Consider the following 54,867-nt stretch of genomic DNA (forward strand, 5'->3'; position numbering starts at 1 on the left):
GTCGTCAGACCGAGCACCGGTCCGGCGAACCGCGGTCGGGCCCGGACGAGCAGCGCCAGCGGAAAGGCGACGGCGATACCGATGAGGACCGACACGGCCGTGATGCCCACGTGCTGGAGCAGCGCGTCGGTCAATTCCTGGCTGCGCGTGCGCAGATACTCCCCGCAGATCCAGTCGTTCGTCACCAAGCAATTCGCCGCGCTCATGTACCCTCCCCCCGGTCGCTCGCCGTTGCCGAACGTATGTCTGACCGACCCTATCCCCCGGCACCGACAATCGCCGAGGACCGCCACATTCCGGCAACACGCCCTTCACACGCACCCGTCACTCAGGCGTCAGAATGGGGAACATGATCCGGTTCGAGCATGTGACCAAGCGGTACGCGGACGGCACGACCGCCGTCGACGACCTCTCCTTCGAGGTCGCCGAGGGTGAACTGGTGACGCTCGTCGGCCCGTCCGGCTGCGGCAAGACCACCACCATGAAGATGGTGAACCGGCTCATCGAGCCGACCGAGGGCCGTGTCCTCCTCGCCGGCGAGGACATATCCGCGATCGACCCCGTCCAACTGCGCCGCCGCATCGGATACGTCATCCAGCAGGTCGGCCTCTTCCCGCACCGCACGGTCCTCGACAACACCGCGACCGTCCCGCACCTGCTCGGCGCCCCGCGCGCCAGGGCCCGCGCCCGCGCCGCCGAACTCCTCGACCTGGTCGGCCTCGACCCGAAGACGTACGGCAACCGCTACCCCGAGCAGCTCTCCGGCGGACAGCGCCAGCGCGTCGGCGTGGCCCGCGCGCTCGCCGCCGACCCGCCCGTGCTCCTGATGGACGAGCCCTTCGGCGCGGTCGACCCGGTGGTCCGCGAGCACCTCCAGAACGAGTTCCTCCGCCTCCAGTCGCAGGTCCGCAAGACCGTGCTGCTGGTCACCCACGACCTGGAGGAGGCCGTCCGTCTCGGCGACCGGATCGCCGTATACGGCCAGGGCACCATCGAGCAGTTCGACACCCCGGCCCGGGTCCTCGGCGCCCCCGCCACCCCCTACGTCGCCGACTTCGTCGGCGCGGACCGCGGCCTCAAGCGGCTCTCGGTCACCGCCGTGGACGCCGGCGCCCTGGAGGACGTCCCCGTCCTGCGGGCGGGCGAGCCGACACCGAGCGCGGACGCCGCCGCCTCCGACGCCCCCTGGTCCGTCGTCCTCGACGCGGACGGCCGCGTCGAGGGCTGGGTCGCCGCGGACGAGCCCGGCCGCACCCGCCCCGCCCCGGAGCCGGTGCCGCTCGGCGCCTCCCTCCGGGAGGCACTGGCCGCGCTGCTGCAGAACGACACCGGCTGGCTGCCCGTCACCGACCCCGCCGAAGGCGGCCGGTACGCGGGCGTGCTCACCCCGGCCGCCGTCCACCGCGCCCTGCGCGCGGCCTCCCCGGAGCCGGCGTCGGACCCCGCGCAGGCACCGGCCAAGACGCTCAGTTCGCGCTGAGCCGCCCGCTCATCCACACCAGGCCCGGCGGGATCTCCCGGTTCCAGGTGTTGAAGTTGTGGCCGCCGCTGTCCAGCGTGATCGAGGAGACCCGCGCCGGGGCCTTGACCTTCTTGATGAAGTCCCGGGTTCCGCGCAGGTTCCCCTCGCCCTGCTTCGACGTCGTCACCAGGAACGACGAGTTGCCCTGCGGCAGGTGGTCCAGGCTCCACAGCAGGTTCGCCCGCTTGCGCGCCTTGTCGTCGCGGTGGAAGAGATCGCCCGTCGTCACGTCCTCGGCCGCCTGGTAGTACGCCGAGAACCCGGCGCCCGCCGCGAACCTGTCCGGGTGGTGGAGCGCGATCTTCAGCGCGCAGTAGCCGCCCGTGGAGTTCCCCATGAACCCCCAGTTCCGCGCCTTCGTACCCACCCGGTACGTCTCCGAGACGGCCTTCGGCAGGTCCCGCGCGAAGAAGGTCTCGGTCTGCGGACCGCCCGGGATGTCCACGCACTCGGTGTCCCTCGGGGGCGCCACCGTCGGCCGCAGCATCACCAGGATCATCGGCCGCATCTTCTTCTCCTTGGCCTGGAGGAAGGCGGTCTTCGGGTACTTCAGCCCCTTGAGCAGGTTCTCCGCCGTGCCCGGGTAGCCCGTGAGCACCACGGAGGCCGGGAACGTGGCCTTCTCGTACCCCTTCTGGAAGTACTCCGGCGGCAGGTACACGTACGCCGGCGAGCTGATGCCCGACTTCTCGCCCGCGACCACGACCTTCTGTATCTGCCCGCCGACCGAGGGCTTGGAGCCGCCCGGCACGTCCAGCGCCTGCGTACCGACGACCTTGAGGTCCTTGGAGGCCGCCGAGTGGTCGACGACCACCCCCATGTCCTGCTCCTGGCCGAAGAGATCGGCCCACGACCCGTAGAAGAGGAACGAGTTGTTCGCCGCGAGACCCACCGAGGCGAACAGCGCGAGCTGGGTCACGAGCAGCAGCCCGATCCGGCCGAGGACGGCCCGGACGCCACCCCGGGCGAGGCGCGGCCACAGCCAGACCGTGGCCACGAAGAACACCACCGCCAGCGCGACCGCAAGCACCAGGACCTTGTTGCTGGTGAGACCCATGAGACGCCCGAGCCTTCTTCCTGAGAATTTCCTGTACGTGTGAATGAACCCGCTCCCCCGCGAAGCCGTCCTAGAAGGCGCAAAACCTCCGGACCCGGCCCGCCCCTGACCACCGCGTGGCCGCCGGAGAACGAATCTTTCGCGGAGCTACGGGAAGCCTGGGAAGCGATGTCTGTCACGGTAGATGGGGACAAGTCAGGATTGGTTCCGGTTCGGGTGCGCCGGATTCTGCGCGGACCACGCCCCGAGAAGGTGCCCTCCCTCGTCGGAACGGCCTGCACCCTCGTCGGCCTGATCGACATCGCGGCGGGCGTCTTCCCCCGCTTCCGGGCCAGCCGGATGCACGCCCTCGCCGAGGTCCTGCCCGGCACGCTCGGACCGCTCTCCGCGGCCCTCTCCCTCAGCGTCGGCGTCCTCCTCCTGCTCCTCGCCCACGGCCTCAAGCGCCACAAGCGCCGCGCCTGGCGGGCCGCCGTCGTCCTGCTGCCACTCGGCGCCGTCGCCCAGTTCGTCTGGCGCCACTCCGTCCTCGGCGCCCTGCTCTCCCTCGCGCTCCTTGCCCTGCTCGTACGCCACCGGGACCAGTTCGCCGCCCTGCCCGACCCGCGCAGCCGCTGGAAGGCGCTCGCCAACTTCGTCCTCATGGGCGCCGGCTCGATCCTCCTCGGCCTGGTCATCGTCAGCGCCCACCCGCGCGTCGTCGTCGGCAACCCCAGCCTCACCGACCGCCTCGAACACGTCCTGTACGGACTCTTCGGCTTCGAAGGCCCCGTCGGCTACGGCCGCGGCGTCGACTGGACCGTCGGCTACTCCCTCGGCGCCCTCGGCATGCTCACCGCCCTCACCACCATCTACCTCGCCTTCCGCCCCGAGCACCCCGCCGCCCGGCTCACCGAGGACGACGAGACCCGGCTGCGCGCCCTGCTCGCCAAGCACGGCGGCCGCGACTCCCTCGGCCACTTCGCCCTCCGCCGCGACAAGGGCGTCGTCTTCTCCCCCAGCGGCAAGGCCGCCGTCTGCTACCGCGTCGTCTCCGGCGTGATGCTCGCCAGCGGCGACCCCATCGGCGACGTCGAGGCCTGGCCCGGCGCCATCGAACGCTTCATGGACGAGGCCAAGGCCCACTCCTGGACCCCCGCCGTCATGGGCTGCTCCGAGACCGGAGGCGAGGTATGGACCCGCGAGACCGGCCTCGACGCCCTCGAACTCGGCGACGAGGCGGTGGTGGACGTCGCGGATTTCTCCCTCTCCGGGCGCGCCATGCGTAACGTGCGCCAGATGGTGAAGCGGATCGAACGCAACGGCTACACCACCAAGGTGCGGCGCGTCCGCGACCTCAGCGACGGCGAACTCGCCCGCGTCCGCCGCGCCGCCGCCGACTGGCGCGGCACCGACACCGAGCGCGGCTTCTCCATGGCCCTCGGCCGCATCGGCGACCCCGGCGACGGCGACGCCGTCATAGCGACCGCGCACAAGACCGACGAGGACGGCACCGCCTCCCCCTACGGCGACCTGAAGGCGATCATCCACTTCGTCCCGTGGGGCCCCGACGGCATGTCCCTGGAACTCATGCGGCGCGACCGCTCCGCCGACCCCGGCATGAACGAGCTCCTCATCGTCGCCGCCCTCCAGGACTCCCCCCGCCTCGGCATTGAACGCGTCTCCCTCAACTTCGCCATGTTCCGCGCCGCCCTCGCCCGCGGCGAGAAGATCGGCGCCGGACCGGTCCTCCGGCTCTGGCGCGGACTGCTCGTCTTCCTCTCCCGCTGGTTCCAGATCGAGTCCCTGTACAAGTTCAACGCCAAGTTCCGGCCCCGCTGGGAACCCCGCTTCGTCGTCTACCGCAAGAGCCGCGACCTGCCCCGCATCGGCTTCGCCGCCATGCAGGCCGAGGGCTTCGTCAACCTCCAGCTGCCCCGCCCGTTCGCCCGCCGCAGGGCCGCCGCCGAACCCCGCCCCTGCGCCCACATCGTCGCCCCGCAGGCCGACCGCGAGTGCCGCGCGGCATGACGACCCCGTGAGCCGCACGGGCCGCGCGCACGGGCCCGTAGGGTCCGCGCGGCCGAGCGGGCCCTACGCTGGGCATATGAGTACGTCGATCGGCCGGGGCACGGCCTTGGGCCTGCCGGAGTGGGACCGCTGCGCGGTCATGGGCGTCGTCAACGTCACCCCCGACTCCTTCTCCGACGGCGGCCGCTGGTTCGACACCACCGCCGCCGTCAAGCACGGACTCGACCTGGCCGCCGAAGGCGCGGACCTCGTCGACGTCGGCGGCGAGTCCACCCGCCCCGGCGCCAGCCGCGTCGACGAGGACGAGGAACTGCGCCGCGTCGTCCCCGTCGTCCGCGGCCTCGCCGCCGAAGGCGTCACCGTCTCCGTCGACACCATGCGCGCCTCCGTCGCCCACGCCGCCGTCCAGGCCGGCGCCACCCTCGTCAACGACGTCAGCGGCGGCCTCGCCGACCCCGCCATGGTCCCCGCCGTCGCCGCCGCCGAGGTCCCCTTCGTCGTCATGCACTGGCGCGGCTTCAGCCAGGACATGAACAGCCTCGCCGTCTACGACGACGTCGTCACCGACGTCGTCACCGAACTGCGCCGGCGCATGGACGCCGTCGTCGACGGCGGCATCGCCCCCGAACGGATCGTCATCGACCCCGGCCTCGGCTTCGCCAAGCTCGCCCCGCACGACCTGGCCCTCGTCGCCCACCTCCCCGAACTGCGCGCCCTCGGCAGGCCCCTGCTCGTCGCCGCCTCCCGCAAACGGTTCCTCGGCCACGTCCTGACCGCCCACGAGGGCGCCGCCCCACCACCCGCCCGCGAACGGGACGCCGCCACCGCCGCCGTCTCCGCCATCGCCGCCCACGAGGGCGCCTGGGCCGTCCGCGTCCACGAAGTCAGGGCCACCGCCGACGCCGTACGCGTCGCCAGGGCCGTCGAAGGAGCCAGGTGACCCACCAGACCGACACCTCGGCGGTCGAGGCCGCGAACACCGCCTTCTACGAGGCGATGGAGATCGGCGACTTCGAAGCGGTCTCCGCGCTCTGGCTCGACGACGGCGCCACCCCCATCAGCTGCGTCCACCCCGGCTGGCCCGTGCTCTCCGGACGCGGCGAGGTCCTCCGCTCGTACGCCCTGATCATGGCGAACACCGAGTACATCCAGTTCTTCCTCACCGACGTCAAGATCTCCCTCGGCGGCGACGTGGCCGTCGTCACCTGCACCGAGAACATCCTCAGCGGCGGACCCGCCGAGGACGGCGCCGAGCTCGGCCCCCTCGTCGGGCAGCTCGTGGTCGCCACCAATGTGTTCCGCCGCACATTCGAGGGCTGGAAGATCTGGTCCCACCACGGCTCCCCCGTCCTCACCGAATCGGACGACGAAGAGGACGAGGAGCCGGGCGCCTGACGGGATCCGGGGGCCGATCGGGTGAGCCCGGGGATTGGATTCCGGCCCTCTGGGTAGGGGCCGCATCCAGTCCCCTGTGGCCGCCGCCCGAACCCCCATGGGCAAGCGCTGTCGGTGCCCGCAGGTAGATTCGATGCTGGACACCCGGCCGTCCGCACCCGGCTGCGTGGCCACAAGAACTACGACAGCAGGAGTGATTCGCGTGGATCGTGTCGCGCTGCGCGGCCTCAAGGCCCGAGGACACCACGGCGTCTTCCCCAAGGAACGCGAGGAAGGCCAGACCTTCATCGTCGACCTCGTCCTCGGCCTGGACACCCGCCCCGCGGCCGCCGACGACGACCTGACGAAGACCGTCCACTACGGCGTCGTGGCCGAGGAAGTCGTCGACGTCGTCCAGGGCGAGCCCGTGGACCTGATCGAGACCCTCGCCGAGCGGATCGCCCAGCAGTGCCTCAAGCACGCCGGCGTCCAGGAGGTCGAGGTCGTCGTCCACAAGCCCGACGCGCCGATCACGGTCCCCTTCGACGACGTGACCATCACCATCACCCGGAGCCGAGTATGAAAGCCACGCACAGCGACCCGACCGTGCAGCCCGTACCGGCCTCCGTCGTCGAGGCCGTCGACGCCGCCGACGTGACCCTGTCCAACCCCAAGTGGGCCGTCATCGCCCTCGGCGCCAACCTCGGCAACCGCCTGGAGACCCTCCAGGGCGCCGTCGACGCCCTGGAGGACACCCCGGGCCTCCGGGTCAAGGCCGTCTCCCCCGTGTACGAGACGGAGCCCTGGGGCGTCGAGCCCGGCTCCCAGCCCTCGTACCTCAACGCCGTCGCCCTCGTGAAGACGACCCTGCCGCCCAGCTCCCTCCTGGAGCGCGCGCACGCCGTCGAGGAGGCCTTCCACCGGGTCCGCGAGGAGCGCTGGGGCGCCCGCACCATCGACGTCGACATCGTGGCCTACGCCGACGTGGTCTCCGACGACCCCGTCCTCACCCTGCCCCACCCCCGCGCCCACCAGCGCGCCTTCGTCCTGGCCCCCTGGAACGACGTGGACCCCGAGGCCCGGCTGCCCGGACTCGGCCCGGTCGCGGACCTCCTCACGGCACTCGGCCACGACGGAATCGTGCCGCGCGCCGACCTGGAACTCCGTCTGCCCGAGTAGTCGTTAGGCTCGTGGAAGACCGCCCGCGAGACGACACGAAGGACACCCGGTGAAACAACTGCGGCTCAAGGTTCTGGCCGGACTGTTCATCGCGGCCGGAATCCTGTCCTGGGGCGCCGCGCGCCTCTGGGACGCGGTCGGCACCCTGCCGAGCGTGCCGCTCGCGGCCCCGATCGTCCTCGCGTCGATCGCGGCCGTCCTGACGGCTACGGCCCTCTCCATCCGCGCCCGCCTGAAGGCCCAGCGCGAGCGCCGCCCCGGCGCGAAGGGCGTCGAGCCGCTGATGGCGGCCCGCGCCGTGGTCTTCGGCCAGGCGAGCGCCCTCGTCGCCGCCCTGGTCGCCGGCATGTACGGCGGCACGGGCGTCTTCCTCCTGGGCTCCCTGGACATCCCGTCCCGCCGCGACCAGGCCATCTACGCCGGCTTCTCGGTCCTCGCCGGCTTCGCCGTCATCGCCGCCGCCCTCTTCCTGGAACGCGTCTGCAAGCTCCCGGAAGACGAGAACGACACGAACGGCAAGGGCGCGTCACCGGTGTCCTGACACCGGTGACGGACGGCGCTATCGCGCCATGATCAGGCTCATGGCCTCGTTGCGGGTCGCGGGGTCGCGGAGCTGGCCGCGGACGGCCGAGGTGATGGTCTTCGCGCCCGGCTTGCGGATGCCGCGCATCGACATGCACATGTGCTCGCACTCGAAGACGACGATGACGCCGCGCGGCTCCAGGATCTCCATGAGCGAGTCGGCGACCTGCGTGGTCAGCCGCTCCTGGACCTGCGGGCGGCGGGCGTAGACGTCGACAAGCCGGGCCAGCTTGGACAGGCCGGTGATCTTGCCGGACGTCGAGGGGATGTAGCCGACGTGCGCCACGCCCCTGAACGGGACGAGGTGGTGCTCACAGGTCGAATACACCTCGATGTCCTTCACGAGCACCATCTCGTCGTGCCCGAGGTCGAACGTGGTGGTCAGCACGTCCTCCGGCTGCTGCCGCAGGCCCGCGAATATCTCCTGGTACGCCCGCGCCACCCGCGCAGGCGTCTCTCGCAGGCCCTCGCGGTCCGGGTCCTCGCCGACCGCGATGAGGAGCTCTCGTACGGCGTTCTCGGCGCGCTTCTCGTCGAACTCGCCGATCGTGCCCTCGCCGTCCAGTGTCACCGGGTCGGTCATCTGTGCCTCGTTCCGTCTGGCTCATGGCGCGAAATGTGCCGCGCCCCCACAGGCTAAAACCTGTGGGGGCGCGGCTTCCATTCCGGGTGGGCGGAGGTCAGGCCTCCGGGGCCTCCTCGGGGGCGACCTCGATCGCCTTGGTGGTGTCCACCGGTGCGCTGCCGTTGGCGCCGTTCGTCAGGGCCAGCTCTTTGGGGGAGAGGACCGGCGGACGGGTCGACGGCGTGCGGCGGGACGAGCCCGTCCAGGCCGGGCGGGCCGGGCGCTTGACGATCGGCGCGAAGATCTCGGCGATCTCCTCCTTGCCCAGCGTCTCCCTCTCCAGGAGCTGCAGGACCAGGTTGTCGAGGACGTCACGGTTCTCGACGAGGATCTCCCACGCCTCGTTGTGCGCGGTCTCGATGAGCTTCTTGACCTCTTCGTCGACCAGCGCGGCGACCTCTTCCGAGTAGTCGCGCTGGTGCGCCATCTCACGGCCGAGGAACGGCTCGGTGTTGTCGCCACCGAACTTGATCGCGCCGAGCCGCTCGGTCATGCCGTACTGGGTGACCATCGCGCGAGCGGTGGCCGTGGCCTTCTCGATGTCGTTCGCCGCGCCCGTGGTGGGGTCGTGGAAGACGAGCTCCTCCGCCGCGCGCCCGCCCAGCATGTACGCCAGCTGGTCGAGCATCTCGTTGCGGGTGGTCGAGTACTTGTCCTCGTCCGGGAGCACCATCGTGTAGCCCAGGGCACGGCCGCGGGACAGGATCGTGATCTTGTGGACCGGGTCGGAGTTCGGCGAGGCCGCCGCGACCAGGGCGTGACCGCCCTCGTGGTACGCGGTGATCTTCTTCTCCTTGTCCGACATGATCCGGGTCCGCTTCTGCGGGCCCGCGACCACGCGGTCGATCGCCTCGTCCAGCGAGTGGTTGTCGATCAGCTTCTTGTCCGAGCGGGCGGTCAGGAGCGCCGCCTCGTTCAGGACGTTGGAGAGATCGGCACCCGTGAAGCCGGGCGTACGGCGGGCGACGGCGCCCAGGTCGACGTCCGGGGCGACCGGCTTGCCCTTCTGGTGGACCTTGAGGATCTCCAGACGGCCCTGCATGTCCGGACGGTCGACCGCGATCTGGCGGTCGAAGCGGCCGGGGCGCAGGAGGGCCGGGTCGAGGATGTCGGGCCGGTTCGTGGCGGCGATCAGGATGACGCCGCCCTTCACGTCGAAGCCGTCCATCTCGACGAGCAGCTGGTTGAGGGTCTGCTCGCGCTCGTCGTGACCGCCGCCGAGGCCGGCGCCGCGGTGGCGGCCGACCGCGTCGATCTCGTCGACGAAGACGATCGCCGGGGCGTTCGCCTTGGCCTGCTCGAAGAGGTCACGGACACGGGAGGCACCGACACCGACGAACATCTCGACGAAGTCGGAACCGGAGATCGAGTAGAACGGGACGCCCGCTTCGCCTGCCACGGCGCGCGCGAGCAGCGTCTTGCCCGTTCCGGGCGGGCCGTAGAGCAGCACACCCTTGGGAATCTTGGCGCCGACGGCCTGGAACTTCGCCGGCTCCTGGAGGAACTCCTTGATCTCGTGGAGCTCCTCGACGGCCTCGTCCGAACCGGCCACGTCGGCGAAGGTGGTCTTCGGGGTGTCCTTGGTGATCAGCTTGGCCTTGGACTTCCCGAAGTTCATGACTCGGGAGCCGCCGCCCTGCATCTGATTCATCAGGAACAGGAAGACGACCACGATGAGAACGAAGGGCAGCAGCGAGAGCAGCACCGACAGGAAGGGGCTCTGCCGCTCCGGGGAGACGGTGTAGCCCTTGTCGAGGTCGCCGGCGGCGGACTGCTCCTGGAGCGTGGTGGTCAGGTTGGCGCCCTGGTCACCGATGTAGCTGGCCTGGATCTTGGTGCTGCCGCCGTACTTGTCCTTGTCGGCGTCCTTCTTGAGTTCGACCTTGATGACCTGCTCGTCACCGGTCGTCAACTTGACCTGATCGGCCTGCTTGTCACTGATCGCCTGGACGACCTTGCTGGTGTCCACCGTCTTGTAGCCCTCGGACGAGCCGACGACCTGCATCAGCACGACCACGGCGAGGACGGCCAGCACGATCCACATGACCGGCCCACGGAAGTATCGCTTCACGTCCATCCATACGGAGCGAGAACGCCCCGTCCCTCCTGCCCGTAGGTAAATGCTGCTGTGAGAGCTGCTATGAGAAAAAGCTGTTCTTCGGACGGTACCTCAGCCAGGTGACCCGTGACCGCCTTCCCTTGCTCCAACGGCGGGAGAGCGGTACGGGTTCCCCGTGCGTCAGCCCCCGTAGACGTGCGGCGCGAGCGTGCCGACAAACGGGAGGTTGCGGTACTTCTCGGCGTAGTCGAGGCCGTATCCGACGACGAACTCGTTGGGGATGTCGAAGCCGATCCACTTCACGTCGATCGCGACCTTCGCGGCGTCGGGCTTGCGCAGCAGGGTGCAGACCTCCAGGGAGGCCGGCTCGCGCGAGCCGAGGTTCGACAGCAGCCAGGACAGCGTCAGACCGGAGTCGATGATGTCCTCGACGATCAGGACGTGCTTGCCCTTGATGTCGGTGTCGAGGTCCTTGAGGATGCGGACGACGCCGGAGGACTGGGTGCCGGCGCCGTAGGAGGAGACGGCCATCCAGTCCATGGTGACGGGGGTGGACAGCGCGCGCGCCAGGTCCGCCATCACCATCACGGCGCCCTTGAGGACGCCGACGAGGAGCAGGTCCTTGCCCGCGTACTCCGCGTCGATCTTCGCGGCCAGCTCGGCCAGCTTCGCGTCGATCTCTTCCTTGGTGATGAGCACCGACTGGAGGTCGGTGCCCATGTCCTTCTCGTTCACCCGGGTCACTTTCGTTGCAGCTTGCGTCAGCCTTGCCGAATGACCAGTCTGCCACCCTGCCGCCGTGCCTCGACGCGGCCGGGCAGATTGATGGCGCCTTGTCCACGCCATCCGGTGATGAGCCGGTCGACCTCTTCGATGTGGCGGGCGAAGAGGGAACCGGCGGGCGCGCCCTCGGCGATCATGGCGCGGCGCAGGATGCGGCGGCGGACGGCGGGCGGGAGTCCGAAGAGTTTGGCGCATTCGAGTCGGCCGGACTCGTCGCGTACGGCGGCTTCGGCGTCGGCGGCCCAGGAGTCGAGGGCGTCGGCGTCGTCGCGGGAGAGCTGGGCCGTACGGGCGAGGGCTTCGACGACGCCCTTGCCGAGGGCCTTCTCGAGGGCGGGGAGGCCTTCGTGGCGGAGCCGGGAGCGGGTGTAGGCGGGGTCCGCGTTGTGGGGGTCGTCCCAGACGGCGAGTTCCTGAGCGACGCAGGCCTTGCGGACGGTCTGCCGGTCGAGCTCCAGGAAGGGGCGGCGGTAGCGTCCCGCGGCGCCGGAGACGGCGGCCATGCCGGACAGGGAGCGAATGCCGGAGCCGCGGGCGAGTCCGAGGAGGACGGTCTCGGCCTGGTCGTCGCGGGTGTGGCCGAGCAGGACGGCGGTGGCGCCGTGGCGTTCGGCGGCCTCGTCGAGGGCGGCGTAGCGGGCGTCGCGGGCCGCGGCCTCCGGGCCGCCTTCTCTGCCGACGGTGACGGCGACCGTCTCGACGGGGTCGAGACCGAGCGCGGCCATGCGTCCGGCGACCTCGGCGGCGCGCTGGGCGGAGCCGGCCTGGAGGCCGTGGTCGACGGTGATGCCGCCGGCGCGGACGGCGAGTTTGCGGGATTCGAAGGCGAGTGCGGAGGCGAGCGCCATGGAGTCGGCGCCTCCGGAGCAGGCGACGAGCACGAGGGGGTCTCGCCCTGCTGTCGCGACGGGGGCGGTCTGGTGCTCGGTGAGGACGTCGTGGAGTACGCGGCGGACCGCCAGGCGTATCGCCGCGACCGCAGGATGGGGACCCATGTCCGGTGCCCTTCGTGAAGGAGTGGGGTGCCTCGGTCGGAGTCTTAACGGTCGGAAGAGGGGGTTCGGTCACTCAGAGTGCGTCGATGGTGACAGAACATGGCCGTTACCCGAGCATTGCACGCCTCACCCTCCGTCTACGGTCCCTCGGATGGGTGATTGGGGGTGTGTTCTTCCGTCGTACGTCGCACCCGTCTCAGGAGTCTGCCTTACGGTGCACCCTCGCCACCCAGTCGGCCGGTTTGGCGATCTCGGCCTTGGTGGGGAGCGTGTTGGGGGAGGTCCAGACGCGGTTGAACCCGTCCATGCCGACCTCGTCGACGACGGCGCGGACGAAGCGCTCGCCGTCGCGGTACTGGCGGAGTTTGGCGTCGAGGCCGAGGAGCTTGCGCAGGGCGAGGTCGAGGCGGGAGGCGCCGCGGGCGCGGCGCTGCTGGAACTTCTCGCGGATCTCGGCGACGGAGGGGACGACCTGGGGGCCGACGCCGTCCATGACGTAGTCGGCGTGGCCTTCGAGGAGGGACATCACGGCGGTGAGGCGGCCGAGGATCTCGCGCTGCTCGGGGGTCTGGACGATCTCGACGAGGGAGGGGGAGGGTTCGCCCTCCTCGCCCTCGGGGCGGCCGCCGGCGAGGGCCTGGGCGGCTTCGCGGAGGCGTTCGACGACGGTGGAGGGGTCGACCTCGGTGGCGCCGAGGAAGGACTGGATCTCGCCCTGGAGGTGGTCGCGCAGCCAGGGCACGGCGGTGAACTGGGTGCGGTGGGTCTCTTCGTGGAGGCAGACCCAGAGCCGGAAGTCGTGCGGGTCGACGGCGAGTTCGCGTTCGACGTGGACGATGTTGGGGGCGACGAGCAGGAGGCGGCCGCCGCCGTTCTCGCCGGTCGGGAGTTCGCGGGTGGCGGGGGCGAAGGTCTCGTACTGGCCGAGGATCCGGGAGGCGAGGAACGACAGGAGCATGCCGAGTTCGACGCCGGTGACCTTGCCGCCGACCGCGCCGAGCATGGTGCCGCCGGGGGTGTTCGAGCGGCGTTCCTGCATCTTGTCGAGGAGCGGGGAGAGCAGTTCGCGGAAGCCGGCGACGTTGGCCTTGATCCAGCCGGCGCGGTCCACGACGAGGACGGGGGTGTCCCGTGGTTCGTGGCCCTCGGGGATCATCCGGGTGAAGGCCCGTACGTGTTCCTCGGACGCCTTGGCGTGCCTGCGGAGTTCCGCGACGACCTCGCGGGCCTCTTCGCGGCTCACCTCGGGGCCCGGCTTCACCAGTCGGGTCGCGGTCGCGACCGCGAGATTCCAGTCGACCATCTCGGCTCCACCGATGCTCGTCATGCGTCAACCGTACGTTCTCCGGACCCGATCAGGGCAGGTTCGGTACGGGTCCGGCTTGGGGCGCGAGCGCGGCCGAGAGCCGGTCGAGGGCGGGTTGTGCCTGGTACGGGGAAGGGGTGCGGCCGGCGAGGAAGGCGAAGGCGAGGAGGCGGCCGTCGGCGGTGACGACGGTTCCGGCGAGCGTGTTGACGCCCGTGAGGGTGCCGGTCTTGGCGCGGACGAGGCCGGCGCCGCCGAGGGCGGTGCCGGTGTCGAAGCGGCCCTTGAGGGTGCCGCTGAAGCCACCGACGGGCAGGCCGGTGAGGACGGGGCGCAGGGCGGGGCGGGCGGGGTCGGCCGCTCGGGTGAGCAGGCCGGTGAGCAGGGCCGCGGAGAGCCGGTCGTCGCGGGAGAGGCCGCTGCCGTCGGCGAAGCGGGCGCCGGCGGTGGGCAGGCCGAGAGCGGCGAGCTCGGCCTGGACGGCCTTGCCGGCGCCGGTGAAGCTCGCGGGCTGCTTGCGGGCGAGGGCGGTCTGGCGGGCGAGGGCCTCGGCGAGGTCGTTGTCGCTGTTCGTGAGGGTGCGCTCGACGAGGGCGGAGAGCGGGGCGGATTCGGTACGGGCCAGGGGGCCGCTCGCGGTGCCTTCGGCGGGCTTGGGGGCGCGGCCGGGGGCGGGGGCGCCCTGGACCTTCGTACCGGCCTCGGTGAGGAGCTCGGCGAAGGCGGAGGCCGCGTCTCCTGCGGGGTCGGCGCTGCGCGGGGCGGGGCCGCTGTCGGAGCCGTCCAGGCGGCCTTCGTCGAGCATGAGGGCGCTGACGGGGGCGATGTTCTCGTTGGGGCCGATGGGGTGCCGGGCGGGGCCCTGGTAGCGGCTCGTGTCGTAGGTGAGGCGTACGGCGGTGATGCCGCGGGCCTTCAGGGCGCGGGCGGTGTCGCGGGCGAGGGCCTTCAGGCGGGCGCGGTCGAGGGTGGGGTCGCCGCCGCCGACGAGGGTGAGCGTGCGGCCGTCGGGGGCGGCGACGACGGTCGTCGGGATGCGGTGGTCGGGGCCGAGGGCGGAGAGCGCGGCGACCGAGGTGGCGATCTTGATGGTGGAGGCCGGGGTCATGGCCGTGGTGGCGCCCTCGCCGTACAGCTGCTTGCCGGTGGTGACGTCGACGACCGAGGCGGTGCGCAGCGGCCCGAGGCCGGGGTCGGCGAGGAGCGGGACCAGGACGGCGGCGAGGTCACCCTGGTGGGCGGTCCCGGCGGTGCCGAGCGCGCGCAGCACTCCGGGGGCGCTCGGGGCGGGGGCGGGGCGGCGCGGGGCGGCGGGCGGCGCGTGATGTGCGCCACCTGTCGGGGTCGCGGCGGCCGCCCGGGCGCGCTCGGCCTTACGCTGACCGTTGTCCCACGGTCCGGCGGCGGTCACCGCTCCGGCGGCCAGGGCCAGACCGAGTACGGCAGAGCACGCCGTGAGCTGCCAGGTCCTCGGCTCCGGCATTGCTGACCAGCCCCTTTCGCGATCACACACAGGCGTGAGGGACACTTAATCACTGCGCGTTGCCGCAGGCATTCACATGTGTTGATTCAGGAGGAGCCACCCGTGGAGTTCGACGTCACCATCGAGATCCCGAAGGGGTCGCGGAACAAGTACGAGGTCGACCACGAGACGGGTCGCATCCGCCTGGACCGTCGCCTCTTCACCTCGACCAGCTACCCGGCCGACTACGGCTTCGTCGAGAACACCCTCGGCGAGGACGGCGACCCGCTGGACGCGCTCGTCATCCTGGACGAGCCGACGTTCCCCGGCTGCCTGATCAAGTGCCGCGCCATCGGCATGTTCCGCATGACGGACGAGGCCGGCGGCGACGACAAGCTGCTGTGCGTCCCCGCCTCGGACCCGCGCGTCGAGCACCTGCGCGACATCCACCACGTGTCGGAGTTCGACCGCCTGGAGATCCAGCACTTCTTCGAGGTCTACAAGGACCTGGAGCCGGGCAAGTCGGTCGAGGGCGCCGACTGGGTCGGCCGCGCCGAGGCCGAGGCCGAGATCGAGGCCTCCTACAAGCGCCTCGAGGCGCAGGGCGGCGCCCACTGAGTGGGTTCCTGATTCATCCGTGACGGGCGGTGCACCTGCTGGTGCACCGCCCGTCGCACATTCGTCCCGTCGCACACCCATACTGGGCCAGGGGGTGTCTCGTCGATCAGGCCGGATCAGGGAGCGGTGTCTGGTGCCGTGCATCGCAAGGCGGAGGAGGACGTCAACGCGGAGCGTTGGCAACCGACGACAACGCGGCGAGGCACGGCACCAGACACCGCGAGCCCGGCCTGATCGACGAGACACCCCCTAGGATCGTGCGTCGCGGAGTGAGGGCGATAACAGTGGCGGAGCCGGACGGCCCGGAGGACCGGAAACCGCAGTCGGACGAGGCGCACAGCGCCTTCACCCCGCCCGCCGGGGTGGAACAGCTGATGGTGGCGGAGGAGGAGCATCCGACCTCCGAGTTCGCCATTCCCAAGGGGCTGGCTCCGGAGCCGCCCGCCGAGCCGGAGGGCTCGGCGTTCGCGCCCCCGTCGACGTACTCCGCGAAGCAGGCGCCGCAGGCCTTCACGCCCGCCCATGGGATGCCGCTCGTACGGCTGCCGGCGGACGCGCCGTGGCAGGACCGGATGCGGACGATGCTGCGGCTGCCGGTGGGTGACCGGCCGGTGCCGGAGACCGCACCCAAGGAGGACGAGCCGGGGCCCGCGGTGGGCCGTGTGCTCGACCTGACCCTGCGTATCGGCGAGCTGCTGCTCGCGGGCGGCGAGGGCGCGGAGGACGTCGAGGCGGCGATGTTCGCGATCTGCCGCAGCTACGGCCTGGACCGGTGCGAGCCGACGGTGACGTTCACGCTGCTCTCGATCACGTACCAGCCGTCGCTGGTGGACGACCCGATCACGGCGAACCGGACGGTCCGGCGGCGCGGCACGGACTACACCCGGCTGGCCGCCGTCTATCAGCTGCTCGCCGACATCAACGCCAAGGAGCACGACGTCACGCCGGAGGAGGCGTACCGGCGGCTCGCGGAGATCCGGCGCAACCGGCACCCGTATCCCGGCTGGGTGCTGACGACGGCTGCGGGTGTCCTGGCGGGGGCGGCCTCGGTACTGCTCGGCGGTGACTTCACGGTCTTCTGCGTGGCGGCGCTCGGCGCGGTGCTCGGCGACCGACTGGCGTGGCTGTGCGCGGGGCGCGGGCTGCCGGAGTTCTACCAGTTCCTGGTGGCGGCGATGCCGCCGGCCGCGATGGGGGTGCTGCTGACGCTGCTGCACGCGGATCTGCGGCCCTCGGCGGTCATCACGGGTGGCCTGTTCGCCCTGATCCCTGGGCGGGCGCTGGTGGCGGCCGTGCAGGACGGTCTGACCGGCTTCTACATCACGGCCTCGGCCCGGCTCCTGGAAGTCGGGTACTTCTTCGTGGCGATCGTGGTGGGTGTGCTGTCGGTGCTGTACGTGGCCGTGCAGTTCGACGCGCAGCTGAACCCGGAGGGGACGCTGGGTCTGGTCGAGCGTCCGGTGGTGCAGATCGTGGCGTCGATGGTGCTGTGCGCGACGTTCGCCATCCTGTTGCAGCAGTCGCGGGCGACGGTGGTGTTCGCGACGTTGAACGGCGGGGTGGCGTGGGTGGTCTACGCGTCGATCGCGGTGACCGCGGGCGGCTCGGCGGTCATGGCGACAGCGGTGGCGGCGGGCCTGGTGGGTCTCTTCGGGCAGCTGATCGCCCGGTACCACCACACGTCCTCGCTGCCGTACGTGACGGCGGCGATCGGGCCGCTGCTGCCGGGTTCGGCGACGTACTTCGGGGTGCTGTCGATCGCCCAGAACAACCTGGACCAGGGCTTCGCCAACCTGGCGAAGGCGGCGGCCCTGGCCCTGGCCATCGCGATCGGCGTGAACCTGGGAAGCGAACTGGCCCGCCTCTTCATGCAGGCCCCGCGCGCGGCGGCGGCACGGCGTGCGGCGAAGCGGACCAGGGGCTTCTGACGGGGCTTGCGGGGCTTGCGGGACTGCCGGTCTTACGGGACTGCCGGTCTTACGGGTCCTGCCTGTCTTACGGAACCCGGGGCCCTGGGGCCCCGGGGGCGGGTCAGCGCTTGGCGTGGCGGCCGCGGCCCGGGTTCGGGGTGCCGGGGGCGTCGTGGCCGTCCTCGTCGTCCTGGGCGGCCTTGGCCTTCTTCGACTGCGAGCGGGCGCGGAGGTACTCGATCACGATCGGGACCACGGAGATCAGGACGATCAGGATGAGGATCGCCTCGATGTGCTCGTGCACGAAGTCGATCTTGCCGAGGGAGGCGCCGAGGATGGTGACGCCCGCGCCCCAGAGCACGCCGCCGATGATGTTGAACGTGATGAACGAGCGGTAGTTCATCCGGCTGACACCGGCGATGATCGGCGTGAACGTCCGCACGATCGGGACGAAGCGGGCCAGGATCAGCGACTTCGGGCCGTGCTTCTCGAAGAACTCGTGCGCCTTCTCCACGTTCTCCTGCTTGAAGAGCTTGGAGTCGGGGCGCTTGAAGAGGGCGGGGCCGACCTTGCGGCCGAAGAGATAACCGACCTGGTCGCCGATGATCGCGGCGGCCACGATGAGCGTGCAGACGAGCCAGAGCGGCTGGTCCAGCTTGCCGGTGGTGACCAGCAGGCCGGTGGTGAAGAGCAGCGAGTCGCCGGGCAGGAAGAACCCGATGAGCAGGCCGGACTCGGCGAAGACGATGACGAGGACGCCGATCAGACCGAAGGTCTGAATCAGATAGTCCGGGTCCAGCCAGCTCGGTCCGAGGGCAAGCGTATTCACGGGTTCCGGGCTCCTGCGGTCGGTGTGAGAGAGGGGGACGGCTGCCCCAAAGTATCAACGCATTCTTACCGGCCCGGGTTCCACGGGCCCCCCGGCGGGCGTTCCCGGGATGCGACGGCGGGCGGCCGGTCCGAGGCTGGTGGCCAGGAGGTGGATGCGGATGGGCATCGAAGAGTACGGCGGCGGCCAGGGGCCGCACCCGGATGTGCTGGTCGTCACCACGAACGACGTACCCGGCTACGAGGTCCGGCAGATCATCGGCGAGGTCTTCGGACTGACCGTGCGCTCGCGGCATCTGGGCAGCCAGATCGGCGCGGGTCTTAAGTCGATGATCGGCGGGGAGCTCAAGGGTCTGACGAAGACCCTGGTGGAGACCCGCAACCAGGCGATGGAGCGGCTGGTGGAGCAGGCGAAGGCGCGCGGCGCCAACGCCGTGCTGATGTTCCGCTTCGACGTGACGGAGGCGGCCGACGTGGGGACGGAGGTCTGCGCCTACGGGACGGCGGCGGTGATCGCCCCGCGCGCGTGAGGCCCGACAGGCCCGATTCCGGGGCGCGACACCCTCAACTCTCGGGGTGTTGTGCGGCATTTGTGCCCCTATGGTGGGGCGGTGGCCATCGATACCCCGTCGTCCGGGCCCCCGCCCCACGTCCCCGAGACGCCTCTCCGTGTCCTGTTGCCGCAGGTGCTGCCCGCCCTCGTCGTGGGCGTGTTGTCGAGCCTGCTCTTCCTGGGGATCGAATGGGTCTCCGAGGAGTTCGAGCACGTTCTGTGGAACACCCTTCCGGACGCACTCGGGATCGGCGGCTACTCGTCGCTCTGGATGATCGTCATGCTCACCGCGACAGGCATCGCGGTGGGCCTGGTCATCTGGAAGGTCCCCGGGCACGCGGGCCCCGATCCGTCCGAGACCGGTCTCGGGGGCGCCCCGCTGGCGCCCTCGGTCGTCCCGAGCCTGTTGCTCGCGGGCACGCTCACGCTGGCGGGCGGGGTCAGCCTCGGCCCGGAGAACCCGATCATCGCGGCGAACATCGCGCTCGCCTACTGGCTCGGGCGCAAGGCGGCGCCGTCCGCGCCGGCCGCCTTCTGGGTCGCGCTGGCCTCCGCCGCCACCATCGGCGCCCTCTTCGGCACCCCGGTGGCCGCCGCCCTGGTCATCTCCGAGGCCCTCGCCAACCAGCCGGGCCCCGGGTCGCTGTGGGACCGGCTCTTCGCGCCGCTCGTCGCCGGCGGGACGGGGGCCCTGACCACGTCGCTGATCGCGCACCCCAGCTTCGACCTGTCGCTGCCCCAGCTGACCGACCCGGGCTGGGCCGATCTGCTCGCCACGCTGATCGTCGCCACCCTGGCCGCCCTCTTCGGCCTCCTCTGCTGCTACGGCCTCCCCCACGTCCACCGGGCCTTCCGGCGGCTGAAGCACCCGATGCTGATGCTGCCGGCCGGCGGTCTCGTCCTCGGGCTGCTGGGCGCGCTGGGCGGGCATCTGACGCTCTTCAAGGGCCTGGATCAGATGAAGGAGCTCGTCGCGAACCTCGGCGGCTGGTCCTCCGGCGAACTGGCCAAGATGGCGGTGGTCAAGCTCGTCGCCCTGCTGGTCGCCGCCTCCTGCGGCTTCGTCGGCGGCCGGATCTTCCCCGCCGTGTTCATCGGCGTCGCCTTCGGCATGCTGGCCCAGGCCCTGGTCCCGGAGATCCACCCGGCGGTCGCCATCTCCTCCTCCGTGCTCGGCGTGCTGCTCGCGACCACCCGGCAGGGCTGGGTGAGCCTCTTCGTCGCCGCCGTCCTCGCCTCCTCCCCGGCCATGCTCGCGCTGCTCTGCCTGGCCTCCCTGCCCGCCTGGCTGGTCGTCACCGGCCGCCCCCAGCTCGAACTCGACGAATCCGGCGCCTCCCTGCGCTGACCACCCTCTACCGGCCTACCACCGGCCTTCCCCCCAAGGAGTCCCCATGGCGCTGCACAAGGGCCCCGGTGAGCCCGGGTCCGAGCCGGACCGGCACCTCGCCCTCAACCCGTTCTTCGGAGAGGCCAACCCGGTCGGCGGCATGACCGAGGCGCCGCCCCGGCACCGGCTCCCCGACGGGCCGCTGCCGCCCATGAGCGCCTATCAGCTCGTCCACGACGAGCTGATGCTCGACGGGAACTCCCGGCTGAACCTCGCCACCTTCGTGACCACCTGGATGGAGCCCCAGGCCGGTGTGCTGATGGCCGAGTGCCGCGACAAGAACATGATCGACAAGGACGAGTACCCGCGCACCGCCGAGCTGGAGCGGCGCTGCGTCGCCATGCTCGCCCAGCTGTGGAACGCGCCGGACCCCACGGCCACCGTCGGCTGCTCCACGACCGGCTCCAGCGAGGCGTGCATGCTCGCCGGCATGGCCCTCAAGCGCCGCTGGGCCAAGCGGAACGCCGACCGCTACCCGGGCAGCGCCCGGCCCAACCTGATCATGGGCGTCAACGTCCAAGTCTGCTGGGAGAAGTTCTGCAACTTCTGGGAGGTCGAGGCCCGGCTCGTCCCCATGGAGGGCGACCGCTTCCACATGGACGCGGAGTCCGCCGCCGCGCTCTGCGACGAGAACACCATCGGCGTGGTCGCCGTGCTCGGCTCGACCTTCGACGGCTCCTACGAACCGGTCCAGGAGATCTGCGCCGCGCTCGACGCCCTCCAGGAACGGACCGGCCTCGACATCCCCGTCCACGTCGACGGCGCGTCCGGCGCGATGATCGCCCCCTTCGTGGACGAGGAACTGGTCTGGGACTTCCGGCTGCCGCGGGTCTCCTCGATCAACACCTCCGGTCACAAGTACGGCCTGGTCTATCCGGGCGTCGGCTGGGCGCTGTGGCGCTCGCCCGCCGAACTCCCCGAGGACCTCGTCTTCCGGGTCAACTACCTGGGCGGCGACATGCCGACCTTCGCCCTGAACTTCTCCCGGCCGGGCGCCCAGGTCGTCGCGCAGTACTACACGTTCCTGCGACTCGGCCGGGACGGCTACCGGGCGGTCCAGCAGACCACCCGTGACGTCGCCCGGGGTCTCGCCGAACGGATCGAGGCCATGGGCGACTTCCGCCTCCTCACCCAGGGCGACCAGCTGCCCGTCTTCGCGTTCACCACCGCCCCCGACGTCACCCGCTTCGACGTCTTCGACGTCTCGCGTCGGCTGCGGGAGCAAGGCTGGCTCGTCCCCGCGTACACCTTCCCCGCCAACCGGGAGGACCTGTCCGTGCTGCGCGTGGTGTGCCGCAACGGCTTCTCCGCCGACCTCGCCGACCTCTTCATCGAGGACCTGCGGCGCCTCCTGCCCGAACTCCGCAGCCAGACCGGCCCGTCGCCGAAGGACCCGGGGGCCGCCACCTCCTTCCACCACTGAGCGACACCGCGCGGGGCGGGTGCCGTCAGAGTCGCTGGTCGTCGCAGGCCAGGACGAACTTCTGCCATTGCTCGCCGTCGGCGGATATCGCGTACGCGCACGCGGACCCGGAGCGGAGCATCCCGATCGGCGTACGGCGGGTGAAGCCCGTGCCCTCGCCCGAGGGGCGGAAGCTCCGGCCGCCGTCGACGCTCACGAACTCCCGGTCCTCGGCGGTGATCAGGACCCGGCCCGCCGGACCGGGAAGGGGCAGGCCCTGGAGCGTGCGCGGCTCGTCGACCGGCCCTGTCGTCCACATCCGCTCCCAGGTGCGGCCGCCGTCCAGGGAGCGGTGCAGGGCGCGCATCGGGTTCTTGACCGGGTTCCCGCCCTTCAACTCGCCCATCTCCGCCGCGTAGACGGCGTCCTGGCCGACCGCGACCGAGGTGTACCACCCCGGTTCCGTGGTCGGGCTCGGCAAGCGGCTGAGCGACCAGCTGCGGCCCTGGTCCCGCGAGACGGCGACGGCCGCCCGGCCGGAGAGCGGGTCGGTGCCGGAGACCCACCAGGAGCCGTCCGGCTCCGCCACCTCGGCCGGCCTCGGCCGCGCCCCGAGCGGCGGCCCCTGCGCGAGCGCCCGCCGCCGCCCGTCACCCGGGTCGATCACGACCAGCCGCTCCCGCGCGCACTCGTCCCGGGTCGGCGGCCCGGCGGGCTCGGCACAGTCGGTGGTGAGGACGGCCCCGGCCGGGATCACCGGGGCCGTACCGCTCGTGCGCGCGTCGCCCTGGCGCCAGCTCCGCCCGCCGTCCCGGGTGAACCAGGTCCGCCGGGTCTCCGGTGTCGCCCCACCCTCCTCGATCAGGGCCCGCCCGGGACCGAGGACCTTCAGGTCCGCCGAGATGCCGTCCGTCGACGGGACCTCGGACAGCGGGGACCGGCGCAGCACCCAGCTCTTCGCGCCCCGGTCGAGCACGGCCACGGGCTGGCGGCAGAACCCGCTCTCCGGCGCGCCCGCGTCCTCCACACAGTCCGCGAGCAGCGCGAACCCGCTCCCGTCCACCGCGAACCCCGGGCTGTGCGACCACCCGGGCACCCCCTCGGCGGACGGTATGCGGGGCGGCGCCCCGGCTCCGGATCCGCCCGAACCGCCCTTGCCGGGCAGGCTGGTCGAACTCCCCTTGCCCGGCGCGCTCGTCCCCTCCCCCGTACACGCCGCCACCATCAGCAGCGCCACGACGACGCCCGCCACTCCATGAAGCCGATGAACCCTGCGCATCCCCCGTCCCCCTGTCCCTCAGGCAGACGGCCCCCGGTGAACCGTCTGCCTTGGGTACACCGCTCGACCGCTTCGGGTTCCCAGTCGCCCGCCACGAGTTCCGGAAGCGCCGCTACCGCCCGCCCTACGCGCTCAAGCGCCTGAACCTCCGTACCGCCAGCGGGAAGAAGATCGCGAGCAGCACGAGCGGCCACACCACGGCGGCCGGCACGTGGCCCGGTTCGCCGCCCGGGTTGCCGAAGAGGTCCCGTACCGCCGTCGCCGTCGCCGACATCGGGTTCCACTCCACGACCGTGCCCAGCCACGCCGGCATGGACTCGGGCGAGGCGAAGGCGTTGGAGAGGAAGCCGACCGGCCAGACCAGGATCTGCACGGCCATCACCAACTCCGGCTTCCCCGCGACCATCGCCAGGTGGATGCCGATCCAGAGCATCGCGAACCGCAGCAGGAGCAGCAGCCCCATCGCCCCGAGGAACGCCCCGAAGCCGCCGTGCGCGCGCCAGCCGATCGCGTACCCGACGCCGACCATCAGCAGCAGCCCCGCAGCGGACTGGAGCATGTCGGCGACCGAACGCCCCACCAGGACCGCCCCGTCGGCCATCGGCATCGAGCGGAACCGGTCGATCACGCCCTTGTTGAGGTCCTGCGTGACGGCCGTCATCGTGCCTTCGAGGCCGAAGACCATCGTCAGCGTCAGCATGCCGGGCACGAGGAAGTCGACGTAGTCGCCCTCGATCCCCCGGCCTCCGCCGACGAGATAGCCGAACATCAGGAGCATCATGATCGGGAAGGCGAGGCCGACCACCATCACGATCGGCTGCCGTGCCCAGTGGGCCAGCTCCCGGCGGGTCATCGTCCAGCAGTCGCTCATCACATACGCCACGCTCATGCCGCCACGCCCTCCGTCGCCTTCTCGTCGACCGCCTTCTCGTCGACCGTCTTCTCGTCGCCCGTCAGGTGGAGGAAGACCTCGTCGAGGGTCGGCCGCCGCAGGGCGATGTCCTCCGCCTCGATCCCGGCCGCCTCCAGGGCCCGTACGGTCTCGGCGAGCGCCGCCATCCGGTCGGTCACCGGCGCGCTGACCCGCCGCCGGTCCGCGTCGACGCTCACCTCTGCGGCGGGTACGGGCAGCAGCCGCGCCGCCTCGTCGAGCCGCCGGGCGTCGCGCAGGACGACGTCGATGCGGTCGCCGCCCACCGTGGTCTTCAGCTCGTCGGCCGTTCCGTCGGCGACGACCCGGCCCCGGTCGACGACCGAGATCCGGTCGGCGAGCTGGTCCGCCTCCTCCAGGTACTGCGTGGTGAGCAGGACCGTCGTCCCGCCGCCCACCAGCGAGCGCACCGACTCCCACACCTCGCCCCGGCCCCGGGGGTCGAGTCCGGTCGTGGGCTCGTCCAGGAAGAGCACCTCCGGCTCGGTGATCAGCGAGGCGGCGAGGTCGAGGCGCCGCCGCATGCCGCCGCTGTACTGCTTGACGGGCTTGCGCCCGGTGTCCGTGAGCCCGAACCGTTCGAGGAGCTCGTGGGCCCGCGCGCCCGCCCGGCGGGCGCCCAGGTGGTAGAGCCGGCCGAACATCTCCAGGTTCTGCCGGCCGCTCAGCTCCTCGTCGACGGCCGCGTGCTGCCCGAGGAGCCCCATCCGGCGCCGCACCTCGGCCGCCTGGCTCCGGACGTCGAAGCCCGCCACCCGCACGAGGCCCTCGTCGGCCCGCAGCAGGGTGGCCAGGATCCGTACCACCGTGGTCTTGCCCGCACCGTTGGGACCCAGCAGGCCGTGCACCGTGCCGCGCCCCACGCGCAGGTCGAGGCCGTCCAGCGCCTGCTTGTCGCCGTACCGTTTCCGCGCGCCTTCGACGACGATCGCGTCAGTCATTCCAGCCTCCCAGCCCAGCTCAGTAGTCAAACTTGACCACTCGACCGAAGGTACGCCCCGGCGGTTCGATTAGTCAAACTTGATTAGAGGGAATCCCCCGGATCGGGCTCGCCCGTCGCGAACGGGTTCTCCTCGCCCTCGGCGAGCACCCCCACGAACGGGTCACCCTCGCCCGCGAAGGTGTACGCGCCCGCCTCGATCCGCTCGATGAGGCCGAGCGTCCACTCCTTGCCCGCGTCGGCCGAGTGGATCCAGAGGTGCATGATCTCGCCGATGTGCCCGAGCTGCTGCGGGCCGCCCTCCGGGGTGTAGTACTCGGTGACGGCCTCGCGCCACTCGTCGAGCGCCCGCACCCGCCGCCGCAGCAGCTCCACCGCCTCCGCCCTGGGGAGGTCGACGATGAAGCCGATCCCCGCGGACAGGACGTCCATCTTCTGGTCGTACGTGGTCAGCGCCTCGCGCAGCAGCGTGAAGTACTCCGCCGTACCCTCGTCCGTCACCTCGTACTCGGTCCGCGGCGGGCCGCCGGCCGTGCTCGGCGCGATCTCGTACGCGCGCAACAGGCCCTGCTTGGCCATCTGCTTCAGCGCGTGATAGATCGAGCCGGGCTTGGCGTTGGACCACTCGTGCGCGCCCCAGAACTCCAGGTCGTTGCGGACCTGGTAGCCGTGGGCCCGCCCGTGCTGGCGCACCGCGCCGAGGACAAGCAGCCGGATCGCTGACACCTTCGCACCTCCTAGTCAATTTTGACTAGGGTACGGGTCGCTGTCCTTGCGCGCCTTACGCGCCCGTGCCCTGCCCCTCGCCCTGCTCCTCCGCGATCAGCGTGAAGGAGTCCTTGCCGTCCAGGGACTCCCGGACGATGTCCGCGTGCCCGGCGTGCCGCCCCATCTCCTGGACCAGGTGGAGCAGCATCCAGCGGATCGAGACCTGGCCGTCCTTCGGGAACCAGGGCGCCGGCGGCAGCGGGAAGGTCTCGTCCAGGCTCGGGACGGAGCGTACGAACTCCTCGGTCTCCTTCGTCACGCCCGCCCAGAAGGCCAGCACCTCGGGGATGCTCTCGCCCTCCACGAGCCGGAACGCCTCGCCCCAGGTTTCCTGGGAGCGCTGCTTCTCGTTCGGGCGCTGCTGGGCGAGCCGCAGCCAGACCAGCTCCACCTCGGCGACGTGCTTGATCAGCCCGGAGAGGCTGAGCGCGCTCGCGCTGGGGCGGCTCGCCGCCTGCTCCTCGGTGAGGCCGAGGGCGGCGCGGCGGATCGCGGCCCGCTGGGCCTCGACGAAGTTGAGGAACGCTCCGCGCTCGTCGCCGTGGGCCTCCGCGGGAACAAGAGCAACCATGGTTGAGTCCGCCTTCCTGACACGAAAATGAGAGTGGGTGCCGGGGAGTTCTCCTCTCCCGACACCCACCACGTTATGGAGCCTTGCGGACAGCTACGGTCCTCAACACCCGACCGGACAGACCTAGAACGGGAAGCGGCTCCGGCCGTGCTGGATCGAGATCCACTTCTGGGTCGTGAACGCCTCGATCATCGCGTCGCCGTTCAGCCGGCCGACGCCCGAGTGCTTCTCGCCGCCGAAGGGCACGATCGGCTCGTCGTGGACGGTGCCGTCGTTGATGTGGATCATGCCGGTGTGGATGCGCTTGGCGACCCGTACGCCCCGCTCGGTGTCACCGGTGTGGACGGCGCCGCTGAGGCCGTACGGGGTGTCGTTGGCGATCCGTACCGCCTCGTCCTCGCCGTCGAAGGGGATGAGGAGGGCGACCGGGCCGAAGATCTCCTGGCTGAGGACGGGCGCGTCGGCCGGGAGGCCGCCGAGGACCGACGGGGAGACGACGTTGCCGTCGGCCGAGCCGTGCAGCAGCGCCGTCGCTCCGGCGGCCACGGCCTGCTCGACGACGGCCGAGACGGACTCGGCCTGCTGGGAGTTGATGAGCGGGCCGATGTGGGTGGCGGGGTCGGCCGGGTCGCCGACGCGCAGGGTCTTCACCTTGGCGACGAACTTCTCGGTGAACTCGGCCTCCAGCGTGCGGTCCACCAGGATCCGGTTGGCGGCCATGCAGACCTGCCCTTGGTGCACGAAGCGGCTGAAGACGGCCGCGTCCACGGCGTAGTCGACGTCGGCGTCGTCGAGGACGATGAGCGCGCTGTTGCCGCCGAGTTCGAGGACGGCGTGCTTGAAGTTCTGCGCGCAGACGGTGGCGACGTGGCGGCCGACCTTGTCGGAGCCGGTGAAGGAGATGACCTTCGGGACCGGGTGGGTGAGGAGCGCGTCGCCGATCTCGGCGATGTCGGTGACGACGACGTTCAGCAGACCGGCCGGCAGCCCGGCGTCCTCCAGGACCTTCGCGACGAGCGTGCCACCGCAGATCGGCGTGTTCTGGTGCGGCTTGAGCACGACCGCGTTGCCGAGCGCGAGCGCGGGCGCGACGGACTTGAGTGAGAGCAGGAAGGGAAAGTTGAAGGGCGAGATGACGCCGACGACGCCGACCGGGAGGCGGTAGACGCGGTTCTCCTTGCCGTCGACCGGCGAGGGCAGGATGCTGCCCTCGGGGCGCAGGGCCAGGTGGATCGCCTCGCGCAGGAACTCCTTGGCGAGATGCAGCTCGAACGCCGCCTTCAGGCGCGTACCGCCGAGCTCCGCGACGATCGTGTCGCCGATCTCCTGCTCGCGCTCCTCGACGATCCGCAGGGCGCGCTCGAAGACGAGCCGGCGGGTGTACGGGTTGGTCTCGGCCCACTCGCGCTGGGCGCGCTCAGCCGCGCGGTAGGCGCGGTCGACCTCGTCGACGGTGGCGATCGTGATCGAGGCGAGCTTCTCCCCGGTGTACGGGTTGAAGTCGATGATGTCCCACGAGCCGCTGCCCGGCTTCCACTCGCCGTCTATGTACTGGTGAGCCAGGTCGGTGAAGTAGGACATGAGGCGAGACCCCTTAACCCGCGGTGGCGGACGCTGTGGCGACCGTGACGGCCGGGACGGCCGTGATGGCTGCACTGACTTGATGTCACGTCATCGTACTTACGTCCTACGTGAGTTGAAGGAGTCCTCGCAGAAGATCACGGCTTTCGGCCGGATCGGGACTCTCCTGGGCCAGCCGCTCCATCACGCGCGCGTACTGGGCGACCTCCTCGCGCTTGTCGAGGTACAGCGCGCTGGTCAGCTGTTCCAGGTAGACGACGTCGGAGAGGTCGGACTCCGGGAAGCTCAGCATCGTGAAGGCGCCGCTCTCGCCCGCGTGCCCGCCGTAGCTGAAGGGCATCACCTGGAGCGTGATGTGCGGATGCTCGGAAATCTCGATCAGATGCCTCAACTGGCCCTGCATCACGGCCCGGTCGCCGTACGGGCGGCGCAGCGCCGCCTCGTCGAGGACGGCGTGGAAGTGCGGGGCGCGCTCGGAGACAAGGACCTTCTGGCGCTCCAGGCGGAGCGCGACGCGGCGGTCGATCTCGGCGCGCGGGGCGTCGGGCATGCCGCGGGTGACGACGGCGTGCGCGTACGACTCGGTCTGCAACAGGCCGTGGACGAACTGGACTTCGTAGATCCGGATGAGCGAGGCGGCGCCCTCCAGGCCGATGTACGTCTGGAACCAGCCGGGCAGCACGTCGCCGAAACTGTGCCACCAGCCCGCCACGTTGGCCTCGCGGGCGAGGCCGAGCAGCGAACCGCGCTCGGACTCGTCGCTGACCCCGTAGAGCGTGAGCAGGTCCTCGACATCCCTTGCCTTGAAGCTCACCCTGCCCAACTCCATACGACTGATCTTGGATTCGGACGCACGGATCGAGTAGCCGGCCGCCTCGCGGGTGATGCCGCGCGATTCGCGCAACCGCCTCAGCTGCGAACCCAGCAGGATGCGCCGTACGACGCTTCCGCTCGCTCCGCTCGATTCGACTGCGGTCACGGCTCCAGCCTCTCCTTCGCGGTCTCGGGCCCCCGGAGCCCCGGATTCTGCCACTAAACGCTTCAGCGCGTACACATTCGATTACGGAAAGACGGCGACTTCAGGGCGACTTCCTGATCAAGACGAAATCGATGCGCAGAAGATATGCACAAAATCGGCACGGGGCCGGACAGGTCCGGCGCGTGCACGTGCATCTGCCCTTGCATCCAGTGGTCGCATTCGGAACGATGGACCCCGCGCAACCGCACCACATCCGCGATTCGCCGCGATTCCCGGGAGTGCCTCGCATGGGGACGAATGGATCGACCATGCTCGAGCCGTTACGGCAGGGGCTTCCGCCGATCGATCCCGCCACGGTCTCCAGCTCGGCCTCCTGCGCCCTGCCGCCCGCGTACGAAGCGGTGCGCGGCGCACGGAAGTTCACCCGGGCCACGCTCGCGCAGTGGGATCTCACCGAACGCTTCGACGACGTCGCCCTGGTCGTCTCCGAACTCGTCACCAACGCGCTGCGCCACGCGCTCCCGGCGGAGTCGGCGCCGGGGTGCCCGCCGGAGTACACCTCCGAGTACGCGTCGGGCGACGGCCGGAACACTCCCCCGGTGCGTCTGCATCTGATGCGCTGGACCAGCCGCCTGGTCTGCGCGGTGCGCGACCCCAGCCACAAGAGCCCGGAGACGCGCTCGCGGGACGAGGACTTCGCGGCGGAGTCGGGACGCGGGCTCTTCCTGGTCGACTCGTTCAGCGACAGCTGGGGCTGGCACCCGCTGGCCGGGACGCTGCACGGCAAGGTGGTCTGGGCGCTGTTCCGGCTGGGACAGGACTGAGGGACGCTTCTTTCGGCTGGGCGCGTTCCCCATGGCTGTGCGCGTTCTACGCGTGTATCCGGCTCGTACGGGAGGCACGCATAGAGGAAGGGCCCCGGCGCCACTGCCGGGGCCCTTCCTCTTGTACGTACGACTCTGGGCCTACGCGTCACACGAGGTGGTCGAACTCCCCGTCCTTGATGCCCAGGAGCATCGCCTCTATCTCGGCGGGCGTGTAGACCAGCGCGGGCCCGTCGGGGTGGCGCGAGTTGCGCACGGCGACGTTCCCACCCGGCAGTTTGGCGAACTCCACGCAGGAACCCTGGGAGTTGCTGTGCCGGCTCTTCTGCCACACGACACCCTGGAGCTCCGTGGCCGCCATGCCGTTGTACGCGTGATGCGCGTGCGCATGATGCACTGGTAGCTCCCCGAAGATGATTGGTGCAGGTGTCAACTTCCTCGGATCATAGCTGTGTTCATATGCCAATGCATGAGCAGATGCACGTGCACGTGGGGTGGCGTAGCGACTACGCGACTCCGTGCGACCCCGTCCATGCGGCCCCGCGCGCGGGGCTTGGCGTCAGCGAGCTACCGACGAGTAAGGCAAGAGTGCCATCTCGCGGGCGTTCTTGACGGCCCGGGCGATCCGGCGCTGCTGTTGCGCGCTCACTCGCGTCACCCTCCGGCTTCGGATCTTCCCCCGGTCGGAGATGAACTTCCGCAGAAGGTCGGTGTCCTTGTAGTCGATGTATGAGACGCCGTCACGGTCCAAAGGGTTCGGTCGAGGCGTGGACGACTTGGCGGACCTCGCGGACCTCGCGGACTTGGCGGGGTTGGCGAGGTTCCGGGGGGACTTGGGGGACACGGTCAGACCTCCAGGAGGGAGTCGAAGGCGGGCGGGAGCTGCTTCCAGGCCTCGCGCCCGGCGGCGTACTCGGCATCGGTGAGCAGGCAGGAGTCGAGGACCTCGGCGAGACCCTCACGGTCCAGGCCGGGCGAGGTGAAGACCAGGTGCTGGCAGCGGTCGCCGTGTTCGGGGTGCCAGTCCATGGCGGCGGCGGCCCGGCGGACGGGCGGGACCATCTCCCAGGCGGCGTCGGGCAGGGAGACCAGCCAGGGGCCGACGCTCTCGACGCAGAGCGCGCCGCCGGCGGCGTCCCAGTGGAGCAGGACGTCGGGTTTGTCGGCGAGCCAGAACCGGCCGCGGCTGCGGGCGGCGGCGCAGGTCAGCTCCTCCAGGGCCGCGTACAGCCGCTCGGGATGGAAGGGCCTGGTGTGGCGCCAGACGAAGGTGGTCACCCCGCTGTCGTCCGCGTCCTGGGGCAGCAGCGCGCAGGCCGGGTGCTGGGCCGCCGCGGCGGCCTCGACGTCGAAGCCCGCGAGGGCGGCCGCGGCCAGCTCGGTGCAGGGCGTGGTGGCGGAGGTGACGGGGATCTGGCGGGCGGTGGGGTGGAGTTGCGCGAGGAGGGCGCGGTCCGTGTCGTCGGAGGCCGGGTCGCCCTCCGGGTCCTCGACGACGGCCAGGACGGGTGCGTACTCCAATTGGCGCGCCCAGGTGTCGGCCACGGTCCGCTGGTCGGTGGCGGCGGCCGCGAGCCCGACGTCGGCGAGGTCGTCGCCGTTGCCGAGGCAGGGCACGACCAGCGCCGGGTCGACGGCGGTGATCACGGACGTCAGCCGGAGCCCGGCGGCGACCACGACCTCGGCCATCGCCCTTGGCTCGACGGAGTCCCAGAGTTCGACGACCGCGAGCCGGGTGAGCCCGGAGTCGGCGAGCCGCCGCAGTTCGGGGACGAGGTCCTCGCGCAGGGCGCAGCAGGCGCAGTCGTTGACGAGCGGGGTCTCGCCGGTGGACAGGACGCCGGTGGCGTCGCGGACCGTACGGGCGACCGTCCCGGTCTCCGGGGCGGTCGCCAGGTCGTGGTGGAGCGCGACGCTGCCGGGGACGGCGGCGAGGAGCCGGTCCACGGTGGTGCGGCGGGCCTCGGAGTGGAGCCCGCCGACGAGGGCGACGGAGAGAGACATCAGCGCGTCGCCCCGCGCCTTCCGTACCGCTGCTCGAAGCGCTCCACGCGGCCGGCGGTGTCGAGGACGCGTGCGGTGCCGGTGTAGAAGGGGTGGCTCGCCGAGGAGATCTCGACGTCGACGACGGGGTAGGTGTTGCCGTCCTCCCAGACCACGGTCCTGTCGGACGTGAGCGTGGAGCGGGTGAGGAAGGCGAAGTCGCCGGCCTTGTCACGGAAGACGACCGGGCCGTACGGGGGATGGATGTCGTGGCGCATGGGGCTCAGCGCTCCTCTCGGAAGTCGACGTGCCGGCCCGCGACGGGGTCGTACTTGCGCAGGGTGAGGCGGTCGGGGTCGTTGCGGCGGTTCTTGCGGGTGACGTAGGTGAATCCGGTACCTGCGGTGGACCGGAGCTTGATGATCGGGCGGAGTTCGTTGCGGGCCATGGTGTGTAGAGTAAATGAAAATGGTTCTCATTTCCAAGAATCTTCCGTTCCTCGTCCGAGAGGTAGGTCACCCTTGTCCGCCCACTGCCAGCTGACCGGCGCACAGCCCGGCTTCGGCAACCGCATCTCGCACTCCCACCGCCGCACGTCACGACGGTTCGACCCGAACATCCAGAAGAAGCGCTACTGGCTGCCGAGCGAGGGCCGGTACGTCCGGCTGAGGCTGAGCGCCCGCGCGATCAAGACCGTCGACACGATCGGCGTCGAGGCCGCCGTGGCCCGGATCCGGGCGCGGGGGGTGCGGGTCTGATGGCGAAGAAGAGCAAGATCGCGCGCAACGAGCGGCGGCGGGGCGTGGTGGAGCGGTACGCCGCCCGGCGGGCCGAGCTGAAGGAGATCATCCGGAGGCCGTCCACGCCGGAGGCCGAACGGGAGGGGGCGGTACGGGAGGCGGCCGTACGGGAGGCGGCCGTACGGGAGTTGCGCCGCCAGCCGCGCGACGCGAGCGCGACGCGCGTCCGCAACCGGGACGCGGTGGACGGGCGGCCTCGGGGGCACCTGAGGAAGTTCGGGATCTCACGGGTGCGGCTGCGGGAGCAGGCTCATGCGGGGTTCTTGCCGGGGGTGCGGAAGGCCAGTTGGTAGCGGGGGTGGGGCGGGCGGGTGCGGTCAGGTGCGGTTAGGTGCCGTCTCGGGGTGGGGCGAGTGACTCCGACAGGTCGTCCAGGGCGTCCAGAAGCAGACCCGCGCCCTTGCGCAGCAGGGGGTCCTCCATCAGCGGCCCGAGGTTCGCGACCGTCTCGCGGAGCTCGTCCCACTCCGGCACCTTGCGCTCCCGTACCGCCTTCCCGCCCCGCTCCGTCGACCGGCGCAGCTCCTCCGCGAGGGTCGCGGCGGCCGGGACGGGCGGGGCGCCGCGTTCCGGCAGGTGCGCCTCCATCAGCATCGCGACCCGGCTGAACTGGGCCAGGGCGTGCCCCGCGTCGTCCGCCGCGGCCCGTGACAGGCCGCGGTGGCGCACCGGTTCGTGGGTCGCCCGGTCCAGGGCCTCCTGCCAGGCGATCCGGGTGGCCCGGGTGTCGAGCAGCGCCTCGCGCACGTCGGCGCAGAAGTGGCCGGCCGGGTTGGCGTAGTGGGCGACGACAGAGGCGGCGTAACGGCCGTCGGTCACCAGCCAGTCGGCGAGGCGGCCGCGCAGTCGGGGCGTCTCCCAGGCGGGGTAGACGGCGTACGCGAGCATCGCGAGGACGCCGCCGAGGAGGGTGAGGACCACCCGCTCGTACACGGTCTGGGTCCAGGCCGAACCGCCCATGCCGAGCAGGAAGACGACGTACGCGGCGACGCACACCTGGCTCACGGCGTACCCGGTGCGCATCAGCAGGTACATCCCGAAGGCGCAGGCCACGGCGAGCGCGGCGGAGGCGTACACGCCGGGGTCGGCGACCTCGACGACGGCGGTGGCGAGGGCGACGCCGACGAGGGTGCCGCCGAAGCGGGCGACGGAACGGGAGTACGTCTGCGAGAAGTCGGGGCGCATGACCATCACGGAGGCCATCGGGGCCCAGTAGCCGTGGCCGAGGGGGAGGGCGGAGCCGAGGACGTACCCGGCGGTGGTCACGGCGGTGACGCGGACGGCGTGCCGGAAGACCGGGGAGTCGGGGCGGAGTTCGGCGCGCATACGGGCGGCGACGACGGGGACGAGGCGGAGGAGGGTGGGGCGGGGGCGGCCGCTGGGGGTGGGGGGTTCGGTGGGCTTGTCGGCGCGGGCTTGTGTGCCGGTTTCTGTCCGGGGTTCGGCGGTCTCGACGACGTCGTCGAGGAGGGCGGCCAGGCGCACGGCCGCGCGGCGGGGTGGTCCGCCGAGGATGGCGCCGGTGTCGGGGGTACGGAGCGCGGCGACGGCGCCGGGCGGGAGGTCGACGGGCTCACCGTGCCGGATCGCGTGCGCGGCGGCGTCCAGGACGGAGGCGGCCGCGGCGAGGAGTTCGCGGACGCGGTCGCGTTGCGGGCCCTCGGCGGGGGCGCCGACGGCGGGGTCGGCGAGGGAGGCGAGCACGGGGCGGATCCGCTCGGCGAGGCCCCGGGCGCCGTGGAGTTCGGCGGGGCGGGTACGGGCCTGGCGGGGCGTGACGGCGGCGGCGCTGCGGGCGGTCATGAGGGGGACGGGGTCGAAGGGGGCGACCGGGTCCTGGCGAAGCCGCCGGGCGTAGTCCGCCTCGGCGGCGAGGGCGTCGGCGAGCGCGTCGCGCTGCGCGCCCCAGCGGCGGACGGGGAGCAGGACGACGAGGGCCGCCTGGACGACGCCGCCGACGGCGATCATCGCGGCGTGGCCGGCGGCTGCGGCGACGGAGGTGGGCAGGGTGACGGTGACCAGCATCATCGCGACGTTGGAGGACGCGATGATGCCGATGGTCGGGCCGGCGGCCCAGGCGAGGCCGGACAGGAACGTCCAGACGGCGAGCAGCGCGAGGAAGGGGCCGGGGTGGGTGCCGGCGCCGGTGACGTAGCCGAGGAAGGTCGAGACCGCGAGGCTGGCGCCGGAGGCGAGGGCGAGGGTGGGGCGGGGGCGCCACGACCGCTGGAACGTGGCGATGGCCGCCTGGAAGGCGCCGAACGCGGAGCTGATGGCGGCTCCCGGCCCGAAGAGCGCGAGCGTCACGCCGACGACGAGGGCGAGGCCGAGGGCTGCGCGGGCGGCGACGAGCGGTTCGAGCCGGCGCCGCTCGACGGTGAGCCCGGAACGGGCGGTCGCTTTCAGGGCCCGGAGCCAGCTCATGGCGGGAGCCTAGCCGCGAAGCGGTACGAAGGGGGCTATTCCCCCCACCCCACCCCTTCCCGAAACCCTGCCGGGGGCGTGGGGGGGTGGGGGGGGTGGGTCGGGGGACCTGCCCCCGGCCGGTAGGGCGGGCACGGCCGGGAGGGGGCGGGACGGGCCCCACCGGGAGGGGGCGCCACTGGCGGGTGGGACCTTGCGGCGGGGTACCGCTGGAGGAACGCGCTGGTGGGGGCGGGAGGTGGGCGCCGCCGGGGAGGGCACGGCCGGGAGGCGCAGGGCACCGCCGGTGGGTGGGGCCTTGTCGGGGTGCCGCCGGAGGGGCCTGGTGGGGGTGGTGCGGGGGCGCGCCAGGTCAGGGTGGTGGGGCCGGACGCCTGGGCGGCGCAGGGTCGCGCCCGCCGGGGGCCGGTAGGGCCGGCGCCGCCGGCGGGTGGGGCCTTGTGGCGGGGCGCCGCCGCGGAGGGGCGGGGCGCTCGGCCTGGGGCGCGGGGTTGGGACGTTGCGGGTCGTGCGGGTCCGCCCTGGGGGCGTGTGGCGCAGCGGCGGCACCATCGCCCAGGTCGACTGATGCCACGCTTGGCGCCGAAGGCGCCACTCCCTCCGTGGGCAATAAGTTGGCTGGTCAGAGGAGGCATCCACCCCCCTCCCCCTGCGAACGACCCTCCCCCACGCCGGGGCGCCATCCCATCGACTCACGCCAATGGCTCGCCATGGCGCCATTCATGTGCCACTATGGCGCCACACGGTGAAGCAAACGCTGAGGCACCTAAGGGGTCGGATCATGGAGACAGCGCAGAGCAGTCGGCAGGTCGCCTCGCCCGGTGCGGTTGTTGCCTTCGTGCGGTTCGTGCTCTGTGGGGGTGGCGTCGGGGTCGCTTCCAGTTTTGGGGTGGCCGCGCTCGCCTCCTGGGTGCCCTGGGCGCTGGCGAACGCGCTCGTCGCCGTTGTCTCCACGGTGCTCGCGACCGAGCTGCACGCGCGGTTCACGTTCGGGGCCGGTCGGCGGGCGACTCGGCGTCAGCACGTGCAGTCGGCCGGGTCCGCGGTGGCCGCGTACGCGGTGACCTGTGTGGCGATGTTCGTCCTGCAGCAGCTCGTGGCCGCGCCCAGTGCGGTGCTTGAGCAGGTCGTCTATCTGTCCGCCTCCGCGCTCGCCGGTGTCGCGCGGTTCGTCGTGCTGCGGCTCGTCGTCTTCGCACGGAAGCGGTCCGGCCGGACGGTCACCCTCACCCGCGCCGCCGTCGAACCCGCCGCGCTCTGCCGCGCCGCCTGACCGCCCCCTACCCGCCCTCGACCTCTCCCTGTCCCCGGCGCCCCAGGCCCGCCGCGTTCGCCGCCGTCGTGCCGTGGGTCCAGCCCGCCTCGTCCCACATCGCCCGCACCCGGGTCGTCCGCGTCTGCGGGAACATCTCGTCCGTGTGGGACGTGACCGCGGCCTCGCGGCTGCGCAGCGCCGGAAGCAGCGTCGGCTCCTCCGCCGTCACCCGGCGCGCGGTCGCCGCGAGGCGGGTGCCCAGGCGGTTCGCGTACGCCAGCAGGAACGACTGCCGGAAGGACTTCGTACGCTTCCGGCCACCCGCCCGCTGCTCCGCCTCCGCGCGCGTCATCGCCGCCGTCCCCTGCACCAGGAGCGAGGTGTACAGCAGCTCCACCGGATCCAGGTCCGCCTCGAAACCGACCACCGTCGAGAAGCCGTACGGCTCGTTCCACACCGCCCGGCAGTGGTTCGCCGTCGCCACCGCGTCCAGCAGGATCGCCTTCGCCTGCTCGTACGGCGGCTCCACCCCGATCCGTATCGCCCCCGGCACATCTCCGGAGGGCGTACGCGAGGCGAGCGCCGCCTCGTCCAGGCTGTGGCGGGCCATCAGTTCCTGGGCCTTGGCGGTCAGCGCCTCCGCCTCCTCCGGGTACCCCGTCGCCTCCGCCTTCGCCAGCAGCGCCCGGACCCGCGTCAGCATCCGCGGCTCCCCCGCCGCCGGCGCCGGAAGCGCGTCGCCCGGCACCGGGCCCACCGGTTCCAGGGACGGCAGCCGTACCAGCAGGCGGTACAGCTCGAGGGCCGTCGTCGCCGACGAGAAGCGGTCCGAGCCGCCACGGGCGGGCTTCGTTTCCAGGTCTGCCAGTTGGGCGGCCCAGCGGTGCGGCAGGTGTGCGTAGGCGGCCGTCTCCGCCGCGATCAAGGAGCCCGCGAGGCGTACGTGTTCCTCCGCCAGGTCCCGCTTCACCAGGCGTACGAGATCCGCCGGCTGCCAGCCCCGCTCCCATGTCTTCCGTACGAACTCCTCGCCCCGGCGCGCCAGTTCCGCGTCCGCCGAGCGGTCCGCCGCGAGCAGCGACGCCGCCGTGTCCAGGGGCGTGTCCTCGTCCGTGTACAGAGCCGTCTCCAGGGCCCTGTCCACCGTCGTCTTCGTACTCACTTCTGCCTCACGTCTGCTTCGCGTCCCATGCCTCGCGCGCCCGGCCGATCACCGCGCGGTGGTCGAGCGACCAGTCGATCAGCTGCTTGATCAGGTGCGTCATGCTGTGCCCGGTCGCCGTCAGCTCGTACTCCACCTGCGGCGGGGTCGTCGGGTACACCGTCCGTGTCACCAGGCCGTCCCGCTCCAGGCGGCGCAGGGTGAGGGTCAGCATCCGCTGCGAGATCCCGGTGACCAGGCGTTGCAGCTCCTTGAAGCGCCGTGCGCCCGCCGCCAGTTCGACGACGACGTGCACGGTCCACTTGTCGCCGAGGCGGTCCTGTACATCCCGTACGCCGCACTCCTCCGCACAGCTCACCAGGGGGCCGGTGGCGTCCGCCCCGGTGACCTCGGTGGTTACCTCGGTGTGCCCCTCGTACATGAATGTGCCTCCTTACAAGATCCGCGCCGTCGCCTCCAGGATGGTCCTCAACGGCCAGAACCACGAAACCAGGGGGAATCATGCTGCTCGTCACCGGTGTCTCCGGCGGGCTCGGCTCGCTCGTCGCGGAGCGCCTCGCCGGGCGGCAGGACGTCGTCCTCGGCACCCGCGCCGGGCTGCCCGGCACCCGGCCCGTCGACTTCGACGCGCCCGCGACCCTGCCGGAGGCCTTCGCCGGGGTGGACACCCTGCTGCTGATCTCGGCCGGGTACGGCGAGGACGACCTCGTGATCGCCCGGCACGAGGCCGCGATCTCCGCCGCCGAGGCGGCCGGGGTCCGGCACATCGTCTACACCAGCCTCTCCGGCGACGGCGACCACCTCACCTACTCCCTCGCCCACCGCTGGACCGAGCGGCGGCTCCAGCGGTCGAGCGTGGCGTGGACGGTGCTGCGCAACGGGCTGTACGCCGAGTTCCTCACCTGGATCGCGACGCCCGACGCCGACCACCGCATCACCGGCCCCCTCGGGGACGGCCGGCTCGCCGCCGTGGCGCGCGAGGACCTCGCCGAGGTCGCGGTCCGCGTCGCCACCGACCCGGCCGCGCACGCCGGCCGCACCTACGAGCTCGTCGGCGAACGGCCGCTCGGCGGGGCGGACCTGGCGCGTGCGCTCGGCGCCACGTACGCACCCGGGACCCTCGCCGAGGCGCGTACGGCGCTCGCGGCCTCCGGGGCCGTGGACTTCCAGGTGCCGATGCTGACGGGCACGTACTCGGCCATCGCGCACGGCTTCATGGACGGCACGGGGGTCACGAGCGACCTGCGGGAGCTGCTGGGGCGGGAGCCGCTGGACGCGCTGGAGGTGTTCGTGGCGGCGGTACGACGGGGGTAGGGGGTGAGGGGGTAGGGCCAGGCATACCTTGGAGACGCCCTTCAGTGGTCGTGATCGGAGGGCGGGGAGGCGATTCGCTTGAGGCATGACCTCAACTCGCCATTCCGGCCCTGGCCCTTGCGACGACATCGCCGTTCGGCTGATCGGGCTTCGCCGCCACCACCGTGACGTCCGCGCCCTGGACGGCGTCGATCTGGACTTCCGTACCGGGACCTTCACCGCTGTCATGGGGCCCTCCGGCTCCGGCAAGTCCACGCTGCTGCAGTGCGCGGCGGGGCTCGACCGGCCCACGGGCGGGACCGTCGAGGTGGGCGGGGTGGGGTTGGCGGGGCTCAGCGAGCGACGGCTCACGCTGTTGCGGCGGGACCGGATCGGCTTCGTCTTCCAGTCGTTCAACCTGCTGCCCTCCCTGACGGCCGCTCAGAACGTGGCCCTGCCGCTGCGGCTCGCGGGGCGGCGGGTGTCGCGGGGCGAGGTGCGGGCGGCGCTGGAGCGGGTCGGGCTGGGTGGGCGGGAGCGGCACCGGCCCGGGGAGCTGTCCGGTGGGCAGCAGCAACGGGTCGCGATCGCCCGGGCGTTGATCACCCGGCCCGCGGTGCTCTTCGGTGACGAGCCGACCGGGGCCCTGGACTCGACCACCAGCCGCGAGGTCCTGACGATGCTGCGGGAGCTGGTGGACCGGGACGGCCAGACGATCGTCATGGTGACGCACGACCCGGTGGCGGCGGCGCGCGCGGACCGGGTGGTGTTCCTGGTCGACGGGCGGGTGGAGGGCGAGCTGTACGGGCCCACGGTGGAGGGGGTAGCGGGGCGGATGGCCGGGTTGGAGACGGGTGCCGCCCTTGGTGTGGCCGGCTCCGGGGTGGCCCGGGACGGGGCGGAGGTTCCTCCGTGCTGACCGTCGTTCTCTCCGGGCTTCGGGCCCGATGGGCCGCCTTCCTCGGGAGTTTCGTCGCCCTCGCCCTCGGCGTCGGGCTGCTCGCGACCATGGGCCTCGGCCTGTTCGCCACCTTCGACGCGCCCGAGCGTGCCCCGCAGCGGTTCGCCGCGGCGCCGGTGGTCGTAAAGGGGCGGGACGCTGTCACCGTAGAGGTACGGCGGGGTCCGGGCACCGCCACCGTGTCGCAGAAGCTCGACCGTCCACAGCCTGTGGATATCGAACTGCTTGCCGAACTGAAGGCCCGCTGGACTGTCACCACCGCCGGTGGCCCCGACGCCGTCGGCGTCCACGGCCCCGCCGCCGAGGTCCGTACGCTCGTCGGCGACCGGGCCCAGGTGCTCACCGGGAACGAGCGGCGGCTCGCCGACCCGGAACCGGAGCGGGACGCCGAGGCGCTCGTCGCCGTCAACGCCCTACTCGGCACGGCCGGGGGCGTCACCACCTTCGTGTCGGTCTTCGTCGTCGCGTCCACGTTCGCGTTCGCGGTCGCCCTGCGGCGGCGCGAGTTCGGGCTGCTGCGGACGGCGGGCGCGACGCCCGGTCAGGTACGGCGGATGCTCCTCGCGGAGGCCGCCGGTGTCGGGGTGCTCGCCTCGGCCGCCGGGTGCGTGCTGGGCGCGTGGGCGGCGCCGTGGCTGGCGCGGGTGCTCGTGGAGGGGGGCCTCGCGCCCGAGTGGTTCGCGATCGGTGGCGCCGCGTGGCCCTTCCACGTCGCGTTCTGGACAGGCGTGACCGTCGCCCTCACCGGGGCCTTCGCCGCCTCGCGGCGGGCGGGGAGGGTCGGTCCCGCGGACGCGCTGCGGGAGGCGGACGTCGACGCGGACGTGCTGCCGCTCGGCCGGGCCCTGCTCGGCACGGGGCTGCTGGTGACGGGCGCGGGGCTGCTGGTGTGGACGGGTCTCACCGAGCCGTCGGAGCTGCTGAAGCGGAAGACGTACACGACGGTGCCGATGCTGCTGATCGCGGGCGTGGCCCTGCTGGCCCCGGCGCTGGTCAGGCCGGTCGCGCGGGCGGTACGGCTGCCGGGGGCGACGGGGATGCTCGTACGGGAGAACAGCGCGGCGGCCGTCCGCCGTACCGCCGCGGTCGCCGCGCCGGTCCTCGTGACGGTCGCGCTGGCCGGCTCGCTGCTTGGTGCGTCGACGACGGTCACGAGCACGAAGGCGGCGGAGGCGCGGGAGCAGACGCGTGCGGAGTGGGTGGTGACGGGGGACGACCTGCGGCCGGTGCCGGGTACGTCGGCGACGGGCGCGACCTCCGTCTTCGTACGCGACGGGGCGGAGGCGCTGGTGAAGTACGGCGCGCGGGCGGTCTCCGACCCGGCGGCCTTCGCGGAACTGACGCGGCTGCCGGTGGTGGCGGGGGACGTGGCCGACCTGGACGACCGGTCGATCGTCGTGAACGAGGAGTTCGAGCGGAGGGGGGTGGGTGACGTGGTGGAGGTGTGGCGGGCGGACGGGAGCGGACCGGTACGGCTGCGGGTGGTGGCGGTGCTGGCGCTCGGGACGGGTGACAACGGGCCTTACGTGACGCGAGCGAACGCGCCGGGGGCGGTCGTGGACCGGATCGATGCGGGGGGTGTGGGGGCGGGGGCGGCTTTGGCGGGGGCTGGTGGGACGGTACGGAGTGTGGACGCCTGGGCCGCCGCCACGCACCCGGCCTCCAGCCCGGAGACCCGGCTCGGGCTGCTCCTGGTCCTCGGCATCGCGCTCGTCTACACGGTGATCGCCCTCGCCAACACCCTCCTCATGGCGACGTCGGTACGCGGCGCGGAACTGGCCGCGCTCCGTCTCGCCGGCGCCACCCGCGCCCAGATCCTGCGGGTCGTGACGGGCGAGTCGGCGCTCGCGGTGGCGATCGGTACGGCGCTGGGCCTCGCGGTGACGGCGGCCTGTCTGGCCGTCCAGGGCGCCGCCCTCGCGGCCCTCTCGGCCCCGGTCGCGCTCGCCGTGCCGTGGGCCGCCGTGGGCGGGGCGGCGGGCACCTGCGCCCTGGTCGCGGCGGCCGCCTCCGCCCTCCCCGCGTGGCGCGCGACGCGCTGAGCGGCGAAGGTGGGTGGACGGGGCGGTGACCAGGGTCGGAGCCGGGTCACCGCCCCGTCCTGGGGTTCGGGGGTCAACATCGGGGCACGCACACCACTCGTTCCAGTGGTCATGAGTCATTGGCATATGCCAGCCGACTCTGCGCCCTCTACGTTCCCCGCATGGTCACTTCATCGCATGAGGCCTCTCATCGGATCTTCCAGGACCGGCCGGAGCTGCTGACGCCGGTCTTCCAGATCCTCGGTGTGCGGCTGGCACCCAAGGCGTCGATCGAGGCGCTGACGCCGGACATGACCGCGTTACGGCCACTGGAGCGCCAGGTCGACAGCGTCTTGCGCGTCACCCCGTCCGAGGGGGCGCCCTTCCTCCTCGCGATCGAGCTGCAGGGTCGGCGGGACCCGGAAAAGGGGCCGAGTTGGGCGTACTACCTCGCGTACCTCAGGGAGAAGTACGCGATGCCGGCGCTCCTTCTCGTCGTCTGCCCGGACCGGCGCACGGCCCGATGGGCCGCAGGCCCCTTCAACACCGGCGTCGACCACTGGCACGCCCTCACCACCCGCCCCCTCGTCCTCGGCCCGGACAACGTCCCGGTGATCACCGACCCGGACGAGGTGAGCCGGAATCTGGCCATGGCGGCCTTCTCCGTCATGGCCCATCGCCGCGATCGGGACATGACGGCGACCTTGGAGGCCCTGGCACACGCCGTGGGCACGGCCGGCGACGACTCTGACTCCGTCGCGTACTACTCGGAACTGCTGGAGATCGGCCTGGGCGACACCCCGGCCCGCACGACCTGGAGGAAATTGATGAGCGTGGGCAGCTTCTTCCCCGGCCGAGGGACTCTCGTCGAGGAGACGTTCCTCAAGGGCAAGGCCGAAGGCGAGGTGGCAGGCAAGGCGGAGGCCAAGGCCGAAGCCGTCCTCCGCGTGCTCGCCGCGCGAGGGGTCGACGTCCCCGAGGCCGCCGCCCTGCGGATCTCCTCGTGCACGGACACCGACGTCCTCGACACCTGGCTCGACCGCGCGATCACGGCCACCACCGCCGAGGAACTCTTCGCCGGCCGGCCCGCCGGCTAGGACGTGTCTCGGAGGTGCTCTAGGTTGGCCGACGTGAGTGCGCGGGAGCGGAGCTACCGCTATGTCGGACCGGTCGAGCTGAAGGCCGCGGTCAGGCCTGGCCGCGGCGGGTGTCGGATCAGCTCGGCGGCTGACTTCGGTAGCTGGATCGCTGAGCGATCGACGGCGGAGCTGGCCGAGCCATTCACCTTCGTGGTCGGTATGGACGGTGTACTTCGGCTGGCGCCGCGACGAAGCGAGCATGTGGCCTGTGCCGAAGGAGACACGGTTCTGAGTGCCGGCGAGATCAGCTTCACGTGCGAGGCGGACTGGTGGGCCGTGAGCGAGGTCAGCAACCAGTCCACCGGATATTGCCCGGACGTCACCTCCTGGCCGGAAGTCGCCCGCGCTCTCGATGACGCAGGGCTCGGACACCCCTCCGCCTTCACCCACGGAGTGGTGTTCCGGCGCTGCCCCACCTGCCAAGGGCACAACATCGTCCGCGAGGACGACTTCGTCTGTGTCTTCTGCGACAGCGATCTGCCTGCGATGTGGAACGTGGATCCCTCCGTCTGACGACTGAGGATCCACAGCCACTCACTGATGACAGCGACGAGGACGGTCGCCTCGTAGCACCGACCGCCACGTCGAAACACGGCCTTGAGGCCGCTACCCCAGTCGCGACGGCCTGGGGCCTCGGGCCCCTCGGTCCGCGCGGCGTAGTTCTCCGGCTCCCAGGGCGAGGCAGGCGGCGGTGATGAAGAGCGTGCCTGGGATGCCGAGCATCATGCGTTGATCGGCCTCCAGGACGGCCTCGTACTGGGGCTGGGAGATCTCGCGCGTGCCGCGGTTGTGGGGTGTGGTGTCGAAGGCGTAGTGGTGGCCGTTCTTCGCCTCGGCGGACTGGAGGTTCCCCTGCTCCTCGGCGGGGAGTTGCATCACCACACCCGCCAGGGCCAAGGCCGCCAGGCCCAGTTGGGCCCGGTGGGGGAGGCAGCGGAAGGCCTGCCACACCGTGTGGTGGTCCGCGCCGGTCAGCATCACGCGGGCCAGAGCGGCCAGGAAGATCGGGAAGAGCAGCGCGACGATCACGATCATCGGCCATCCCGACCCCGTCAGCGGCAGCGTTCCGGGCAGCCACGTGAGGCCCGTCAAGAGCAGCAGCGTGGCGCCCAGCGCCGTCGCTACGCCACCGTGCAGTTTGTAGGTCCACCCCATGGGCCACAGCCTGGCACGGCGGGGCTCGGTTACGGGAGGAGGATCAACTTGCCCTGGGATCGGGCGGATTCGCTCAGTTCCTGGGCTCGGGGCGCCTCCTTCAGGGGGAAGGTTTCCGCCACGCGGATCGTCAGGGCGCCGGTTGCCGTCAGGTTCGCCTGGGTCGTGAGGTCCTCGCGGACCTGTTCCGGAGTGCCGAGCGTGCCCGAGAAGACGATGCCGTGGGTGTGCGCGTCCGGGGACGCGATCGTGATGATGCGGGTCTTCTCGCCCGCCATCAGGTCGATCGAGACCGGCAGCGTGTCGTGGCCCGCCGCGTCGAAGACCGCGTCGATGCCGGCGGGGGCCGCCGTGCGGACGCGGGTCGCGAGGCCCTCGCCGTACGTCACCGGGATCGCGCCCAGGGACTTCAGGTACGCGTGGTTCCGCTCCGACGCCGTGCCGATCACCGTCACGCCTGCCGCGACCGCCAGTTGGACCGCCGCCGAGCCGACCGCGCCCGCCGCTCCGTGCAGCAGCAGGGTCTCGCCCTCCCGCACGTCCAGCAGGCGCAGCACCCGCGCCGCCGTCTCGCCCGCCACGGGGAGGCTCGCGGCCTGCTCCCAGGAGAGTTCCGCCGGCTTCGGGACGTACAGGTCCGACAGCGCGTACTCGGCGTACGCGCCCGTCTTCGTCCAGCCCAGGACCTCGTCGCCGACCCGCACCCCCGACACCCCCGGGCCCAGCGCGTCCACCGTGCCCGCGAACTCCAGGCCCGGGATCGCCGGGAACGTCGTCGGGTAGAACTGCTCCACCCAGCCGTAACGGCGCTTGTAGTCCACGGGGTTGACGCCCACCGCCGCCACCTTCACACGGACCTCGCCCTCCCCCGGCTCGGGCACCGCGACGCCCGACTCGTGGCGCAGGACCTCCGGGCCCCCGAACTCCTCGTACACGATCGCTTCCATCTCGGCCTCCGTAGACTCTTGTTCGTCGATGAGGCCAGCTTGTCCTCTCTCGCTACCTTCTCCGCCCGTCGTTCGGGTAGGGCTGGCTGGTCGAAAGGACAGGCCTAAGCTCACCCCTATGGACGCGATCACGCTCACCACCGCGTACGAGGTCATCCGGCAGCCGCTCGGTCAGATCCTGCCCCGACTCTCCGCCGCCCTCGGCCCGCTCATCCCGCACCGCGCCGCCGCCGAACTCGCCACGCACTGCGCCCATTCCCCGTACAAGAGCGTCGGCGAGCCCGCGCACGGGCTGCCGACCGCCGCCGAACTCACCCCGCTGCTCGCCTCCGGCACCCCCGGCCAGCCCTGGCAGGGGCGTGCCGTCGTCGGCGGTGCCGAGCGCGAGATCGTCGCCGTCACCAGCGACGCGACCGCCCGGCGGTCCGTTCTTGTCCTCGTGCGGGACGAGGGTGGGGTTGTGTCCGATGACGTCCTCGGCGTCGCTCAGGTCCTCTGGGATCTTGTCACCAGTCACTTCGACCGGTTCGCCGTCGAAGCCATGCCCGGTGCCCTCGCCCGGTCGCGGGCCGCCGCCGACACCCGGGCGCGGGTCATCGCCGAGCTGACCACCACGCACTCCTCGGCGCTCTCCGGGATCCTCGCCGTGCTCCGCAGCCGCACCCTCGACGACGCGGCCGCCCGGGCCACCGCCACCGACCTCGCCGTCAACGCGCTGATCCAGATGCGGTCGGAGGCGGAGCGGGACCGGTCCGTCGCCGAGGAGCCCGCCCTCGAAGCGTTCGAGCGGCTCGCGGACGGGCTGCGCACGATGCTCCGGCACAGTCCCGTACGGCTCGAACTCGGGCCCCCCGCCACCTCCCGCACCCTGCCCGCCGATGTCGCCCACGGTGCGCGGGCCATCGTGCGCGCGCTGCTGCTCGTCGTCCTCGAACAGGAGGCGGTCGGCCGGGTCCACGTCGGCTGGCAGGTCACCGAGCACGAGCTGCGGGCCACCCTGCGGGACGACGGGCCCGGCGCCCTGGACGGCTGCCCGGCGGGCGCCGGGAGCGTCACCGACCGGCTCGACGTGCTCGGCGGGCAGCTCGAGTTCGACGCCGTCCCCGGCTGGGGCACGACCTTCACGGCGACCCTGCCGCTCGCCACCCCCGACGCGCCCGTCGCCGCCGTCGACCCGCTCACCGGGCTCGGCGAACGCGAACTGGAGGTCCTCACCCATCTCGCCCTCGGTCACCGCAACCGGCAGATCGCGGCCGCGCTGCACATCAGCGAGTCCACCGTGAAGTTCCACGTCGCCAACATCCTGAACAAGCTCGGGGTGGGGTCCCGGGGCGAGGCCGCCGCGCTCTTTCACCGGGCGGCCTAGCCCGAAGTCCCTCTCACGCAGAGCGGCGAAAACCGCGTTGTCAGTGGTGGGTGCCAGACTCGCACCCATGAGCGAGAGGTGGGCGCTGGCCGCCGAAGCGGAGGGGGACGGAGCGCGGCTCGTCCCCCTCGGCCCCGACGCGCTGCCCGCCGGACCCGTCCTGCGCGAGCCGGACCTCGTCGAGGCCGTCCGCTCCCGGCCCGGCGTCGCCCGCTGGGTGTGGCGGTCCACCGCCGAGGTCCACCCCCGGCTGCTCGACGCCGGGGTGCGCGTCGAGCGGTGTTACGACATCGAGGTCGCCGAAGGGCTCCTGCTCGGCCACGAGGGGCGGCTCGGAGAGCCCCGGTCCGCGGCCGCCGCCCTCGCCCGCCTGCGGAACGCCCCCGTACCGCCCGATCCGCCCCAGCGCGCCGCCGAGCCCGGCTCGCAGGACTCCCTCTTCGAGGCGAGACCCAGCGCCACCGCCGTCTCCTTCGAGGACCTCCTCGCCGTCTACGCCGAGCAGCAGGCCCGCCACGACCGGACCGCGCACCCGGGGCGGATGCGGCTGCTCACCGCCGCCGAGTCCGCGGGCATGCTCGTCGCCGCCGAGATGCACCGGGCAGGGCTGCCCTGGCGGGCCGACGTCCACCGGGAGCTGCTGCAGGAGCTGCTGGGCGAGCGGTACGCGGGCGGGGGCGAGCCCCGGCGCCTCGCCGAGCTCGCCGACGAGGTCTCCGCCGCCTTCGGCCACCGCGTCCGACCCGACCTGCCCGCCGACGTCGTCAAGGCCTTCGCCCGGGCCGGGATCCGGGTACGGTCCACCCGTCGCTGGGAGCTGGAGGAGATCGACCACCCCGCCGTCGCTCCGCTCGTCGCCTACAAGAAGCTGTACCGGATCTGGACCGCCCACGGCTGGTCCTGGCTCCAGGACTGGGTGCGGGACGGGCGCTTCCGGCCCGAGTACCAGCCCGGGGGCACGGTCACCGGCCGCTGGACCACCAACGGCGGCGGCGCCCTGCAGATCCCCAAGGTCGTCCGGCGGGCCGTGGTCGCCGACGAGGGCTGGCGGCTCGTCGTCGCGGACGCCGACCAGATGGAGCCCCGGGTCCTCGCCGCGATCTCCCGCGACCCCGGCCTGATGGAGGTCGCCGGACACCCCGACGACCTGTACCGCCGGCTGTCGGACCGGGCGTTCTCCGGCGACCGCGAGCACGCCAAGATCGCGCTCCTCGGTGCGATCTACGGGCAGACCAGCGGCGACGGACTGAAGAACCTGGCGGCGCTCCGCCGCCGCTTCCCGCGCGCCGTCGCCTACGTCGACGACGCCGCGAAGGCCGGCGAGGACGGGCTGCTCGTCCGGACCTGGCTCGGCCGGACCAGCCCGCGCGCCGTCGGCGCGGCCGAGGACGACGAGGCCGGCCTCCCCCAGGAGGGTGGCAGTGAGGGTGCGGGCGGCGAATCCGGCTCCGGGGAGGGCGAGTACACGCCCGGCTACGCCTCCGGCAACTCCCGGGCGCGCGGCCGGTTCACCCGTAACTTCGTCGTCCAGGGCAGCGCGGCGGAGTGGGCGCTGCTGATGCTCGCCGCGCTGCGCCGCGCCACCGCCGGGATGCGGGCCGAGCTGGTCTTCTTCCAGCACGACGAGGTGATCGTGCACTGCCCGGCCGAGGAGGCCGAGGCGGTGACGGAGGCGATCCGGGCGGCCGGGGACGAGGCCGGCCGCATCGCCTTCGGGCACACCCCGGTGCGTTTCCCGTTCACGACGGCGACGGTGGAGCGGTACGCCGACGCGAAGTGAGGGGCCCTGCGCGGAGGCCCGCCCCACGGCCCGCCACACCACGGCCCGCTACTCCGTCTCGAACTTCGACCACTTCGGGCTCAGCGCGATCTCCCTCAGCTGCTCCTTCGTCAGCGCGGGCTTCGCGCGTGTCGCGGCCTCGTGCTGTGCGCCCGTGTTGAACGCGGAGATCACCACCCGGAAGCCCGACGGCGTCAGGGACTCGGCCGTCCACGCCGTCACGCCCGCGCCGCCCTTCTCGCCGGGCTCCTCGGTCACCAGGACCAGGCGGCCGTCGGGCAGCTTGGTGCCGGCGGCCTTCAGGCGCGGGGCGACGTCCTCCATGTGGTTCTGCACGTTGATCTGGACGAGGCTCTTGCCCTTGCCGTCGTTCACGACCACGTACGCGAACTCCTCCTCCTGACCGCCGCTCGAGACCACCGTCAGGCCCTTCGGCATCAGCGAGCGCAGGGTCGCCCGGACGTCCGCGCCGTCCACCGAAGGCGGCGGGGTGTCCTTGCCCGGCGTGGGCTTCCCCTCGGGGACCGTCAGCTTCTTGAACAGCGGGCGCCAGCCCTCCGCCGTGACGAGCGTCTTCATCTGTGCGGGGCTGAAGGGCGGGTCCGTGCGGGTGACGTCGGAGTCCTTGGCGCTCGGCGCGTTGTACTCGCTCGCGTCGACCAGGAAGCCGTCCCTCGTGAGCAGGACCGCCCGCCAGTTCTTCGTGTCCGTGCGCCGGTCCGGGTACTCGTACCCCTGGAGGACCATCAGCCGGTCGCCGTTCGGCAGCTTGCTGCTCGTGCAGGCGTCGTGGGGGACGTACAGCGGGTCCGGGCACGTGACCTGGCCCGCGGCCGACTCCTCGCTCTCCCCCGCCCGGTAAAGACCGACGGTGACACCCGCCTGGCCCTTGCCGTCCTCGTACACGGCCGTGATTGACGTGGAGTCGCTGTGCTCGACTGTCCAGGTGCCGGCCGGGGTGTTCGCCTTCAGCACGGCCGCCAGAGCCGACTCGGGACCCGTGCTCCTCGACGCGGCGACCGAAGAGCCGTCGGTCCCCTTGCCCGAACCGCCCGAACCCAGCAGGTCTCCGGCGTACACCCCGCCGACGCCCACCACCCCGAACGCGAGGACCCCGCAGGTCACCGCCGTCGCGCGACGGCGCCTCACCTGGCGCCTGCCACGGGTCAGGCCGCCGGCCACGAGGCCGCGGCTGTCCTCGGTGGCGAATCCGTCACCGGTACGGCGCAGGGCCGCACCGAGCTCGTCCTCGAAACCGTCGTGTCCCTCGTTCAGAGGCATGCCGAATCACCGTCTCCGGTCCATGAGTGAAGTGAAGGGTAGGTGGAAGTGAAGGGTGGAAGCTGAAGCAGCTGACGTACTCGCTGGTCAGGCGGTCAGTGAGGGGCGAACTCGACGATGCTGCCGCCGAGCCGCTCCCGGAGCTTGGCCAGCGCCCGGGACGTGCGCGTACGGACCGCCGCCGAGCTGACGTGGAGCGCGTCGGCCGTCTCCTCGACGCTGCGGTCCTCCCAGTACCGCAGCACCACCACCGCCCGGTCCTTGGGCGCGAGCGCCGCCAGCGCGTCGAGCAGGGCGATCCGCAGCGTCGGGTCGTCGCCGTCCTCCGGCGCCCGGTCGGGCAGCTCGCCCAGGGGACGCTCCGTCGCCGAGCGTCTCCGCCGGTGACTGAGGAACGTACGGACCAGGACGGTCTGCGCGTACCCGGCCGGGTTGCCGATCCGGTGGACGCGGCCCCACATCGCGTACATCCGGCCCAGCGTCTCCTGCACCAGGTCCTCGGCGAGATGGGTGTCTCCGCTGGTCAGCAGGCATGCCGACCGGTACAGATGACCCGTCCTGGCAGCTGCGAACTCCAGGAACCCGTCCGCACGGGACTGCTTCATGACCCTCCCCCCTGTCACGCGACTCACGCGACCCCCTACACCTCAATGACGCGTTGGGTCCGGGGAAATGTTTCACGCGAGTTGTGCCGATCCGGATCAGGCCTGATTCGAGCAGATTGTTACGTATTGCTCAGATTGGTCCCAGATGGGTATCTCTGGAACATGAACGGTTTTCTCGTGGATTCCGCAGGGGTCACGACGGCGGCCGGAGTCTGGCAGTCCGGACTGGCCCAGGTTCTCGGCGGCCTGGTCGTGGTCGCCGTACTGATCGGCGCGTTCTGGCTGGGGATGAGGGTCCGGGACAAAGAGTCCCCCACCCCCAAGGCCGAGGAGCATCCGCACCGGCCCGAGGGCGGACTTCCCGGCGAGATGTCCGAGTACCGGCGGCCGGCGGAGATGCCCCACACCGACGGCGAGCACCGCCTCATGCCGTACGAGCTCAAGAACGGCGGCACCTCGGGCACCGAGACCTCGCCCGACCCGCCGACCGAGGAGAAGCGCAAGTGGGGCGGGATCTCCAGCGGCGGCTTCGGCAGCGGCGGGACGGGTCACGGCGACTGAGCCCGCGACCCGCCACGACCCGCCGAGGCATGCCCCGAACCTGCGACGGCCTGCACAGGCCGCACGGCCTGCCACGACCTGTCACGGAGGTGACGCAGAGAGGTGGTCGATCACGCGGTGAGCCATGACGATGCCGCGCGGCTGCGGGCGATCGCGTACCGGATGCTGGGCTCGTTCGCCGAGGCCGACGAGGCTGCGCAAGCGGTACGAGCCGTACAGGCCGCCGGGTCCGTGGCGGACATGGCGGATGTGGCCGACGCCGATGCCGCCGTCGCGCGCGTCTGCCTGGAACGGCTGCGTGCCCGCGAGTCCCGGCGCCAGGACCCCTGGGATCCCTGGGCCACGGGCGAGCCCCGCGAGTCGGTGCGCGGGGCCGACGACGTCGACCCGGCTCTGTTCGCCGCGCTCGACGCGCTGACGCCCGCCGAGCGGGTGGCGTTCGTGCTGCACGACATGTTCGCGGTGCCGATCGACCACGTCGCGCCCGTCGTGGACCGCACCCCGGCGGCGACCCGGCAGCTGGTGAGCCGGGCGGCCACCCGCGTGCGGGGTACGGAGGAGATGCCCGAGCCGGACCTTCCGCGCCAGCGGGAGGTCGTGGCCGCGCTGCACGCCGCCGCGCGCGACGGGGACTCCGACGCCGTGCGCGCGCTCCTCGACCCGGAGGTGCTCCTGCGCGCCGACGCGGAGGCGGTACGGGCCGGGGCGGCCGTCGCCCACGGGGCCCAGGCGGTCTCGGAGCGCCTCGCCGAGCTGGCGCGGAAGGCCCGCCCCGCGCTCGTCGACGACGCGGCGGGGCTGGTGGGGGCGGGGGCGGGTGCCGCCTTCGTGATGGCGTTCACCGTGATCGACGGGCGCGTGACGGCCGTCGACGTCCTGATGGACCCCAGCCATCTGGAGCGCATGCGCGTGGAGGTCCTGGAGGTCGGCTGAATCCGGCCGGGCACCCTCCGCGAGCGTCCCCGCGAGCGCCTCCGCGATGAGTTCCGCCGGACCGGGCAGTCTGCCCCTCGACAACCTCAGGCCCCGGACCACCTCAGGCCGAGGACAACCTCAGGCCCCGTAGGAGACGACCCGTGCACCAGGAACAGCTGCTCAGAGTCATGAACTTCTGCGTCTCGCGCGACGGATACGGCGCGGGCGAGAACCAGAGCCTCGAACGGCCCTTCGGCCACGCCGATCCCGGGACCATGTTCTCCTGGGCCGGTGCCACGGCGAGCTGGCCGAACCGCACCGACCCCGGGGGCACCCGGGGCATCGACGACTACTTCACCCGGGACTTCCTGAACAACATCGGCGCGGAGATCATGGGCCGGAACAAGTTCGGGCCCCAGCGCGGCCCCTGGAAGGACCTGGACTGGCTCGGGTGGTGGGGCGACGAACCGCCCTTCCACACCCCGGTGTTCGTGATGACCCACCACGTGCGGCCGTCCTTCTCGCTCTCCGACACCACCTTCCACTTCGTCGACGCCGACCCCGCCACGGTCCTCGCCCAGGCGCGCGAGGCGGCCGACGGCAAGGACGTCCGGCTCGGCGGCGGGGCCGCCACGGTCCGGGAGTTCCTCGACGCCGACCTCGTGGACACCCTCCACGTCGCGGTCTCGGACGGCGTGGAGCTCGGGGCGGGCTCGCGGCTCTGGGAGTCGCCGGACGAGCTGCTCGACCGGTTCCACCTGGAGGTCGTGCCCAGCCCCAGCGGTGTCACCCACCACCTCTTCTGGCGGAAGTGAGCCCCAAGAGCCCGAGGAAGCGCCGAGAAAGCGGACGGCCTCAGCCGACGACGCTCCCCTCCCGGGCCGCTATGTGCGCCGGCGGTTCGATGTCCGCCGGCAGCACCGGGTCCGGGATCAGGGGGCCGAAGGTCGTGACGAGCGGGAGGACCCCGGCCCACAGGCCCAGTTCCGCGTCCGGGCCGTCGCCGTCGTCCGGCGGGCCCGAGGCGATCTTGACCGACGCCTCGGTGAGGTCGAGGGCGAGCAGCGAGGTCGCCGCCAGCTCCTTGCGGCTCGGCCGGCGGGCGTACTCCCACTGGCCCGGCGCGCTCTGTTCGGTGAGCGCGCGCAGCCCGCGCAGCTTCTCCTCCGGGTCGGTCACCTCGCGCGGAACGCCGTAGATCATCGCGCAGCGGTAGTTGACCCCGTGCTCGAAGACGGACCGGGCGAGCACAAGCCCGTCGACGTGCGTCACCGTGACGCAGACCGTGGCGTCGGGCGCCTGGACCAGGCTGCGGCTGGCGACGGAGCCGTGAAGGTACAGCCGGCCGCCCTCGGCGCCGTACTCGGTCCCGTACACCGTGGGCACGACCATCGGGGTGCCGTCGACGGTGACGCCGAGGTGGCAGAGGAACCCGGCGGCGAGCACCGCCTCCAGATCGGCACGCCGGTGGCTGCCCTTGTCGCGCATCCGGCGGAGGCGGGTGCGCTCGGTGGGGGCGAGGTCGTCCGGTGCGGCAGGTGTCCGTTCGGAGGCGGTGCTCATGGAGTCCTCTTCGTATGTGGTCGGATGACCCGATTTCTACGTCCTCCGGACCCCGCCCCGCCACCCTCGCCCGCCTGCCGGACAGCCGCTAGGGGCATAGGTGGCGCGGGCTCACTTGGCCGCCTCCGGTTCCGGGCTCGCCACCCTGTCACCGGAAGCGGAGCCGGCGCCAGAGCCAGAGCCCGACCCGGCGCCGGAGCCCGACCCGCGCAGCCCGGGCAGGAGCAGCACGAGGGCGGCGACCACGAGCACGCCACCGGACCAGACGATCGAGGCGGCGATGCCGACGAACCCGGCGAGCAGACCGCCCACGACGACGCCGATGACGGTGAAGTTGACCATCAGAGCGTTGAGCAGGCCGACGCCCCGGCCGCGCAGCTCCTCGGGGAGGTCGCTGAGCAGCGTGTTGGCAACCGGCACCTGGAAGAGGCCGGAGCCGAGACCGGCGAGCACGCACCACGCCATGACGACGACCAGGCCGACCGCGCCCCGGTCGGTGCCGTCCCAGACGGCGCCGGTGGGGGCGAGGAGCAGCAGCGAGGCGCCGAAGACCACGATCGAGCCGATGAGCAGCTTGCGGTCGGAGAACCGGCGGACCAGCGGCGGGCCGGTCAGGGCGCCGATGACGCTGCCCGCGCCGAACATCGCCTGCGCGAGGCCGTAGCCGGTGGCGGGCAGCTCGAAGACGTTCAGGAGCTGGGAGTTGAGGTGGGTGGTGAACAGGCCGAGAACCAGCATCACCGGGACCATGACGACGGCCAGGAACTTCAGCGACGGCACGGCGAGCACCCCGGAGATCCCGGTGCGCAGCGACTGCCAGTAACCCTCGCGCCCGCTGTCGGCGCCCCTGACGGGCACCTCCTTCAGGACGGCCATGCTGGCGAGAAGCACGGCGGAGATCGCGAACGTCGCCGCATCGAGCACGAAGACGAAGGTGACGCTGCCGAAGGCGATGAGCAGGCCGCCGAGCGCGGGGCCGATCAGGTTCAGGGTGTGGTTGGTCGACTGGAAGAGCGCGACGGCCGTGGGGATGCTGTGGCCGCGCACGATCAGCGGTATCGCCGTGATGCGGGCCGTCTCGAAGAAGGCCTTCGCGATGCCGCTGAGCAGGATCAGCCCGAGGAGGAGCAGCGGGGAGTCCCGTACGACGATCATCGCGAGGACCAGGGCGATCCGGACGATGTCGGAGCCGACCATGAGGTACCGGGCCGGCAGCCGGTCGGCGAGCGGGCCCACGAAGGCGCCGAGCACGCCGAACGGAAGGAGTTGGGCGATGACGACCAGCGAGACGTACAGGACCGGGTCGTCGGTCTCGGTGGCCACGACGTAGATCAGGGTGATCTTCGTGATGGCGTCACCGAGGAAGGAGGCGACGACGGCCAGCCAGTACCTGATGTACGTCCGGTCCTTCAAGAGCTCAAGCATGGTCGCCTCCGTCACCGCGCGGGGCGGCGTTCAGTACGTCGTTGAGCACGGCGGCGACGCCCTCGATGTGAGGGGCGCGCTCCGTCGTGCGGTGGTTGCCGTCGACCGGGCGGACGTCGAAACTCCGCGGGTGGCCGAGGTGCGCGTGCTCGTCGTCGGCGGTGCGCAGCACGGCGATCCGAAGCAGCGGCCCGTGGACCAGGTCGAAGGGGGCGCGCATCTCCTCGACGGCGTCAGCTCCGCGTCCCGCTCGTCGGCGGGAGCGGACCGCAGGTCGACGTGGCGGACGGGCACGCTCATGCTCGCGTGGACGACCTCGACGGGCGCCTGGCCGTCGTACTCAGAGGTCGTACGCATCGCCTCGTGGCGCTGGACGAACGCGTCGGTGGCGCGCTGCGGCGCGTCCCGGTCCAGTTCACCGTGCAGCTTCGAGGCGAACTGGCTGCCCCCGGAGTCGTAAGCCCTCCGCTCCACACCGCACCTCCACGTAAGCGCGGACCCCCGGGGCCCGGCTGGCTGAACTCGCCCCCACCCTGATCCGCACGCTCCACGGCACTCAACACCCACCCCATACCGACTCCCGAACCGAGGAATCGCCCCAGCCGATCAACCCACCCTCCCGGCAAATATTTGCAAGACACTGACCGGTTTTTGCGACGGTGCTGTACGGTACGCGCATGAAGAAGAGGCTGATCGACGTGGC

The 54,867-nt window shown here is 71.9% G+C and carries 59 protein-coding genes (2 of these 59 only partly in view); 28 read left to right on the forward strand and 31 right to left on the reverse strand.

The features are described 5' to 3' along the window. Positions 1-206, reverse strand: partial view of an ABC transporter permease gene (locus ACWCO8_RS10770; RefSeq protein ID WP_362015739.1) — the start only. It extends 481 nt beyond the left edge of the window; only the first 206 of its 687 coding nucleotides appear in the window; it begins with the start codon at positions 204-206; its stop codon lies off the left edge, out of view. Positions 207-349: 143 nt separating this feature from the next. On the opposite strand from ACWCO8_RS10770, the gene ACWCO8_RS10775 reads away from it, so the two are divergent. Further along, a complete protein-coding gene (locus tag ACWCO8_RS10775; RefSeq protein WP_451031969.1) occupies positions 350-1,480 on the forward strand; it encodes an ABC transporter ATP-binding protein in 1,131 nt (376 codons plus the stop codon). On the opposite strand, the gene ACWCO8_RS10780 is transcribed toward ACWCO8_RS10775, so the two are convergent. Next, positions 1,467-2,579: an alpha/beta hydrolase gene (locus ACWCO8_RS10780; protein WP_451031970.1), complete on the reverse strand. Its 1,113-nt coding sequence runs from the start codon at positions 2,577-2,579 to the stop codon at positions 1,467-1,469. The genes ACWCO8_RS10775 and ACWCO8_RS10780 overlap by 14 nt on opposite strands. A 168-nt stretch (positions 2,580-2,747) precedes the next feature. On the opposite strand from ACWCO8_RS10780, the gene ACWCO8_RS10785 reads away from it, so the two are divergent. From ACWCO8_RS10785 to ACWCO8_RS10810, 6 genes are all read left to right on the forward strand, one after another. Then, positions 2,748-4,589, forward strand: a complete 1,842-nt coding sequence (locus ACWCO8_RS10785) for a phosphatidylglycerol lysyltransferase domain-containing protein (RefSeq protein WP_451031971.1) — start codon at positions 2,748-2,750, stop codon at positions 4,587-4,589. A 76-nt stretch (positions 4,590-4,665) separates the two neighbouring features. After that, entirely contained in the window at positions 4,666-5,529 is an 864-nt protein-coding gene (folP, locus tag ACWCO8_RS10790; protein ID WP_451031972.1) for a dihydropteroate synthase, read from the forward strand. Further along, a complete protein-coding gene (locus ACWCO8_RS10795; RefSeq protein ID WP_451031973.1) occupies positions 5,526-5,984 on the forward strand; it encodes a nuclear transport factor 2 family protein in 459 nt (152 codons plus the stop codon). Before folP ends, ACWCO8_RS10795 begins: the two co-directional genes overlap by 4 nt. 202 nt (positions 5,985-6,186) lie before the next feature. Continuing rightward, positions 6,187-6,546: a dihydroneopterin aldolase gene (gene folB / locus ACWCO8_RS10800; RefSeq protein WP_158988273.1), complete on the forward strand. Its 360-nt coding sequence runs from the start codon at positions 6,187-6,189 to the stop codon at positions 6,544-6,546. Further along, on the forward strand, positions 6,543-7,142 hold the full coding sequence (folK, locus tag ACWCO8_RS10805) for a 2-amino-4-hydroxy-6-hydroxymethyldihydropteridine diphosphokinase (protein ID WP_362015755.1): 600 nt from the start codon (positions 6,543-6,545) through the stop codon (positions 7,140-7,142). The genes folB and folK overlap by 4 nt, the downstream gene beginning before the upstream one ends. 49 nt (positions 7,143-7,191) lie before the next feature. Then, positions 7,192-7,683 carry a DUF3180 domain-containing protein gene (locus ACWCO8_RS10810; RefSeq protein WP_451031974.1) on the forward strand — a complete coding sequence of 164 codons (492 nt, stop codon included), beginning with the start codon at positions 7,192-7,194 and terminating at the stop codon, positions 7,681-7,683. Positions 7,684-7,701: 18 nt separating this feature from the next. On the opposite strand, the gene folE is transcribed toward ACWCO8_RS10810, so the two are convergent. The 6 genes from folE to dacB form a co-directional block, all read right to left on the reverse strand. Further along, the gene (gene folE / locus ACWCO8_RS10815; RefSeq protein ID WP_362015758.1) at positions 7,702-8,307 is read right to left on the reverse strand and encodes a GTP cyclohydrolase I FolE; all 606 of its coding nucleotides are present in this window, start codon (positions 8,305-8,307) and stop codon (positions 7,702-7,704) included. A gap of 97 nt (positions 8,308-8,404) precedes the next feature. After that, positions 8,405-10,426: an ATP-dependent zinc metalloprotease FtsH gene (ftsH, locus tag ACWCO8_RS10820; protein ID WP_362015761.1), complete on the reverse strand. Its 2,022-nt coding sequence runs from the start codon at positions 10,424-10,426 to the stop codon at positions 8,405-8,407. A 162-nt stretch (positions 10,427-10,588) separates the two neighbouring features. Beyond that, positions 10,589-11,128, reverse strand: coding sequence for a hypoxanthine phosphoribosyltransferase (gene hpt / locus ACWCO8_RS10825; protein WP_362015860.1), 540 nt, complete (start codon positions 11,126-11,128; stop codon positions 10,589-10,591). 41 nt (positions 11,129-11,169) lie between these two features. Further along, on the reverse strand, positions 11,170-12,186 hold the full coding sequence (gene tilS, locus ACWCO8_RS10830; RefSeq protein ID WP_451031975.1) for a tRNA lysidine(34) synthetase TilS: 1,017 nt from the start codon (positions 12,184-12,186) through the stop codon (positions 11,170-11,172). Between the two features lie 196 nt (positions 12,187-12,382). Next, the gene (locus ACWCO8_RS10835; RefSeq protein WP_362015765.1) at positions 12,383-13,513 is read right to left on the reverse strand and encodes a zinc-dependent metalloprotease; all 1,131 of its coding nucleotides are present in this window, start codon (positions 13,511-13,513) and stop codon (positions 12,383-12,385) included. A gap of 28 nt (positions 13,514-13,541) precedes the next feature. Then, complete coding sequence (gene dacB / locus ACWCO8_RS10840; protein WP_451031976.1) at positions 13,542-14,975, reverse strand: D-alanyl-D-alanine carboxypeptidase/D-alanyl-D-alanine endopeptidase; 1,434 nt, start codon at positions 14,973-14,975, stop codon at positions 13,542-13,544. A gap of 102 nt (positions 14,976-15,077) precedes the next feature. Here dacB and ACWCO8_RS10845 point away from each other — a divergent pair, with 102 nt between their 5' ends. Continuing rightward, positions 15,078-15,572, forward strand: a complete 495-nt coding sequence (locus ACWCO8_RS10845; RefSeq protein WP_003968257.1) for an inorganic diphosphatase — start codon at positions 15,078-15,080, stop codon at positions 15,570-15,572. Between the two features lie 269 nt (positions 15,573-15,841). Next, the gene (locus ACWCO8_RS10850) at positions 15,842-17,500 is read left to right on the forward strand and encodes a threonine/serine exporter family protein (protein WP_451031977.1); all 1,659 of its coding nucleotides are present in this window, start codon (positions 15,842-15,844) and stop codon (positions 17,498-17,500) included. Between the two features lie 103 nt (positions 17,501-17,603). Here ACWCO8_RS10850 and ACWCO8_RS10855 read toward each other — a convergent pair whose 3' ends face one another. After that, positions 17,604-18,311, reverse strand: a complete 708-nt coding sequence (locus ACWCO8_RS10855) for a DedA family protein (RefSeq protein WP_362015772.1) — start codon at positions 18,309-18,311, stop codon at positions 17,604-17,606. Positions 18,312-18,471: 160 nt separating this feature from the next. On the opposite strand from ACWCO8_RS10855, the gene ACWCO8_RS10860 reads away from it, so the two are divergent. The 3 genes from ACWCO8_RS10860 (at position 18,472) to ACWCO8_RS10870 (ending at position 21,676) form a co-directional block, all read left to right on the forward strand. Beyond that, complete coding sequence (locus ACWCO8_RS10860) at positions 18,472-18,840, forward strand: YbjQ family protein (RefSeq protein ID WP_362015774.1); 369 nt, start codon at positions 18,472-18,474, stop codon at positions 18,838-18,840. An 81-nt stretch (positions 18,841-18,921) separates the two neighbouring features. After that, positions 18,922-20,211 carry an ion channel protein gene (locus tag ACWCO8_RS10865; protein WP_451031978.1) on the forward strand — a complete coding sequence of 430 codons (1,290 nt, stop codon included), beginning with the start codon at positions 18,922-18,924 and terminating at the stop codon, positions 20,209-20,211. Positions 20,212-20,257: 46 nt separating this feature from the next. Then, a complete protein-coding gene (locus ACWCO8_RS10870) occupies positions 20,258-21,676 on the forward strand; it encodes a glutamate decarboxylase (RefSeq protein ID WP_451031979.1) in 1,419 nt (472 codons plus the stop codon). A gap of 25 nt (positions 21,677-21,701) precedes the next feature. On the opposite strand, the gene ACWCO8_RS10875 is transcribed toward ACWCO8_RS10870, so the two are convergent. The 7 genes from ACWCO8_RS10875 to ACWCO8_RS10905 form a co-directional block, all read right to left on the reverse strand. Next, positions 21,702-22,934, reverse strand: coding sequence for a WD40/YVTN/BNR-like repeat-containing protein (locus tag ACWCO8_RS10875; protein ID WP_451031980.1), 1,233 nt, complete (start codon positions 22,932-22,934; stop codon positions 21,702-21,704). A gap of 124 nt (positions 22,935-23,058) precedes the next feature. After that, positions 23,059-23,823 (reverse strand): ABC transporter permease, encoded by a 765-nt coding sequence (locus ACWCO8_RS10880; protein ID WP_451031981.1) that lies wholly within the window; start codon positions 23,821-23,823, stop codon positions 23,059-23,061. Continuing rightward, the gene (locus ACWCO8_RS10885; RefSeq protein WP_451031982.1) at positions 23,820-24,806 is read right to left on the reverse strand and encodes an ATP-binding cassette domain-containing protein; all 987 of its coding nucleotides are present in this window, start codon (positions 24,804-24,806) and stop codon (positions 23,820-23,822) included. Before ACWCO8_RS10885 ends, ACWCO8_RS10880 begins: the two co-directional genes overlap by 4 nt. Before the next feature lie 83 nt (positions 24,807-24,889). Next, positions 24,890-25,531: a PadR family transcriptional regulator gene (locus ACWCO8_RS10890; RefSeq protein WP_451031983.1), complete on the reverse strand. Its 642-nt coding sequence runs from the start codon at positions 25,529-25,531 to the stop codon at positions 24,890-24,892. 55 nt (positions 25,532-25,586) lie between these two features. Continuing rightward, positions 25,587-26,144 (reverse strand): DinB family protein, encoded by a 558-nt coding sequence (locus tag ACWCO8_RS10895; RefSeq protein WP_451031984.1) that lies wholly within the window; start codon positions 26,142-26,144, stop codon positions 25,587-25,589. Between the two features lie 123 nt (positions 26,145-26,267). Continuing rightward, the gene (locus ACWCO8_RS10900; RefSeq protein WP_451031985.1) at positions 26,268-27,725 is read right to left on the reverse strand and encodes an aldehyde dehydrogenase family protein; all 1,458 of its coding nucleotides are present in this window, start codon (positions 27,723-27,725) and stop codon (positions 26,268-26,270) included. 106 nt (positions 27,726-27,831) lie between these two features. Continuing rightward, the gene (locus tag ACWCO8_RS10905; RefSeq protein WP_362015799.1) at positions 27,832-28,704 is read right to left on the reverse strand and encodes a helix-turn-helix domain-containing protein; all 873 of its coding nucleotides are present in this window, start codon (positions 28,702-28,704) and stop codon (positions 27,832-27,834) included. Positions 28,705-28,991: 287 nt separating this feature from the next. Here ACWCO8_RS10905 and ACWCO8_RS10910 point away from each other — a divergent pair, with 287 nt between their 5' ends. Further along, positions 28,992-29,528 carry an ATP-binding protein gene (locus ACWCO8_RS10910; protein ID WP_451031986.1) on the forward strand — a complete coding sequence of 179 codons (537 nt, stop codon included), beginning with the start codon at positions 28,992-28,994 and terminating at the stop codon, positions 29,526-29,528. Positions 29,529-29,676: 148 nt separating this feature from the next. Here ACWCO8_RS10910 and ACWCO8_RS10915 read toward each other — a convergent pair whose 3' ends face one another. From ACWCO8_RS10915 to rpmG, 5 genes are all read right to left on the reverse strand, one after another. Continuing rightward, a complete protein-coding gene (locus ACWCO8_RS10915) occupies positions 29,677-29,889 on the reverse strand; it encodes a DUF397 domain-containing protein (protein ID WP_361957001.1) in 213 nt (70 codons plus the stop codon). Between the two features lie 198 nt (positions 29,890-30,087). Continuing rightward, a complete protein-coding gene (gene rpsR / locus ACWCO8_RS10920) occupies positions 30,088-30,279 on the reverse strand; it encodes a 30S ribosomal protein S18 (protein ID WP_362015866.1) in 192 nt (63 codons plus the stop codon). A 95-nt stretch (positions 30,280-30,374) separates the two neighbouring features. Then, positions 30,375-31,532 carry a CobW family GTP-binding protein gene (locus ACWCO8_RS10925; RefSeq protein WP_451031987.1) on the reverse strand — a complete coding sequence of 386 codons (1,158 nt, stop codon included), beginning with the start codon at positions 31,530-31,532 and terminating at the stop codon, positions 30,375-30,377. Then, the gene (locus tag ACWCO8_RS10930) at positions 31,532-31,789 is read right to left on the reverse strand and encodes a type B 50S ribosomal protein L31 (RefSeq protein WP_451031988.1); all 258 of its coding nucleotides are present in this window, start codon (positions 31,787-31,789) and stop codon (positions 31,532-31,534) included. The genes ACWCO8_RS10925 and ACWCO8_RS10930 overlap by 1 nt, the downstream gene beginning before the upstream one ends. 5 nt (positions 31,790-31,794) lie before the next feature. Beyond that, a complete protein-coding gene (gene rpmG / locus ACWCO8_RS10935; protein ID WP_362015811.1) occupies positions 31,795-31,959 on the reverse strand; it encodes a 50S ribosomal protein L33 in 165 nt (54 codons plus the stop codon). A gap of 73 nt (positions 31,960-32,032) precedes the next feature. Here rpmG and rpmB point away from each other — a divergent pair, with 73 nt between their 5' ends. Together rpmB and rpsN are read left to right on the forward strand one after the other, a co-directional pair. Continuing rightward, on the forward strand, positions 32,033-32,269 hold the full coding sequence (rpmB, locus tag ACWCO8_RS10940) for a 50S ribosomal protein L28 (RefSeq protein ID WP_451031989.1): 237 nt from the start codon (positions 32,033-32,035) through the stop codon (positions 32,267-32,269). Further along, entirely contained in the window at positions 32,269-32,604 is a 336-nt protein-coding gene (rpsN, locus tag ACWCO8_RS10945) for a 30S ribosomal protein S14 (RefSeq protein WP_451031990.1), read from the forward strand. The genes rpmB and rpsN overlap by 1 nt, the downstream gene beginning before the upstream one ends. 34 nt (positions 32,605-32,638) lie before the next feature. Here the strand turns inward: rpsN and ACWCO8_RS10950 are convergent, their stop codons facing one another. After that, a complete protein-coding gene (locus tag ACWCO8_RS10950) occupies positions 32,639-34,735 on the reverse strand; it encodes an FUSC family protein (RefSeq protein ID WP_451031991.1) in 2,097 nt (698 codons plus the stop codon). Positions 34,736-35,516: 781 nt separating this feature from the next. Here ACWCO8_RS10950 and ACWCO8_RS10955 point away from each other — a divergent pair. Next, on the forward strand, positions 35,517-36,008 hold the full coding sequence (locus ACWCO8_RS10955) for a hypothetical protein (RefSeq protein WP_451031992.1): 492 nt from the start codon (positions 35,517-35,519) through the stop codon (positions 36,006-36,008). Positions 36,009-36,015: 7 nt separating this feature from the next. Here ACWCO8_RS10955 and ACWCO8_RS10960 read toward each other — a convergent pair whose 3' ends face one another. Continuing rightward, positions 36,016-37,152 carry a DUF2786 domain-containing protein gene (locus ACWCO8_RS10960; RefSeq protein ID WP_451031993.1) on the reverse strand — a complete coding sequence of 379 codons (1,137 nt, stop codon included), beginning with the start codon at positions 37,150-37,152 and terminating at the stop codon, positions 36,016-36,018. A gap of 7 nt (positions 37,153-37,159) precedes the next feature. Further along, positions 37,160-37,573, reverse strand: a complete 414-nt coding sequence (locus ACWCO8_RS10965; protein WP_451031994.1) for a winged helix-turn-helix transcriptional regulator — start codon at positions 37,571-37,573, stop codon at positions 37,160-37,162. An 80-nt stretch (positions 37,574-37,653) separates the two neighbouring features. On the opposite strand from ACWCO8_RS10965, the gene ACWCO8_RS10970 reads away from it, so the two are divergent. The 5 genes from ACWCO8_RS10970 to ACWCO8_RS10990 all read left to right on the forward strand — a co-directional run bounded on the left by ACWCO8_RS10970 (position 37,654) and on the right by ACWCO8_RS10990 (position 43,079). Continuing rightward, positions 37,654-38,466, forward strand: coding sequence for an NAD(P)H-binding protein (locus ACWCO8_RS10970; protein ID WP_451031995.1), 813 nt, complete (start codon positions 37,654-37,656; stop codon positions 38,464-38,466). An 85-nt stretch (positions 38,467-38,551) separates the two neighbouring features. Beyond that, positions 38,552-39,364, forward strand: coding sequence for an ABC transporter ATP-binding protein (locus ACWCO8_RS10975; protein WP_451031996.1), 813 nt, complete (start codon positions 38,552-38,554; stop codon positions 39,362-39,364). After that, positions 39,358-41,448 (forward strand): FtsX-like permease family protein, encoded by a 2,091-nt coding sequence (locus tag ACWCO8_RS10980; protein WP_451031997.1) that lies wholly within the window; start codon positions 39,358-39,360, stop codon positions 41,446-41,448. The genes ACWCO8_RS10975 and ACWCO8_RS10980 overlap by 7 nt, the downstream gene beginning before the upstream one ends. 161 nt (positions 41,449-41,609) lie before the next feature. Next, on the forward strand, positions 41,610-42,524 hold the full coding sequence (locus ACWCO8_RS10985; RefSeq protein ID WP_451031998.1) for a hypothetical protein: 915 nt from the start codon (positions 41,610-41,612) through the stop codon (positions 42,522-42,524). 33 nt (positions 42,525-42,557) lie between these two features. Next, positions 42,558-43,079 carry a hypothetical protein gene (locus ACWCO8_RS10990; RefSeq protein ID WP_451032384.1) on the forward strand — a complete coding sequence of 174 codons (522 nt, stop codon included), beginning with the start codon at positions 42,558-42,560 and terminating at the stop codon, positions 43,077-43,079. A gap of 93 nt (positions 43,080-43,172) precedes the next feature. Here ACWCO8_RS10990 and ACWCO8_RS10995 read toward each other — a convergent pair whose 3' ends face one another. Continuing rightward, positions 43,173-43,721, reverse strand: a complete 549-nt coding sequence (locus tag ACWCO8_RS10995) for a hypothetical protein (RefSeq protein ID WP_451031999.1) — start codon at positions 43,719-43,721, stop codon at positions 43,173-43,175. Between the two features lie 29 nt (positions 43,722-43,750). Next, positions 43,751-44,668, reverse strand: a complete 918-nt coding sequence (locus ACWCO8_RS11000) for an NADP-dependent oxidoreductase (RefSeq protein WP_451032000.1) — start codon at positions 44,666-44,668, stop codon at positions 43,751-43,753. A gap of 118 nt (positions 44,669-44,786) precedes the next feature. On the opposite strand from ACWCO8_RS11000, the gene ACWCO8_RS11005 reads away from it, so the two are divergent. Continuing rightward, a complete protein-coding gene (locus ACWCO8_RS11005) occupies positions 44,787-46,034 on the forward strand; it encodes a LuxR C-terminal-related transcriptional regulator (RefSeq protein WP_451032001.1) in 1,248 nt (415 codons plus the stop codon). Positions 46,035-46,101: 67 nt separating this feature from the next. Then, entirely contained in the window at positions 46,102-47,814 is a 1,713-nt protein-coding gene (locus tag ACWCO8_RS11010; protein WP_451032002.1) for a bifunctional 3'-5' exonuclease/DNA polymerase, read from the forward strand. 48 nt (positions 47,815-47,862) lie between these two features. Here ACWCO8_RS11010 and ACWCO8_RS11015 read toward each other — a convergent pair whose 3' ends face one another. Next, positions 47,863-49,095 (reverse strand): hypothetical protein, encoded by a 1,233-nt coding sequence (locus ACWCO8_RS11015; protein ID WP_451032003.1) that lies wholly within the window; start codon positions 49,093-49,095, stop codon positions 47,863-47,865. A 95-nt stretch (positions 49,096-49,190) separates the two neighbouring features. Continuing rightward, on the reverse strand, positions 49,191-49,700 hold the full coding sequence (locus ACWCO8_RS11020) for a SigE family RNA polymerase sigma factor (protein WP_451032004.1): 510 nt from the start codon (positions 49,698-49,700) through the stop codon (positions 49,191-49,193). Positions 49,701-49,862: 162 nt separating this feature from the next. Between ACWCO8_RS11020 and ACWCO8_RS11025 the strand changes: the two genes are divergently transcribed. The 3 genes from ACWCO8_RS11025 to ACWCO8_RS11035 all read left to right on the forward strand — a co-directional run bounded on the left by ACWCO8_RS11025 (position 49,863) and on the right by ACWCO8_RS11035 (position 51,991). Further along, positions 49,863-50,261, forward strand: coding sequence for a DUF6479 family protein (locus tag ACWCO8_RS11025; protein ID WP_451032005.1), 399 nt, complete (start codon positions 49,863-49,865; stop codon positions 50,259-50,261). Between the two features lie 117 nt (positions 50,262-50,378). Beyond that, positions 50,379-51,194 (forward strand): RNA polymerase subunit sigma-70, encoded by an 816-nt coding sequence (locus ACWCO8_RS11030; RefSeq protein ID WP_451032006.1) that lies wholly within the window; start codon positions 50,379-50,381, stop codon positions 51,192-51,194. A gap of 170 nt (positions 51,195-51,364) precedes the next feature. Continuing rightward, positions 51,365-51,991 carry a dihydrofolate reductase family protein gene (locus ACWCO8_RS11035; RefSeq protein ID WP_451032385.1) on the forward strand — a complete coding sequence of 209 codons (627 nt, stop codon included), beginning with the start codon at positions 51,365-51,367 and terminating at the stop codon, positions 51,989-51,991. A 40-nt stretch (positions 51,992-52,031) separates the two neighbouring features. On the opposite strand, the gene ACWCO8_RS11040 is transcribed toward ACWCO8_RS11035, so the two are convergent. From ACWCO8_RS11040 to ACWCO8_RS11050, 3 genes are all read right to left on the reverse strand, one after another. Then, positions 52,032-52,739 (reverse strand): pyridoxamine 5'-phosphate oxidase family protein, encoded by a 708-nt coding sequence (locus ACWCO8_RS11040; protein WP_451032007.1) that lies wholly within the window; start codon positions 52,737-52,739, stop codon positions 52,032-52,034. 111 nt (positions 52,740-52,850) lie between these two features. Further along, on the reverse strand, positions 52,851-54,164 hold the full coding sequence (locus ACWCO8_RS11045; protein WP_451032008.1) for an MFS transporter: 1,314 nt from the start codon (positions 54,162-54,164) through the stop codon (positions 52,851-52,853). Beyond that, positions 54,157-54,384, reverse strand: coding sequence for a hypothetical protein (locus ACWCO8_RS11050; protein WP_451032009.1), 228 nt, complete (start codon positions 54,382-54,384; stop codon positions 54,157-54,159). Before ACWCO8_RS11050 ends, ACWCO8_RS11045 begins: the two co-directional genes overlap by 8 nt. Between ACWCO8_RS11050 and ACWCO8_RS11055 the strand changes: the two genes are divergently transcribed. Together ACWCO8_RS11055 and ACWCO8_RS11060 are read left to right on the forward strand one after the other, a co-directional pair. Next, entirely contained in the window at positions 54,358-54,624 is a 267-nt protein-coding gene (locus tag ACWCO8_RS11055) for a hypothetical protein (RefSeq protein WP_451032010.1), read from the forward strand. The two genes, ACWCO8_RS11050 and ACWCO8_RS11055, sit on opposite strands and share 27 nt — an antisense overlap. Before the next feature lie 217 nt (positions 54,625-54,841). Next, on the forward strand, positions 54,842-54,867 hold the 5' portion of the coding sequence (locus tag ACWCO8_RS11060; RefSeq protein WP_451032011.1) for a LacI family DNA-binding transcriptional regulator. The gene runs 994 nt beyond the window's last position; the window shows 26 of its 1,020 coding nt (coding positions 1-26); its start codon is at positions 54,842-54,844; its stop codon lies beyond the right edge, outside the window.

Source organism: Streptomyces sp. NPDC001927 (assembly GCF_053594455.1).

Coding starts and splice junctions, on each gene's coding strand:
- hpt (WP_362015860.1), bottom strand. CDS start 11,128: ATGGGCACCGACCTCCAGTCGGTGCTCATCACCAAGGAAGAGATCGAC.
- ACWCO8_RS10995 (WP_451031999.1), bottom strand. CDS start 43,721: ATGGGGTGGACCTACAAACTGCACGGTGGCGTAGCGACGGCGCTGGGC.
- ACWCO8_RS11035 (WP_451032385.1), top strand. CDS start 51,365: ATGAACTTCTGCGTCTCGCGCGACGGATACGGCGCGGGCGAGAACCAG.
- ACWCO8_RS10870 (WP_451031979.1), top strand. CDS start 20,258: ATGGCGCTGCACAAGGGCCCCGGTGAGCCCGGGTCCGAGCCGGACCGG.
- ACWCO8_RS10880 (WP_451031981.1), bottom strand. CDS start 23,823: ATGAGCGTGGCGTATGTGATGAGCGACTGCTGGACGATGACCCGCCGG.
- ACWCO8_RS11045 (WP_451032008.1), bottom strand. CDS start 54,164: ATGCTTGAGCTCTTGAAGGACCGGACGTACATCAGGTACTGGCTGGCC.
- ACWCO8_RS11005 (WP_451032001.1), top strand. CDS start 44,787: ATGGACGCGATCACGCTCACCACCGCGTACGAGGTCATCCGGCAGCCG.
- dacB (WP_451031976.1), bottom strand. CDS start 14,975: ATGCCGGAGCCGAGGACCTGGCAGCTCACGGCGTGCTCTGCCGTACTC.
- ACWCO8_RS10785 (WP_451031971.1), top strand. CDS start 2,748: ATGTCTGTCACGGTAGATGGGGACAAGTCAGGATTGGTTCCGGTTCGG.
- ACWCO8_RS11000 (WP_451032000.1), bottom strand. CDS start 44,668: ATGGAAGCGATCGTGTACGAGGAGTTCGGGGGCCCGGAGGTCCTGCGC.
- ACWCO8_RS11050 (WP_451032009.1), bottom strand. CDS start 54,384: ATGCGCGCCCCCTTCGACCTGGTCCACGGGCCGCTGCTTCGGATCGCC.
- ACWCO8_RS11020 (WP_451032004.1), bottom strand. CDS start 49,700: ATGAAGCAGTCCCGTGCGGACGGGTTCCTGGAGTTCGCAGCTGCCAGG.
- rpsN (WP_451031990.1), top strand. CDS start 32,269: ATGGCGAAGAAGAGCAAGATCGCGCGCAACGAGCGGCGGCGGGGCGTG.
- ACWCO8_RS10970 (WP_451031995.1), top strand. CDS start 37,654: ATGCTGCTCGTCACCGGTGTCTCCGGCGGGCTCGGCTCGCTCGTCGCG.
- ACWCO8_RS10965 (WP_451031994.1), bottom strand. CDS start 37,573: ATGTACGAGGGGCACACCGAGGTAACCACCGAGGTCACCGGGGCGGAC.
- ACWCO8_RS10780 (WP_451031970.1), bottom strand. CDS start 2,579: ATGGGTCTCACCAGCAACAAGGTCCTGGTGCTTGCGGTCGCGCTGGCG.
- ACWCO8_RS10915 (WP_361957001.1), bottom strand. CDS start 29,889: ATGGCGGCCACGGAGCTCCAGGGTGTCGTGTGGCAGAAGAGCCGGCAC.
- ACWCO8_RS11010 (WP_451032002.1), top strand. CDS start 46,102: ATGAGCGAGAGGTGGGCGCTGGCCGCCGAAGCGGAGGGGGACGGAGCG.
- ACWCO8_RS10950 (WP_451031991.1), bottom strand. CDS start 34,735: ATGAGCTGGCTCCGGGCCCTGAAAGCGACCGCCCGTTCCGGGCTCACC.
- ACWCO8_RS10875 (WP_451031980.1), bottom strand. CDS start 22,934: ATGCGCAGGGTTCATCGGCTTCATGGAGTGGCGGGCGTCGTCGTGGCG.
- ACWCO8_RS10835 (WP_362015765.1), bottom strand. CDS start 13,513: ATGACGAGCATCGGTGGAGCCGAGATGGTCGACTGGAATCTCGCGGTC.
- ACWCO8_RS10885 (WP_451031982.1), bottom strand. CDS start 24,806: ATGACTGACGCGATCGTCGTCGAAGGCGCGCGGAAACGGTACGGCGAC.
- ACWCO8_RS10900 (WP_451031985.1), bottom strand. CDS start 27,725: ATGTCCTACTTCACCGACCTGGCTCACCAGTACATAGACGGCGAGTGG.
- tilS (WP_451031975.1), bottom strand. CDS start 12,186: ATGGGTCCCCATCCTGCGGTCGCGGCGATACGCCTGGCGGTCCGCCGC.
- ftsH (WP_362015761.1), bottom strand. CDS start 10,426: ATGGACGTGAAGCGATACTTCCGTGGGCCGGTCATGTGGATCGTGCTG.
- ACWCO8_RS10910 (WP_451031986.1), top strand. CDS start 28,992: ATGGGGACGAATGGATCGACCATGCTCGAGCCGTTACGGCAGGGGCTT.
- ACWCO8_RS10930 (WP_451031988.1), bottom strand. CDS start 31,789: ATGCGCCACGACATCCATCCCCCGTACGGCCCGGTCGTCTTCCGTGAC.
- folP (WP_451031972.1), top strand. CDS start 4,666: ATGAGTACGTCGATCGGCCGGGGCACGGCCTTGGGCCTGCCGGAGTGG.
- ACWCO8_RS10925 (WP_451031987.1), bottom strand. CDS start 31,532: ATGTCTCTCTCCGTCGCCCTCGTCGGCGGGCTCCACTCCGAGGCCCGC.
- folK (WP_362015755.1), top strand. CDS start 6,543: ATGAAAGCCACGCACAGCGACCCGACCGTGCAGCCCGTACCGGCCTCC.
- ACWCO8_RS10975 (WP_451031996.1), top strand. CDS start 38,552: ATGACCTCAACTCGCCATTCCGGCCCTGGCCCTTGCGACGACATCGCC.
- ACWCO8_RS11040 (WP_451032007.1), bottom strand. CDS start 52,739: ATGAGCACCGCCTCCGAACGGACACCTGCCGCACCGGACGACCTCGCC.
- ACWCO8_RS11015 (WP_451032003.1), bottom strand. CDS start 49,095: ATGCCTCTGAACGAGGGACACGACGGTTTCGAGGACGAGCTCGGTGCG.
- folE (WP_362015758.1), bottom strand. CDS start 8,307: ATGACCGACCCGGTGACACTGGACGGCGAGGGCACGATCGGCGAGTTC.
- ACWCO8_RS10860 (WP_362015774.1), top strand. CDS start 18,472: ATGGGCATCGAAGAGTACGGCGGCGGCCAGGGGCCGCACCCGGATGTG.
- ACWCO8_RS10895 (WP_451031984.1), bottom strand. CDS start 26,144: ATGGTTGCTCTTGTTCCCGCGGAGGCCCACGGCGACGAGCGCGGAGCG.
- ACWCO8_RS10775 (WP_451031969.1), top strand. CDS start 350: ATGATCCGGTTCGAGCATGTGACCAAGCGGTACGCGGACGGCACGACC.
- ACWCO8_RS11025 (WP_451032005.1), top strand. CDS start 49,863: ATGAACGGTTTTCTCGTGGATTCCGCAGGGGTCACGACGGCGGCCGGA.
- ACWCO8_RS10955 (WP_451031992.1), top strand. CDS start 35,517: ATGGAGACAGCGCAGAGCAGTCGGCAGGTCGCCTCGCCCGGTGCGGTT.
- rpmG (WP_362015811.1), bottom strand. CDS start 31,959: ATGGCCCGCAACGAACTCCGCCCGATCATCAAGCTCCGGTCCACCGCA.
- ACWCO8_RS10985 (WP_451031998.1), top strand. CDS start 41,610: ATGGTCACTTCATCGCATGAGGCCTCTCATCGGATCTTCCAGGACCGG.